At 61.1% G+C, this 44,110-nt stretch carries 37 protein-coding genes and 3 pseudogenes; 19 read left to right on the top strand and 21 right to left on the bottom strand.

Going from position 1 to position 44,110, the window contains the following annotated elements; genetic code table 11:
- The 3 genes from AC070A_RS33485 to AC070A_RS33495 form a co-directional block, all read left to right on the top strand.
- Positions 1 to 260: hypothetical protein (locus AC070A_RS33485; protein WP_494773638.1), on the top strand; the 260-nt coding region annotated here is incomplete at its 5' end.
- A 262-nt stretch (positions 261 to 522) separates the two neighbouring features.
- Positions 523 to 1,134 (top strand): RBBP9/YdeN family alpha/beta hydrolase, encoded by a 612-nt coding sequence (locus AC070A_RS33490; RefSeq protein WP_057252129.1) that lies wholly within the window; start codon positions 523 to 525, stop codon positions 1,132 to 1,134.
- A gap of 322 nt (positions 1,135 to 1,456) precedes the next feature.
- A complete protein-coding gene (locus tag AC070A_RS33495; RefSeq protein ID WP_057252130.1) occupies positions 1,457 to 2,863 on the top strand; it encodes an FAD/NAD(P)-binding protein in 1,407 nt (468 codons plus the stop codon).
- 25 nt (positions 2,864 to 2,888) lie between these two features.
- Here the strand turns inward: AC070A_RS33495 and AC070A_RS33500 are convergent, their stop codons facing one another.
- The 4 genes from AC070A_RS33500 to AC070A_RS33515 all read right to left on the bottom strand — a co-directional run bounded on the left by AC070A_RS33500 (position 2,889) and on the right by AC070A_RS33515 (position 6,346).
- Positions 2,889 to 3,740, bottom strand: a complete 852-nt coding sequence (locus AC070A_RS33500) for an ABC transporter permease subunit (RefSeq protein WP_082615923.1) — start codon at positions 3,738 to 3,740, stop codon at positions 2,889 to 2,891.
- On the bottom strand, positions 3,737 to 4,528 hold the full coding sequence (locus AC070A_RS33505) for a taurine ABC transporter ATP-binding protein (protein ID WP_112997242.1): 792 nt from the start codon (positions 4,526 to 4,528) through the stop codon (positions 3,737 to 3,739). Before AC070A_RS33505 ends, AC070A_RS33500 begins: the two co-directional genes overlap by 4 nt.
- A gap of 79 nt (positions 4,529 to 4,607) precedes the next feature.
- A complete protein-coding gene (gene tauA, locus AC070A_RS33510; RefSeq protein ID WP_057252132.1) occupies positions 4,608 to 5,615 on the bottom strand; it encodes a taurine ABC transporter substrate-binding protein in 1,008 nt (335 codons plus the stop codon).
- Positions 5,616 to 5,797: 182 nt separating this feature from the next.
- Positions 5,798 to 6,346 (bottom strand): flavin reductase family protein, encoded by a 549-nt coding sequence (locus AC070A_RS33515; protein ID WP_492383950.1) that lies wholly within the window; start codon positions 6,344 to 6,346, stop codon positions 5,798 to 5,800.
- A 185-nt stretch (positions 6,347 to 6,531) separates the two neighbouring features.
- On the opposite strand from AC070A_RS33515, the gene ssuD reads away from it, so the two are divergent.
- Together ssuD and AC070A_RS33525 are read left to right on the top strand one after the other, a co-directional pair.
- Positions 6,532 to 7,713, top strand: a complete 1,182-nt coding sequence (gene ssuD, locus AC070A_RS33520) for an FMNH2-dependent alkanesulfonate monooxygenase (RefSeq protein WP_057252133.1) — start codon at positions 6,532 to 6,534, stop codon at positions 7,711 to 7,713.
- Positions 7,710 to 9,194 carry an FAD/NAD(P)-binding protein gene (locus AC070A_RS33525; RefSeq protein WP_244495663.1) on the top strand — a complete coding sequence of 495 codons (1,485 nt, stop codon included), beginning with the start codon at positions 7,710 to 7,712 and terminating at the stop codon, positions 9,192 to 9,194. The genes ssuD and AC070A_RS33525 overlap by 4 nt, the downstream gene beginning before the upstream one ends.
- Here the strand turns inward: AC070A_RS33525 and AC070A_RS33530 are convergent.
- From AC070A_RS33530 to AC070A_RS33550, 5 genes are all read right to left on the bottom strand, one after another.
- The gene (locus tag AC070A_RS33530) at positions 9,184 to 9,897 is read right to left on the bottom strand and encodes an MOSC domain-containing protein (RefSeq protein ID WP_057252134.1); all 714 of its coding nucleotides are present in this window, start codon (positions 9,895 to 9,897) and stop codon (positions 9,184 to 9,186) included. The genes AC070A_RS33525 and AC070A_RS33530 overlap by 11 nt on opposite strands.
- Complete coding sequence (locus tag AC070A_RS33535; RefSeq protein WP_057252135.1) at positions 9,890 to 10,597, bottom strand: glutamine amidotransferase; 708 nt, start codon at positions 10,595 to 10,597, stop codon at positions 9,890 to 9,892. The genes AC070A_RS33530 and AC070A_RS33535 overlap by 8 nt, the downstream gene beginning before the upstream one ends.
- 12 nt (positions 10,598 to 10,609) lie before the next feature.
- Positions 10,610 to 11,173: a redoxin domain-containing protein gene (locus tag AC070A_RS33540; protein ID WP_112997240.1), complete on the bottom strand. Its 564-nt coding sequence runs from the start codon at positions 11,171 to 11,173 to the stop codon at positions 10,610 to 10,612.
- A 48-nt stretch (positions 11,174 to 11,221) separates the two neighbouring features.
- Positions 11,222 to 11,770: a carboxymuconolactone decarboxylase family protein gene (locus tag AC070A_RS33545; RefSeq protein ID WP_057252136.1), complete on the bottom strand. Its 549-nt coding sequence runs from the start codon at positions 11,768 to 11,770 to the stop codon at positions 11,222 to 11,224.
- A 211-nt stretch (positions 11,771 to 11,981) separates the two neighbouring features.
- A complete protein-coding gene (locus tag AC070A_RS33550) occupies positions 11,982 to 12,638 on the bottom strand; it encodes a MarR family winged helix-turn-helix transcriptional regulator (RefSeq protein WP_218374324.1) in 657 nt (218 codons plus the stop codon).
- A 152-nt stretch (positions 12,639 to 12,790) separates the two neighbouring features.
- Between AC070A_RS33550 and AC070A_RS33555 the strand changes: the two genes are divergently transcribed.
- From AC070A_RS33555 to AC070A_RS33570, 4 genes are all read left to right on the top strand, one after another.
- Positions 12,791 to 13,237, top strand: a complete 447-nt coding sequence (locus tag AC070A_RS33555) for a pseudoazurin (protein ID WP_082615927.1) — start codon at positions 12,791 to 12,793, stop codon at positions 13,235 to 13,237.
- 115 nt (positions 13,238 to 13,352) lie between these two features.
- Positions 13,353 to 13,883, top strand: a complete 531-nt coding sequence (locus AC070A_RS33560; RefSeq protein ID WP_192496014.1) for an MgtC/SapB family protein — start codon at positions 13,353 to 13,355, stop codon at positions 13,881 to 13,883.
- A 431-nt stretch (positions 13,884 to 14,314) separates the two neighbouring features.
- Positions 14,315 to 16,195 (top strand): patatin-like phospholipase family protein, encoded by a 1,881-nt coding sequence (locus AC070A_RS33565; RefSeq protein ID WP_162728201.1) that lies wholly within the window; start codon positions 14,315 to 14,317, stop codon positions 16,193 to 16,195.
- Between the two features lie 328 nt (positions 16,196 to 16,523).
- Complete coding sequence (locus AC070A_RS33570) at positions 16,524 to 16,994, top strand: hypothetical protein (RefSeq protein WP_057252140.1); 471 nt, start codon at positions 16,524 to 16,526, stop codon at positions 16,992 to 16,994.
- A 221-nt stretch (positions 16,995 to 17,215) separates the two neighbouring features.
- Here AC070A_RS33570 and ppk2 read toward each other — a convergent pair whose 3' ends face one another.
- The 10 genes and pseudogenes from ppk2 to AC070A_RS33620 form a co-directional block, all read right to left on the bottom strand.
- Complete coding sequence (gene ppk2, locus AC070A_RS33575) at positions 17,216 to 18,061, bottom strand: polyphosphate kinase 2 (RefSeq protein WP_057252141.1); 846 nt, start codon at positions 18,059 to 18,061, stop codon at positions 17,216 to 17,218.
- Entirely contained in the window at positions 18,030 to 19,826 is a 1,797-nt protein-coding gene (locus AC070A_RS33580) for a SulP family inorganic anion transporter (RefSeq protein WP_112997236.1), read from the bottom strand. Before AC070A_RS33580 ends, ppk2 begins: the two co-directional genes overlap by 32 nt.
- A gap of 716 nt (positions 19,827 to 20,542) precedes the next feature.
- The gene (locus AC070A_RS33585) at positions 20,543 to 20,743 is read right to left on the bottom strand and encodes a hypothetical protein (protein WP_143033022.1); all 201 of its coding nucleotides are present in this window, start codon (positions 20,741 to 20,743) and stop codon (positions 20,543 to 20,545) included.
- 65 nt (positions 20,744 to 20,808) lie between these two features.
- A complete protein-coding gene (locus AC070A_RS33590; protein ID WP_492383952.1) occupies positions 20,809 to 21,282 on the bottom strand; it encodes an amidohydrolase family protein in 474 nt (157 codons plus the stop codon).
- A pseudogene (locus AC070A_RS33595) lies at positions 21,257 to 21,502 on the bottom strand (transposase); the annotation flags it as partial. The pseudogene AC070A_RS33595 and the gene AC070A_RS33590, both read right to left, overlap by 26 nt.
- Before the next feature lie 1,036 nt (positions 21,503 to 22,538).
- Complete coding sequence (locus tag AC070A_RS33600) at positions 22,539 to 22,832, bottom strand: glycosyltransferase (RefSeq protein WP_309140582.1); 294 nt, start codon at positions 22,830 to 22,832, stop codon at positions 22,539 to 22,541.
- Positions 22,833 to 22,887: 55 nt separating this feature from the next.
- Positions 22,888 to 23,091 carry a glycosyltransferase gene (locus AC070A_RS33605; protein WP_492383953.1) on the bottom strand — a complete coding sequence of 68 codons (204 nt, stop codon included), beginning with the start codon at positions 23,089 to 23,091 and terminating at the stop codon, positions 22,888 to 22,890.
- A 308-nt stretch (positions 23,092 to 23,399) separates the two neighbouring features.
- Complete coding sequence (locus AC070A_RS33610) at positions 23,400 to 23,651, bottom strand: hypothetical protein (protein WP_113480109.1); 252 nt, start codon at positions 23,649 to 23,651, stop codon at positions 23,400 to 23,402.
- A gap of 80 nt (positions 23,652 to 23,731) precedes the next feature.
- Positions 23,732 to 24,730 (bottom strand): nucleotidyltransferase family protein, encoded by a 999-nt coding sequence (locus AC070A_RS33615; protein WP_113133826.1) that lies wholly within the window; start codon positions 24,728 to 24,730, stop codon positions 23,732 to 23,734.
- The gene (locus AC070A_RS33620; protein ID WP_057251193.1) at positions 24,730 to 25,890 is read right to left on the bottom strand and encodes a PqqD family peptide modification chaperone; all 1,161 of its coding nucleotides are present in this window, start codon (positions 25,888 to 25,890) and stop codon (positions 24,730 to 24,732) included. The genes AC070A_RS33615 and AC070A_RS33620 overlap by 1 nt, the downstream gene beginning before the upstream one ends.
- 494 nt (positions 25,891 to 26,384) lie before the next feature.
- Here AC070A_RS33620 and nusG point away from each other — a divergent pair, with 494 nt between their 5' ends.
- The 5 genes and pseudogenes from nusG to AC070A_RS33645 all read left to right on the top strand — a co-directional run.
- Positions 26,385 to 26,924, top strand: a complete 540-nt coding sequence (gene nusG / locus AC070A_RS33625; RefSeq protein WP_255571611.1) for a transcription termination/antitermination protein NusG — start codon at positions 26,385 to 26,387, stop codon at positions 26,922 to 26,924.
- Positions 26,925 to 27,167: 243 nt separating this feature from the next.
- Positions 27,168 to 28,778: a hypothetical protein gene (locus AC070A_RS33630; protein WP_057251176.1), complete on the top strand. Its 1,611-nt coding sequence runs from the start codon at positions 27,168 to 27,170 to the stop codon at positions 28,776 to 28,778.
- 1,065 nt (positions 28,779 to 29,843) lie between these two features.
- Positions 29,844 to 31,595 (top strand): type I secretion system permease/ATPase, encoded by a 1,752-nt coding sequence (locus AC070A_RS33635; RefSeq protein WP_309239092.1) that lies wholly within the window; start codon positions 29,844 to 29,846, stop codon positions 31,593 to 31,595.
- Positions 31,596 to 31,623: 28 nt separating this feature from the next.
- Positions 31,624 to 32,937: an HlyD family type I secretion periplasmic adaptor subunit gene (locus AC070A_RS33640; protein ID WP_057251175.1), complete on the top strand. Its 1,314-nt coding sequence runs from the start codon at positions 31,624 to 31,626 to the stop codon at positions 32,935 to 32,937.
- 97 nt (positions 32,938 to 33,034) lie between these two features.
- Positions 33,035 to 33,394, top strand: a pseudogene (locus tag AC070A_RS33645) (IS630 family transposase); the annotation flags it as partial.
- Between the two features lie 114 nt (positions 33,395 to 33,508).
- Here AC070A_RS33645 and glmS read toward each other — a convergent pair.
- A complete protein-coding gene (glmS, locus tag AC070A_RS33650; protein WP_057251173.1) occupies positions 33,509 to 35,332 on the bottom strand; it encodes a glutamine--fructose-6-phosphate transaminase (isomerizing) in 1,824 nt (607 codons plus the stop codon).
- 884 nt (positions 35,333 to 36,216) lie between these two features.
- Between glmS and AC070A_RS33655 the strand changes: the two genes are divergently transcribed.
- The 3 genes from AC070A_RS33655 (at position 36,217) to AC070A_RS33665 (ending at position 41,101) form a co-directional block, all read left to right on the top strand.
- Complete coding sequence (locus tag AC070A_RS33655; protein ID WP_162733749.1) at positions 36,217 to 37,653, top strand: calcium-binding protein; 1,437 nt, start codon at positions 36,217 to 36,219, stop codon at positions 37,651 to 37,653.
- Between the two features lie 248 nt (positions 37,654 to 37,901).
- The gene (locus tag AC070A_RS33660) at positions 37,902 to 39,662 is read left to right on the top strand and encodes a type I secretion system permease/ATPase (protein WP_492383955.1); all 1,761 of its coding nucleotides are present in this window, start codon (positions 37,902 to 37,904) and stop codon (positions 39,660 to 39,662) included.
- On the top strand, positions 39,659 to 41,101 hold the full coding sequence (locus AC070A_RS33665; protein ID WP_492383956.1) for an HlyD family type I secretion periplasmic adaptor subunit: 1,443 nt from the start codon (positions 39,659 to 39,661) through the stop codon (positions 41,099 to 41,101). Before AC070A_RS33660 ends, AC070A_RS33665 begins: the two co-directional genes overlap by 4 nt.
- Positions 41,102 to 41,347: 246 nt before the next feature.
- Here AC070A_RS33665 and AC070A_RS33670 read toward each other — a convergent pair.
- A pseudogene (locus AC070A_RS33670) lies at positions 41,348 to 41,692 on the bottom strand (integrase core domain-containing protein); the annotation flags it as partial.
- A gap of 149 nt (positions 41,693 to 41,841) precedes the next feature.
- Here AC070A_RS33670 and istA point away from each other — a divergent pair.
- Together istA and istB are read left to right on the top strand one after the other, a co-directional pair.
- Positions 41,842 to 43,104 (top strand): IS21 family transposase, encoded by a 1,263-nt coding sequence (gene istA / locus AC070A_RS33675; protein ID WP_492384402.1) that lies wholly within the window; start codon positions 41,842 to 41,844, stop codon positions 43,102 to 43,104.
- Complete coding sequence (gene istB / locus AC070A_RS33680) at positions 43,101 to 43,982, top strand: IS21-like element helper ATPase IstB (protein WP_492383957.1); 882 nt, start codon at positions 43,101 to 43,103, stop codon at positions 43,980 to 43,982. Before istA ends, istB begins: the two co-directional genes overlap by 4 nt.
- Positions 43,983 to 44,110: the final 128 nt, after the last annotated feature.

Raw genomic sequence — 44,110 nt, forward strand, 5'->3', positions numbered from 1 at the left:
TCAGCACCAGCCAACTCAGCGTGATCCCGAGCGACAGCCCAAAGCCAGGCAAAACACTCGGCTGGCGAAATCGCCAGCGGCTCCCATTGCGTCGGTCCGTCAAATTCCAGTCACCTTTTCAGCCCTGCAACCGCAAACGGTCGCGCCATCCCCTCATCCAAACCGATCATCAAGTCGCCGGTTGGCCGGCTTGTCAGAGCGCCGGTGTATTTCGGCGCCAAACTAACAATTTCACGGGCTCCAACAACGCAATTTTTTGACGCTGGGACGGGTCACAAGGAAACTGATTTCGCTTTTGAGCCGCGTCGATGGAAACACTCTACTGCGAATATAGTTCCATGCCGGATTGTCGATCGTGTGGACGTGAACTTCAGATAAGAAAATAAATACTATCGAATTTATAGATATTAGGCATTCCTTGCTTCTCCACCATCTGTCGCTTGCGCATAGTCGATCCAGAACCGGACCTGCTTGCAACGGGTCGTTGTAACTCCCGGATCGCCTTCGCAAGAGATTGATGTCATGGCAAAAACGCTCATCATTCCGGGATTGTTCGGGTCCGACGAGGGACACTGGCAACGCCATTGGTTGAGAGATCACCCGGATGCCGCACTGGTCGAACAGGTCGATTGGAACCGGCCGAGGCTCGATGATTGGCGCGATGCTCTCGAACGCGAAATCCTCCGGCACGGAATCGTCGACCTGGTGGCCCACAGCCTCGGCTCGGTTCTTGTTGCCAACCTGGCGCGGCGTCCCCTGGCAAGACATGTGCGCAGCGCACTGCTTGTTGCGCCCTGCGACCTTGACCCCACCGATCGCCTGCATCCCGGCGCCATCGATTTCGGCGCGATGCCCGACCTGCCGCTCCCTTTTTCCAGCCTCGTCGTCGGTAGCCTCAACGATCCCTATATGCCTTTCGATCGCCTGCGGCACGTTTCGACACGATGGGGGAGCCGTCTCGTCGACCTTGGCTATGCCGGCCATATCAATATCGCCAGTGGCTTCGGCCGCTGGTCGCATGGCTATGATCTGTTGCGCGTGCTGAACGGCATCGCGCGCCGGGAGCCGGCGCGTGCGCAACCGATCGAACTTGAGGTCATGGACCGCTCACCCGTGCCGAGCGGCCTGGCCTGAAGCCCTGTAAGGAGAGCTAGCCCGACGGGCTCTTCCACATGGCACTTGATGTTCAGATCGTTTCGCGCTCTAATAGCGCACTAACTTTATAGAGTATGCCGTCTAGGGATGACCATGCACCAAAGTGCCAGGCCAACCAGAACAACGGATACGGGCTCGGCCGCTGCCGCGGCGGGCGCTATGTTTTCCCGACCCCGCGACTATGTCGTATATCGAGACCTTGGTCGGCAATATTCACAATTCGGTCGGTGTCCGCGTTCCGAACCGAAACAGCCATGCATTTGAAACTTCGCCGGGGAGAACCGGCCATGGGAGAGTGCAGATGACTGTCCATGGATTGTTTGCGAAGGTCGCTCCCGAGGGAGCCGCTGCGAGAGCCAAACCGCATATCGCTATCATCGGCCGAGGCTTTTCCGGCGTGATGATGGCCATTGCGCTGATGAAGTCGGTGCGGACTGCGTTCCACGTCCACCTCTTCGATCCGCAGCCGACGATCAGCGGCGGGCAGGTGTTGGCCGCCGCCCAGAGTGGCGAGATCCTCAACAGCCGAGTGCGCGACCTTTCGGTCGCCGCCGGCCAGCCAGAGGATTTCAATGAGTGGCTGTTGGCGAATGCCGAATTCCGCGCGGCGGTTTCCGCCGCAATTCCCGGCTTTCAGCAGATCTTCGTGCCGAAGAGCATCTTCAGCGACTACGTCTATCAGCGCTTTTCCGAAGCGCTGACCCGCCGCCCCGATATTTCGATGCAGCTTTCCTGTCAGGCGGTACTGGGGCTGCGCAAGCAAGCCAATGGCCGCTTCCTGGTGGTGCAGGAGGAAGCAACGGTGGAGTGCGATGCCGTCGTGCTGGCAACCGGTTTCGGCCTGCGCCAGGGCGAGATGGAGATCGCCGAGGAGGAGAAGCCGCTGGTGCGCGCCCGCCGCCTCGTCGTGCCGCGTCATACGGTCCTGCTCGGTAGCGGCGTTCGGGTGGTCGACCGCCTGCTGCAATTGCGCGACAACGGCTTTGCCGGCGAGATCACCATTCTCTCCCGGCACGGCTTTCTGCCGCAGCCACACACGCGCCTCGCTGCGGCGCCGACCTTCCCTGTCGAGCCGATGCCGACCCGGCTCGGCGATATCGTTCGCTTCGTCCGGCAGGCTTGCGCGGAGGCGGAAGCTTCCGGCCTTGGCTGGCAGGCGGCCATGAACGGCCTGCGCAGGCGCGCTCGCTCTCTCTGGCAATCTTTGCCTGAGGAGGAAAAGCACCGGTTCAACCGGCACCTTCGGTCGATCTATGACAGCCACCGCAACCGCCTGCCGGCGCCCCTGCACCTGCGGCTCCAGCAGGAGCTTGCCGGCGGGCAAACCACCATTCGGAAGGGCTGGGCGGGCAAGCGCCGTCCTGATGGCTTGATGGTGCGCTGGGCGGGTGAGAGCGAGGAGACGTTGCTTTCCGCCGATCAGGTGATCGACTGTCGCTGCTCGGCGCCGGACCTTCGGGCACCGCTGATGCAGAGCCTTTTTGCCGGTGGCCTGGCGGAGCCGGACGAACTCAGTCTTGGGATTGCCGTCAGCCCGGCTGGCGAAGTTCTGGCCGCCGGGCAGCCGACGCGTAACCTCTATGCGATCGGACCGCTCGGCGTCGGCAGCCTGCCGGACATCGACCTGGTGCCCGAAATCGTGACTCAGACCTATGCGGCGGCGCGATTGATCGCCACCCGACATCGCGTGACGCTGAAAACCGGGTGACGGTACAACGCGATCTCCCGGGGCGTCAGCGTCGTGTCGCCCACGGTACCAGCCATCGCTCGAGCAGGCGCGCCGTTATCTCGAAGACGAAAGCGACGGCCGCGATAACGACAATGCCGGCGATCACCACATCGGTCACCAGAAACTGGGCAGCAGACTGGATCATGAAGCCGAGGCCGCGCGTTGCCGCGACAAGTTCGGCGGCCACCAGCGTCGACCAGCCTGCACCAAGCGCAATCCGGGTCCCGGTCAGGACCGAAGGCAGGGCGCTTGGCAGGATGACGTGGCGTAGCACCTGCAGCCGCGACGCGCCAAAGGCGCGGGCCGCGTTGATGTGATCGCTCGAGGTGGATTTGACGCCGGTCGCCGTGGACAGAATGATCGGCGGCAACATTGCGAGCGCAATGACCGCGATCTTGGAGGCCTCGCCGATTCCCAGCCAGATGATCACCAGCGGCAAATAGGCGAGCGGCGGCAGGGGGCGCAGGAATTCCACGATCGGATCGAGGATGCCTTTCCCGAGCCGGCTTGTGCCGATGGCAATACCGCCCGGCACGCCGAGGAGGATTGCGACTGCAAGAGCCCCGAAAATCCGCAGAAGGCTGGCGCCTACATGCTGGGCGAGGGTCGCGTCGACGAAGCCTGTGACGGCGAGGCTTTGCAGAGCCTTGTAGACGGCGAGCGGCGAGGGCAGGAAGAGCGCCGAGACGAGACCATAGCTTGAGGCAAGGCTCCAAAGGGCAAGCAACGCGACGATCGTCGCCAGGGATATCCAGGCGAGCGGTAGCGGCGATCTCGTCGTGCCCCGTTCCGGTTGCTCGACGATGCCCCGCGGTTGATGCGTCGTCGACGGGGCGCTTTCGATCGAGAGGCTCATGCGGCGATCCCTTCGTCTTCGGCATGGATGAGAGCGGTCAGTTCGTCATGCAAGCGCCGGAACGCAGGCGAACTGCGTATCTCGGCGAGCGATACACCGGTCAGAAGATCACGACCGAACGTGGTTGCGATCTCGCTGGCGATGCGCCCGGGATTAGGCGCGAGCACAATGATGCGGGTCGCGAGCAGAAGCGCTTCCTCGATACTATGGGTGATCAGGAGCGCGCCGACGCCGCTCTTCTGCCAGACATCGAGAAGAAACCCTTGCATCCGGCTGCGCGTGAGTGCGTCGAGTGCGCCGAGCGGTTCATCCATCAGCAGGAACTTCGGGTCTGAGGCAAGCGCCCTGGCGATACCGACCCGCTGGCGCATGCCGCCGGAGAGCTCCCAGACGTGTCGGTCCGCCGCATCGGGCAAACCGACCCGGTTGAGGAGGCTCCGCGCTCTCTCCAGCCGCTCCGGCCTCGCAACGCCGCGCAGGTGAAGCGGAAAGGCGACATTGTCGAGAGCGGTCAGCCACGGATAGAGCGCATCGTCCTGGAAAACCACGGCCCGATCTGCACCCGGACCCGCAACTGGCCGGCCATCGACGCAGACCTGACCGCTGCTTGCCGCCACGAAGCCAGCCGCCAGATTGAGAAGACTGGTCTTACCCGAGCCGGAGCGGCCGATGACGACAACGAATTCGTCGCGGGCGATCTTGAGGTCGATGGAAGCGAGAACAGGGGCGGCCCTGCTGTCGGAAGCTGCATAACGCAGCGTGACCTTTTCGAGGGAAAGAACGGACATCCTGCTGTTCCATATTGGGTGGCACGTCGGACACTCGCCCGGCTCTTTGAGACGGGCGAGCTATCGAACGGGGCGGGTCTCAGAACGAGAGCTTCGCTGCCTCCTGCGCCCATCGGGCGGAGACGTAGGGCGTGTAATCCGGAAGCACCGCGGGAATCTTGCCCTGCTCAAGCAGGAAGGCCGAGGTCTCGGCGATGGCCTTGGCCGTCGCTCCGCCCAAGAGATCGGAACCTGCCTGCTCTTCAAGCGAAGGGAAATAGTAGCCCTTGAGCAGGTTCGGCACCTCCTCAGGCTTTGCACCGGTGAGGCGGGCGATCTTCTCCACCTGCGGCGAACCGGCGTTCCAGCTTTCCGGCCTTGCGCGGTAATCCGCATAGGCGTCGCCGGTCACCTTGACGAAGCCGGTCACGACATCCGGATGCTCCTCGGCAAACTTCTTGCTGACGATCCAGGCATCGAAGGTAGGACCTCCCCATTTCGCCACGTCGCTCGAGGTCGCAAGCACGGTCGCGGTTTTCTTGATCTCGGAGAGCACCGGATCCCAGACATAGGCGCCGTCGATATCGCCGCGCTGCCAGGCAGCCGCGATTTCCGGGGGGCGAAGGTTGAGGATTTCGACCGACTTCGGATCGATGTTCCAGTGTTTCAGGGCCGTGAGCAGGCTGTAATGCGCCGTCGAAACGAAGGGGGTCGCGATCTTCTTGCCAGCAAGCTGCTCCGGCTTGTCGATGCCCTTGACGGCGAGGGCCTCGGCTTCGCTGATCAGTCCGACGACGAAGATGGTTTCGAGGGGGAGTTGCCGGCTGGCGGCAGCGGCGAGCGGCGACGAGCCGACATAGCCGATGTCGATCGACCCGGAGGCGAGCGCGGCGATCACGTCGGCGCCGCCATCAAACTTTTGCCAGGCGATCTTGGCTCCGGTGACCTTTTCGTAGGTGCCATCCGCCTGCGGCACCCGAGACGGCTCGACGATCGGTTGGTAACCGATTGTCAGCGTCGTTTCGGCGGCGTGAGCGGGGAAAGTGGCCTGGCTGGCCAGAAGCAGGGCCGCACTTGCGGCAAGAAGGGTGCGTCTGCGGATCGTCATTGTGTGCTCCTCAACGGTTGGGTCCTGGCCCCGCTGCGGAGCCTCATCACAATGCTGATTAAAAAGGTGGATTTTATATAGATAATTTATTTCCGCATTTCTCTGAACCGCAGTGGTCCCATTCCAAAATAGAGCCGTTTCGGCGCAGCTTCGTGCGCCTGCCGGGGCCTTGTGCCGAGAGGCTAGAGATCAAGGCCGCCGTAGCGGCCGTTGTGGTAGACGATCGGCTCGCCGGAGCCCGCGCTGATCGCCACGACCCGGCCGAGGATGATGGCGTGGCTGTGGCGCTCGATGATTTCCTCAACCTCGCAGTCGATCGCGGCCAATGCCCCGCTCAACGCTGACGCGCCGCTTGCCAGCCGAACCCAGTCGGCTCCCTCGTAGCGGGCAGGGCCCTTGGCTCCATCCAGGCCGGAGAAGCGCTCCGCCACCCTCTGGTGCTCTCGCGAGAGGACGTTGACGCAGAAATGCCGGTAGCGCTGGATGATCGGCCAGGTCGAAGACGTCCGGTTGATATTGACGATCATGGTCGGCGGGTCCACCGACAACGCCGTCGCCGAGGTGACGGTAGCTCCCGTCCGGTCGTCCCCGATGCCGGCAGTGATCACGGAGACGCCCCCTGAGAAATTGCGCATCGCCACCTTGAGGGCGGGCGCCGTGATCGGCTCGTAGCCGTTGCTGGTTGGAATACTTGGGTCGAATGCTGGAGATGCGGCGAGCGCGATCGTCATGGCCAGTCCCTCGAAAATTTCGCCTAATTCCCGATCGCAAACCGGCGATACGAGAAAAATTTTTCCTCGCATCAAAAATGATAGCCTGATTTTTGATTGTCAATAAATTTTATAGAGTTTATGTTTTTTGCAGTCGGCAAGGCGATCATGGCTGCCGAAACGAACTTACGAGGAGGCATTTGCCGATGAACACTGCGCCCGTAAAAATCCCCGAAAAGATCAATGTTCTCTGGTTTCTGCCGACCCATGGCGACAGCCGCTATCTCGGCACAGCGCGCGGCGGCCGCAATGTCGATATCAACTACCTGAAGCAGGTGGCTCAAGCGGCCGATTCGCTCGGCTACTACGGGGTTCTCATCCCGACGGGGCGCAGCTGCGAAGACAGCTGGGTGGTAGCCTCGGCACTAGCGCCGCTCACGGACAAACTGCGGTTTCTGATTGCGGTGCGGCCAGGCCTTCTATCACCGACGCTGGCGGCGCGCATGACGGCGACGCTCGACCGGCTCTCGAATGGGCGGCTTCTGATCAACGTCGTCACCGGTGGCGACCCGATCGAAAACAAGGGCGACGGTATCCACCTCTCGCACACCGAGCGCTACGAGCTGACCGAGGAGTTCCTCAACATCTACAAAGCCGTGCTTCGCGGCGAAGAAGTCGATTTCAAGGGAAACCACTTCGATATCGAGGGCGGGAAGCTCCTGTTCCAGCCGGTGCAGAAGCCGCATCCGCCGCTCTATTTCGGCGGCTCCTCAGGCAAGGGCCAGGAAGTGGCGGCGCGCACGATCGACAAGTACCTGACCTGGGGCGAGCCTGTCGAGGACGTTGCCAGGAAGATTGCCGAAGTTCGTGCGCTCGCCGATGCCGAGGGCAGGGACGTGACCTTCGGCATCCGCCTTCATGTGATCGTGCGCGAAACCGCCAAGGAGGCATGGCAGGCGGCTGACGAACTGATACAATATGTCGATGACGACACGATTGCCGCCGCACAGAAGGTGTTCGAGCGTATGGATTCGGTTGGTCAGAGCCGCATGAGCCGCCTGCATGGCGGCCGACGGGACAAACTTGAAGTCGCTCCGAATCTCTGGGCCGGGGTCGGCCTGGTGCGCGGCGGCGCGGGCACGGCCCTTGTCGGCGACCCCGACCAGGTGAAGGCTCGCATGGAGGAATACCGTCAGGCGGGCATCGATAGTTTCATCCTGTCCGGCTATCCGCATCTGGAGGAGGCCTATCGTTTCGGTGAACTGGTGCTGCCGAACCTGCCGCTTGCCCATGCGGTTCCGGCCCGCGAAGCGTCGATCAACACCGGGCCGTTTGGCGAGACGATTGCCGGCGATCATCGTCCGAAACTGAAGGTTTCCCAATCGTGACAGGACCGACGCGCCGAACCGTGATCGCAATCGTCGGCGGCGGCTTCACCGGTGCGGCGGTCGCTGCAAATCTCGCGCGGAACGCAGCAAGCGACGGCGCGAGCATCATCGTCTTCGAGCCGCGGGCGCGCCTCGGCGCGGGCCTCGCCTATGACACGGACAATCCTGCGCACCGTATCAATGTGCCGGCCGCGCGCATGAGCCTGATCCCCGATGATCCCGACGATTTCCTCAACTGGATGGCTGCAAAAGGTGAACCGCGCAGCGATCCCGAGGCTCTGGCGGTCGATGGCAATCTCTATCCGCGCCGAGCGGTCTTTGGTCGCTACGTCTGCGAGTTCGTCGCACCGTTCCTGAAAAGTGGAAGGGTCGAGCATCGGCGCGAACGTGTCGCGCATATCGAGCGCCACGGGGATCGTTGGCGTCTGAGTAGCTCAGCCGGCACCGAACTGCTGGCCGATATCGTCGTTATCGCCACCACCCATCCGGCGCCCTGTGCCCCCCGGCGCCTGGATCAGGCACTTGACGGCCACCCGCGCTATGTGACCGATTCCACGGTCGCAGGTGCCTTGGCTTGCATCCGCACCGATGATCACGTCCTTGTCGTCGGAAACGGGCTGACGGCAGCCGACGTGATTGCCTCGCTGGGGCTCGCCGACCATCGCGGGCCGGTCGTCGCCCTTTCACGCCGGGGCTTGCGGTCACGCGGCCATGCCGCAGTGCCCCAGGAGCCGTTCGGCGATTTCACCAGCGACCCGGTGCGAACCGCGCTCGAACTACTGAAGCGGGTCCGACGTGCCGTGCAGGACGCGGCAGACATCGGTACGAACTGGCATGGGGTTTTCGACGCGCTTCGCAGCCAGGGTGGCCAGATCTGGCGGGCCCTGCCGGTGGCGGAGCGCCGCCGCCTCGTGCGCCATCTGCGTCCCTTCTGGGACGTTCACCGTTTTCGCGTGGCGCCGCAGATCGATGGAAGGATCCTGCATGGGCTGGAGCAAGGGCGGCTCCGAATTCTCGGAGCTTCGATCGAGGAGGTGGAGAGACGCGGTCATGTCATCGCCGTCGATATCCGTCACCGACACACCGGTCACCGGGAGCGCCTGCTGTTCGATGCCTGTGTGGTGACGACCGGCCCGGCCCATACCGGCATCCTCTCGAGCCAGGGCTGGCTTGCAGACCTTGCTTCACAGGGATGGCTACGTTTGGATGACGTGGGTTTGGGGCTCGCCTGCGACGAGGCAAGCCGCGCGATCGGGGTGAACGGCACGGCTGAGCCATCGCTGATCGTTGCCGGACCGCTGGCGCGCGGTACCTTCGGTGAACTCATGGGCCTTCCACAGGTCAACGATCACGCGATTTTCGTCGCCGAAGAGATTGCAGGCATGCTGCTGAAGCCTGAGCGAAGCGGCCGACGTGTCGCTTCCGTGGCAAAAATCCAGCGAAGGCCGGTAACGACCGTCCGCGGCGCTGCTAGCCATTGACCGGCGTGGTTTCACCATCGAGACGCCGCGACCAGTCCTCGACCATGCGCGTCTGCAGGCGCTTGGCCGCATAGTCCCGCCAACTAGACGGGAGAATGGCAAGATTGGCGATCTCTTCAAGCGCGTGGCGATTGAGCGTATCGACGTAGAGAAAGTGCCAGAGCCGGGCGATCGTCCACTCGGGATGACGGCGCTCGACGAGGTGCATTCGCTCGCCGGCCGAAACCAGTCCGGCTTCGATGACGCGATAGTACCAGCCGGTGCGGCTGGATTGCTGAAGGCGCCGCGCCATGTCGGGCAAGCCGAAGCGACGGTTCAGTTTCCAGCAGGGCTGCCGGCCCTGGCTCACTTCCAGAAGGGCGCCGCCGAGGCGAAACCGATCTCCGACCGCGACATCGCCCTCCGTCAGGCCCAGGGTCGAGAGATTTTCGCCGAAGGCGCCCGGCTGTTTTAACAGCGGTATGAAGCCGATTTCGTCCGTCCAGGCCCGATAATGATCCCGCGGGTAGTGATGTACGGCCTTGTCGACACCGCCGTGCCTTTTGAGATCGCCCTGATGATCGCCGGAAAAGCCAGTGGCACAGAGCTCAACGGCGCCGTCCAGCGGATGTTTGTCGATACCGCTCAGGGTTCCCCGATCGTCGATCGGCGCGAGGCTGCCGACGAGCAAGGCGTCGAGCGTGATCGGCTGCCGATCAATCATCGATCTGCTCCAGCCAATCGCCAATCATCGCTGCGGCGGCGCGCTTCAGACCGGGGCCGAAGCGCTGGGCATCGGCACGAAGATCCGGCACGCTCAATCCTGCTGCCGCCAATTCGCAGGCATGGCCGACCAACCAGCGTTCGAAGGCAGCACCCGTTTCAGCCTCAGGATGAAACTGCAGGCCGAGTACCTTCCGTCCACGCATGAAAGCCTGCTGTGCGATCTGCGGCGTCGACGCCAGCAAGTCAGCGCCGGGCGGCAGGTCATAGGTGTCGCCATGCCAGTGCAACACGGAAATGTCGGCGAGATGACGGAGAGGTGAGGCGAGGCCTGAAGCAGAGAGGCTCAGCGGCGAAAAGCCGATCTCCTTGATGCCGGAGGAATAGACGCGAGCATCGAGCGCCCGAGCGATCAGTTGCGCACCCAGGCAAATGCCAACGGTCGGCCGATCGGCAGCAAGACGCGCTTGCAGCATCGCGACCTCGTCCGCAACGAAAGGATAGGTCGTATCCTCATAGACGCCGATCGGGCCACCGAGCACGATGAGAAGGTCCGGTTCGGGCGGATCGAACGAAAGATAGTCTGCATCGCCGACATCTCGATACTCGATATCAAACCCTGCCGCGTGCAGCGGAGCCGCAAAGGTGCCAAGGTCTTCGAAATGCACGTGCCGCACGGCAACGGCCTTCTTTGCAGTCATCATCCGTCTCCTCTAGCGGCGTCCATCATGCGTGTCGGGGACCGAGCAGCCGTCGCTCGTGCACCCGAGCGTTTCCGGACCTGCTGCGGCGAAATTCGGGATCGGCGCGGCGAGCAACGTGGCAAGGCGGGCGCCGATGACCATGTCGTCTTCGATCCCGAAGCGATGATGTTCAACGTGACCGTCACGGCCGATGATGATCGCTGTTGGCGTGCCGCGCATGCCGTAGCGCTCCATCGTCTTCGGTATTGGCCCTTCATCCGATGGTTGATCGACGGCGATCGGGAAGGTTAGGCGGTATTCGTGAATGAAGGCCTTGAGCGCGTCCGGCGTCATGACCGCGTGATGCTCGAACACGGAATGCAGGCCGATGACCTGCAGGTCGGTCTCGCGAAAGACGGTCTTGACGCGCTGAGTCTGCGGCAGGCCGTGCGATACACAGGCGGGGCAGAGCATCTGAAAGGCATGGAGGAAAACGACCCGGCCGCGCAGCCGTTCGAGGCTGAAGGGCGCAGGCGTATTGAACCAGGTCGAAACGGCGAGTTCCGGGGCGGCGATCCGATAGTTGCTGTTCATTGTCATCTCCGGAGATGGCCGGACGGGCGCTGCCGTCCGGCCGCCTTGTCAGGCCGCTTCGCGAACGAGCTTCACACCGGGGAAATCGACCGGTACGGCAAGCGCGACGTTGATGTAGTTCGTGAAGAGATTGAGCGCGACATGGGCGATGATCTCGACGACATCCTGATCGTCGTAACCGGCATCACGCAGCGCCCGCACTTCGGCATCAGTGATGTGGCCGCGTGCTTCGACGAGTTTTTGGGCGAAGGTCAACGCCGCCGCCGTCTTCGGGTCGGACGACTTGCCCCGTTGCGCATTCGCCATTTCTTCCGCGGTCGCCCCGGCCTTGCGGCCAAGCGCGGTATGGGCGGCCAGGCAATAGTGGCAATCGTTGCGGTCGGCGACGGCAACGGCGATCTGCTCGCCGAGCTTGGCGCCGAGACGGCCGTTTCCGAGCGCGCCGAAAGAACCCCACATGCTGGCAAGGGCAGCCGGCGAGTTGGCGACCGCCCGGAACATGTTGGGGGCGATGCCGAAGGCGGAGCGGATCTCGCCAAGCAACTCGCCACTGGCGCCGGTTGCCGAATTGGGGTCAACTAGATTAATTCTGCTCATGGTTTTCTCTTTCTATTTGCGTGGAGGGAGAAAATTGCCGGTCCGCCGATGGCAGTCGTCGGACCGGCGCCGACATCATCGGCACCCGCTCGCGGTACTGAGAACGGTGCTCGCGGGCTCCGATGTTGAAGCTGGTGGCGAGAGCATGGCCGCTCGCTCGGTCTTGCGCCGGGCTCGGCTGCCGGCGCGTGTGTTTCCTTTCATTCTCATTTCAGGCCGCGCCGCGGTTGAAAACCCGCCAGGCAGCGTCCCGGTCCGCATCGTCGGCGCTTTCAAATTCACCGCAGTCGACGCGTAACTCCGCCGGCCCGAATGCGGCATCGACGAAGGCGCAATGGTGCGGTGCCTTCGGATCGTCGTAGACATAGGGGCGGAAGTAGCGACAGTTGACGCACATGCGCTGTTCCGGAATGGCGCCAGCCGACTGCAGGCGGCGGATGATCCTGACGAGATGCATCAGCAGGTCCTCCTGCTCAAGCTTGGAGAGGCTCGCGATGGCGTCCTCCGTGGCCGATGCCAGTTGACCGGCCTGGCGAACCGCGGCCTCGCCCTGCAGCGTCACGGCCACTGAAAGGGCCCGCGCGTCGTTGGGGTCGGCCCGTTTCTCGACAAGCCCCTTGCGCAGGAGCGCATTGACCGAATCCGTCGTCGTCGGCTGGCTGACGCCGAGATAGGCGGCGATCTGTTTGACGCGCATACCGCTCCGGTCGCGGGCGACGAGAAAGGTAAGTATCTGCAATTGCGTCGGATTGAGGCCGATCGCCTCGGCGGCCGTCCAGGCCTCGCTGCGCATGGCCGTTGCCACGCGCGATAGCCCGTCACCAATCCGGCCGACCAAGGTGGGTGTATTGCCAGGTTCGTTGCTCATGGTGTCATTAATATAGGAGTCCTATGTATTGTCAACGAGCGTTAGAAAAGCGCTGCGAATTTGACGCGCATCAAAGTAGAGGGGGCAGCGCGGGCCTATTTCTCTGCTCGAACAACCCGAGCCACGGGCTGGTCGCTCAAATGGAGAAGACGATGTTGAATGCAATCAAGAGCGGATTGGGTATCGCCATCGCGGCAATGCTTGTCGCAGCACCTGCAGCCGCCGCAGACTTCGAAGTGCACATGCTGAACAAGGGCAAGGACGGTGCGATGGTGTTCGAGCCGGCGTCGCTGAAAGTTGCGCCCGGCGACACGGTCACCTTCATCCCGACCGACAAGGGGCACAATGTCGAATCCATCAAGGGCATGATCCCGGATGGCGCCGAAGCTTTCAAAAGCAAGATCAATGAAAACTACAAGGTGACCTTTACCGCTCCCGGGGTCTACGCCGTCAAATGCACGCCGCACTACGGCATGGGCATGATCGGCGTTGTCCAGGTCGGCGACGCTCCTGCCAACCTTGACGCCGTGAAGGCTGCCAAGAATCCGAAGAAGGCGCAGGAGCGCCTGGATGCCGCCTTGGCGGCGCTCGGAAACTAAGCGCCTGGCTACGCTTCGGAGCGGGGTGGGGACAGGCCGCTCCTGGCGACCGCGCACTGGGTGAGGCGCGACGCCATCATGCGGAACCAATGCGAAGGCTTCGCGTTGGTTCCGCATGGATCAGATCACTGCCGAGTTGTTCCCGCCTTCACAGATTCCCTATCCCGTCATATTTGCGCGCATCCTCGGTGCGCTGTTTTTAGGTGCCGTCATCGGCTTCGAGCGCGAGGCAAAGGCGCGGCCGGCGGGGCTCAAGACCCATATGCTCGTCTGCCTTGCCGCCTGCACCTTCGGCATCATCTCGCTCGAAAGCGTCCGTCTCGGGGGTTTCTTCGACGATCGCGTCCGCCTCGATCCGTTGCGGGTTGTGGAAGCGGTGACGGCGGGCGTCGCCTTTCTCGCCGCCGGCACCATCGTGCTTTCCAGGGGTGAAGTTCAGGGGATAACGACTGGCGCCAGCCTGTGGCTCGCGGGGGCCATCGGTCTTGCGGTGGGCTTCGGTCAGTGGGTTGTTGCCGGTTTTGCAGTTGCCTCCGCCTTCTCTGTCCTCTTCGTCATCGGCTCCATCGAGGCGCGGGCCATGCCCCACCAAAGGCCGGACGTCGAACCACGGGACGAGGCGAGCAATACCCAGGCCAGGCGTTAGGATTGACCTTCACGCGATTTGATCGAGCGCCCGGTCATCTCAAAAAGTTATCAATTTGCATGAGTTAACGACGATACTATTCTGATGTTTATAGATATTATCGATTGCTGTACGAGATCGTTTTCCCAGCTCATTCTCGTCAAATCCCAGGCCGACAGAGCGTTATGCAGGGAAAGATTCTGGCGCGCCGGAAGCGTGCTGCTTCTCGTCCGCATGGCAGCGATCGGCCTCACCGAAAAATAGAATATACCTATCTAAACAATATATTGCGCCATTTATCTCATCTAATTTGTGGCACGATGGCCGAAAGCGCCGCGCGTGGACGGTTTGAGCACAGCGCGCTCCTGGTCGATGGCGGATCGCACCAAATCTGTTCGGCAATTCCTGCCGAAACCGCTAAAGTCGACAGACGCTGTATCAAGGAAGGTTCGATGGACTCCACCGGTTCCCTTGCTGCCAAATTGCTATCGGCGACGCTGTTGTTCGACCAGACGTCTTTGTCCGCATTGGAGGCTTTGGCCGCCAACTCCGATCGCAGGATCTTGCGCCGCGGCGAAGTTCTCGTTCGTGAGGGAGACCGCTCGGACCGGTTCTTCGTCGTTCTGTCGGGCCGCTTCACGGTGCACCGAGAGGGAACTGCCCAGCCTGTCGCCGAGATCGGCCAGGGCGAGCTTGTCGGTGAGGTCGGCTTCTTTGCCGCGCTGCCCCGTATTGCCACCGTGATTGCAGCGCGTGATTCCATCGTACTCGAGATTCGCGACGACCAGTTCGAGAGGGCTGCCAAGGCGTTGCCCAGCCTGCGCCAGTCGGTGACGACGTTTCTCGCGCGCCGGTTCGCCATGCAGTCTCCAGCGCCGGCGCATACCAAGCATCCCTGCAGGCTTCGGACGCTGGCGATCGTTCCTGCGGGCCGCAGTCGTATTTCCCCTGATTTCATCGCACAGCTCCGTACCGCATTTGCTGCGGACAAGCGGGCCGTGTTCCTGACGCGAAGGGATCTCGAAGACCGCTTCGCCAGGCTTCCGATCGACGATCAGCCGGTGCTCGACTGGCTGAACCATCTCGAGATCAAGGCGGATATCATCGTTTATGTCGCCGATGACGAGCCAAGCGACTGGACGCGTGTGTGTATCCGCCAGGCTGACAACGTCCTGCTGTTTGCCGATGCATCCGACCCGCCGGGCCTCAGCCCCTGCGAGGCGTTGGCGCTCTCGGTCCATACGCCGTCCAACCTTCGGCTTGTGCTTGTTCACCGGACGCGCGCGGCAACGGTTACCGGAACTGCCGCCTGGCTCGACGCACGGCCCGGCGTTCGCCAGCATCACCACGTTTCGCTGGAAGATCGGTTGGATGTCGAACGTCTGGCCCGTTTCCTCTCAGGTAAGGCCAGGGGCTTTGTCGCTGCCGGCGGGGGCTCGCTCGGCTGCGCGCATATCGGTGTCTACAAGGCATTCGTCGAGGCGGGTGCGTCCTTCGACTATCTTGGCGGCACCAGTTCCGGAGCCGCTATCATGGCTGGCTTCGCCAGCGGATTGGACGCCGACGCCATCGATCGGGGAACACACCTCATCTTCGTCAAGAGCCGCGCGTTTCGTCGCCTCACCTTGCCGCAATATGCGCTGCTCGATCACAAGGTGCTCGACCGCACGCTGCACGCGGAATATGGCGACGTTCTGATCGAGGACCTCTGGCTTCCGTTCTTCGCTCTATCGACCAATCTCAGCAGCCGGCAGGCGCATGTCCATCGCCGGGGAAAACTTTGGCAGGCTGTCAGGGCGTCAGGCTCGATCCCCGGCGTCCTGCCGCCGTTCTTTACGGCCGAAGGCGATATGCTTGTCGATGGGGCCATCATGAACAATCTGCCGCTGGAGCAGATGAAAGAACTCAAAACCGGCCCCAATGTGGTCGCGAGCCTGGGATCCGACGGACCACGGAAGCATCATGTCGACTATGACAGTATTCCGGGAGCGTCCGAACTGGCGGTGCGGATGCTCACACCCTTCGGTCGTGCCAACCTGCCGAAGGTCCCGAGCGTGATCCAGGTGATCACGGCGAGCGTGCTGGCCCACAGGCCGGAAGAAGTCATGCTCGGTGAATGCGACCTGCTCGTCTCCCCGCCAATTTCGAGCGCAATCGGGTTCATGGACTGGAGCCGGCATTCCGAGCTCTACGTCGAAGCTTACGACTGGACGAAACGATGGATCGAGGGCCGCCTCAGCGAGAGCGACCCGAAGCTGCTGCAGATACTTGGCATTCCGTCTGGGCACGAGCTATCGCAGGCAATCGGTAGCAGGGGCGTATTCGGTGGTTGAAAATGTGGCGGTGAAACGTGATTGTCTTGGAGTTCCGCGTGAATATCATCGCTCATTCCGAATTGTCACCGTCCTCTTGCGGTTGTAGTATTTTAGGATAGCCTTGTGGGGGATTGGCCCGCATCGGCTATTCCGTTTGGTGGTGAGAAAGATCAATAAATAGAGAGCCCTCGGACAGGCAGCGGCTCGAATTCGAAATGCTTCGTCCCCGGATTGGTATGCCGATCGGGTTCCCTTGGATGTACCTGCGGGACGTCTTTGGCATACGGCGCACGGCAAGCGTGTGCCCCGCCACAGTGTTCCCATTTGCCTGAAGTGGATCGACACGATGCCTGAGAAAAAAGATCTAGACCCGACCGCAAAGCCCTTAAGCGCCCAAGATCTGAGAAAGCAGATGCTCCAGCGCGAAATGGAGGAGATGGACAAGGAGCGGCGGCTGAAAGCCCTCGAAGAACAGAAGCATGCCGACTTTGCCGCTGATTTTCTCAAAGAACATGTGACGGAAGAGGAAATTGGTATCGTCCGCCGCCTTGTCACAAACGCCGTCAAGGCCGGTAAATTCGAGGCGTTGGTCTATAGCTTCCCCTCCGAGCTTTGCACGGATAGCGGACGCGCCATCAACAGCGCTGACCGTGACTGGCCGCAGACCCTGCAGGGCAAGGCGAAGGAATTTTTCGATCGCTATCAGACATACGGCAAGCCGCAGGGCTATAAGCTGAAGGCGATGATCATCAACTTTCCGGGCGGTGTGCCCGGCGATGTCGGGTTCTTCCTGAACTGGGCTCCGGACAAGGCCTGAAGCTTGTCGCGCAAAAGTGCGCAGCGGTTTTGCGACAACGACATGCGAAATATCAAGAACTTAAAGCGCAAGGAGCGAATGTGAAAGATCGCGACGCGCTTTAGGCGCGACCATACCCGGTGTCGAATGACCCGCCGGCATCGGTGGTTCCGCATTCCTACTATCAGGGAACGCTCAACCGTTTCTGTAAGCCCGCGCCAGAAGGCGCGGGCTTATCAGCCTTAGAAAACGTCAGGTACGGTTCTGCGAATGTGATCGTCGTCTGCGAAGCCGCCCGGTCGCTTCTGGCGCTTGCCGAGGTCCGGTTCGGAAAACTTCACGCGCTCATAGGGGATCGAGGCGAGAATATGCGAGATGCAATTGATCCGCGCCCGCTTCTTGTCGTCTGACGGTACAATCCACCAGGGCGCATACTCCGTGTCCGTCATGCGGATCATCTCGTTATAGGCCCGGGTGTAGTCCCACCAGCGCTGATAGGATTCGACATCCATCGGGCTGAGTTTCCACTGGCGCAACGGGTCTGCGATGCGTTGACGGAACCGGCGCTCCTGTTCCTTCTCGCTGACATCGAGGAAGTATTTCAGCAGGACGATGCCGCTTTCGACCATTGCCGCTTCGAAGCGGGGTGCGAGTTCGAGGAAACGTCGGGCGCTGTCATCCGAGCAAAAGCCCATGACGCGTTCCACGCCCGGGCGGTTGTACCAGGACCGGTCGAAAATCACCACTTCGCCGGCCGCCGGCAGGTGTTGAATGTAGCGTTGCATGTAGATCTGCGATTTTTCCCGCTCCGTTGGCGCGGGCAGGGCCGTGACCCGGAAGACACGGGGGCTGACGCGCTCGGTAAACCGCCTGATCACGCCGCCCTTGCCAGCGGCATCGCGTCCTTCGAAGACAATGACGATGCGGGCGCCGGTCTTTTTAACCCAGGCCTGCAGGTGTGCGATCTCTTCCTGCAGCCGGGCGAGTTCCTTGGCGTAACCACTGGATGATCGTTCCTCTGATGCCGCTGCTTCGGCAGCGGCGCCGTTCTTTTCCTTATTCTTTTTCTTGCCTTCGTGTTTTCCCATCGTTCCCTCCCGTTTCGATACTGCGCGCTGTTTTCATGGCGTCGGAGTTCGCAGTGATTTCCCCGTCCGCCGTCTTACCTTCGCCGTATCGGGCCTCGTAGGCGTCGAGCGCGTCCTCCATGCCCTCGAAGACCATGCTCGGGCCAATTCTTTCGATGATGCCCGCCCGGTCGAGGAGGGCGCGGGCATCCGTGTGCAATTCCGCCAGGCCGAGCGCAATGTCGCGCGCCTTTAGTTCGTCGGCCAGTTCCCCGAGCATCTCGGCGGCGGTGCTGTCGATCTGGGGGATCGCACTGGCATCGATGACCAGCCAATGGGCCGGCGGCGGCAATTCGTCGGCAATGGCCGTCAAGCGCTCCCGCACATAGTCCGCATTGTAGAAAAGCAGGCTGTCCTGGATCATGCAGGCGCCGAAGCCCGGCACAGGACGTGCATCCGGTGCGCGATGCAGCTTATAGAAGCCGTCCCGACCAGGAATCCTGCCGAGTAGGGCGTCGTGCGGATACATGGCCTGCAGCAGCAGATAGATCAGCGTTGCGGCAATGGCGATGACCACGCCGTTCAAGACGCCGAGCCCGATCGGTCCCCACAAGGCGATCAGAGCGAATACGAATTCGATCCGGTTGACGCGCCATATGCGCCTCAGGCCTTCGAGGTCGATCAAACTGAGTGCGGTTGCCGCGAGAATCGCACCCAACGCGGCGATCGGCAGGATGCGCAGAACGCTGCCGAGAAACACAAGCACCGCCATGAGGGTCGCGGCCGCGACCAGGCTTGCGATTTGTGAACGACCGCCGACGGCAAAGTTGACGGCGGTGCGGGAATCCGAAGCCGTGACCGGAAACGTGCCGAACAGCCCGGCGGCGAAGTTTGCCGCACCGAAGCCCGTCAGTTCACGGTTCGGATCGACGCGGTAGCCGCCGAGCGTTGCGAAACTACGCGCGGCAATGACACCGGAGCCGAAGCTGACGAGGAAGATGGCGGCTCCGCCGGTCAGCAAGGCATCAATCGGCAGGTTCCCAATGCGCGGCAGGACGAGCGACGGCAGCCCTTGCGGTATGTCGCCGACGACCGCCATTCCGTGTCCCTCGAAGTCAAAGAGAAAGGAAAGCAGCACAGCCAAAAAAACGACTATTACCGGGCCAGGTATGGGCGAGCGATAGATGCGGGCCACTTGCAAGAGTGCAAAACAGGCCAAGGCGAACGCCAGGGTGGGCCAATGGATCGAACCGGCTTGCCGCAGGAGTTCGAGCACAGGTGATACCAAGCCCTCGGACTCGATATTGACGCCGGTAAAGCGCTTGATCTGCCCAACCAGGATCGACAGCGAGATGCCGGCGAAAAAGCCGGTCAGGATCGGGCGTGACAGAAAGGTCGCCAGCACCCCGAGCCGTACAAGGCGCGCAATCAGGCATAGGATGCCGACGATCAGCGCCAGCAGCGCGGCTGCTGTCACGCGGTCGACCGTCGCGCCGGATGTAGCGAATACCGTTGTCAGAACCGCTGCCAACACGGTCATCGTGGCAGCGTCCGGACCAACGATGAGCTGGCGCGACGGGCCGAAGACCGCATAGGCGATGAGCGGCGTGATGCTGGCATAGAGGCCGGTTTCGGCGGGCAGTCCGGCTATGGCCGGGTAGGCGATGGCGCTGGGAAGGCCAACGGCGGCAATTGCAAGTCCGGCGGAGATATCGTTGCGTAGCCATCCGACGCGGTAACCTTCCAGGTTCGCGAGCAAAGGCAGGCGAGGCAGAGTAAATGCCATGCTCGGGCCCCCGGACTATGCCTCCTCCAGCCGGCAACGATTCCGCGCCGAACAAGAGGGCCAAACGAATGAACCATAGCATCGCGAATATTAGAGATGCAAAACTTTTCGTTTTGCCTGGCCACGCACGATGCGCAAAAGTTGCAGCGTCCGCTCAGTGAAAGCCTCCACAACGTGTGCCTGATACTGATCTCACCGCGGAGCGGCTTGAGACCGCTCGTCTGCAGATGCGCCTACGCCGGACACCCGAAGCCCAGGTCGCCTTAATTGGACGCGCGCGCCCGCCCCGCAGGATGCCCGAAGGGCGGTGAGGGCGGGCTCTATCCCTTCACGTATCGCGGGCTCTCAACGATCCTTCCATCCCGAATGCGCATGTTAACTCCGCGAACCCGGTCCGTCTCGTTTTTGCTTCAACGCAGCTGCCGGCGGATGATCCCGCGGTCGTTGCTGGCCTGCTCGAAGTCGCATATCTGGAAGATCCGACGCGAATTCCTGCCTTGGTCGACGAAGCGCTGGAAAGGCTGCTCGTCCGGCGCAAAACTCAACATAGCGCGTGAGCGTGCCTGCGAGATTTCCCGCCGGCGAAGGACGTTCCGCAACGCGGGTGTCGCCGGATTGCAAGGCTTCCGTGACAGAGCGCTGCGCGCAACTGAGGCGCAAGATGGCGCACCACACCGAACGGCGCAGTCCATGGAAATGCCGTCCGGGCGTCGCTGTTAAACCTTGGGCATGACGCCTTTGTTGACCAGCCATGTCTCGAAGGTGCCCGGGCATCCTTCGTTGAGCCATCTTCCCCGGTAAGAGAAACCGGGGGTGGCGCGTCCGCCGCTGACGAAGCCTTCGTCGTAACGACCGATCGCACCAACTGTTTTATGCATCTTTCCGGGATGTTTCTTCTTGGCCTTTGAGAATTTCACTGGATACCCCCACGCATTACAACCGTGAAGTCATAGCGTCTCACAGTGCACGCAGCCGTCAAGGATTAGACAAATGCGTAAATGGGGTTAGAAAACTGGCCAAGTGCCGCTCCGCCGATAGCCACATGCGGAAGCCTGCCGCGCCGACAGGCTTCACATCGTTCTCGGCTCCGAAGAGTTCGGGCCACGGTTCGACCGTAGTCCGTATTCGTGGTTGCCGAATTCATCCTAATTGCCCCCGGATAATCCGCCGCCGCTGGCGGTGATGGTCTGGCTGCCTTGATGACGTCCGCGTCGTGCACGACCTTGCCGCCGAGCAGGGTCAGGACGGAGCGGACCGTGTCGATCTCGCCCACCGGCATGGTCATGTGCGGTTTGTCGAGCACGGCAAGGTCGGCGAGCTTGCCCGCGGAAAGCGTACCGCGATCCTCTTCCGCAAAGCCGATCCATGCGGCGCTTCGCGTATAGAGACGAAGCGCTTCTTCGCGCGTCAGCAACTGATCATCCGCCTTTTGCACCGTACCTCCGGTCGAACACACCCTGTTCGATCCAGCGGTAATAACGCCGTTTGACTGTCTAATAGGGGCCGAAGCGGTCTTCGGGCATGTCACGCCAGCGGGCACCCGATCGGGCAAGCCACAACACCGCGTCGAAGAACCGGCGCCCGTCGCTGCGCGGGCCGCGCCTGCCTTTGCGACCGCCGGGCGCAAACGGCTTCAGCCGCTCCCACTGATCATCCCTGAGAACCTCACCATCCATCGCCAACCTCCAAAAGTCAGCGTTGAATCTGATCTGCCCCCAAAACGGAATCCCAAATGGTTAATTCGTCACCACAGCCTAATCCATTCTGGAGGAAATTCTCAGGGGCAGGTCAGGCGGCGCTGAAATAGTTTCTGCATTCGGCTGGAACAGGGCACAAGAGTTTCACTCTCCGTGGGTCGGGGGCCAGTTGCCCGAGTAGACGGTGGCCAGGATGGTCTGCTCCCGGACTTTCTTTATCCGCTTGCGGAACGGATCATGGCTCGCGATTTCGAGCATCAGTGAAAGACGGGCCGAGCGCATCGCATCGCTGAGCCTACGTTTCGGCGGGTCGGCCAGGATTGGCGGTAGATGTCGAGTTGCAGATCCGCTGCTCATTGCAGGCTAAAGCGTTTGGTGACCATTTCTCGCCCGAAGTGAGCAAGCGCTGCCCGACGATCGGGTATCATTGATTAAGCTCTCCATTTGTGCGGCAAGGCGGCTGGCTCCAGCTGCGCCCTCAGCCAAGCCGTAAAAACCTTGCCGCAAGGACAGCTCGCATGTCGAGGGCTCGAACGCTTCAGAGAACGCCTCTTCTACCCTAGACGATCAGCGGGGGACCAATGGAAAGCGCGCGCAACGCCGAACCCCACGAGATCGGCAGCGGCGTAGACACTTGTGGGTAAGATCGGCGCCGGGAAGCACTATCACCTCTCGGCCGTGGTTCACCGCACCTGCTCCTGTTGCCACCGCGGCGCCAAGCTCTCAAGCTCTCGCGTTCCCATGATCGACGGAACCGAGGCTGGAACGTGAGACATCACCTCGTTGGCAACGTGCTGTGCAAGATCTGAACATCGCTGCCACCGTTAGCGGCGCCTACCTAAGAATTACTACCTATGAATTAGTTGTCTTGGATAAGGGCCGGCTCCAAGACGGTTATGCCGTTCTCGACGCCACGGATGTTGCAGTGCAGGTTTGTTCGAAATCCGTAGATCCCGTTGCTCGTCGAGCCGCCGCCATTTCGCTGTCCTAAGCTCGCACCGCCGGACATCGGCAATCATGCTGTTGCCGACCGGCGGACGCTTAACTCGCCAAGGCGCCGCGCCTTCGTCGTGGAGTCATGATAAGCGACGGCCTGCGTGCGGGCTGCGCTTCCCAATTGCTTACGCAGCGCCGGGTCCGACGCCAATCTCTGCATCGCCACCGACATGCCGGCAACGTCGCCCTCGGAGACAAGGTATCCTGTCCGCCCAGGGACGACCTGGCTGGCAATTCCGCCGATCGCAGTGGCGATGACTGGTAAAGTGCAGGCCATCGCCTCGACGATCGACACCGGCGACCCTTCCTTGATGCGCGAATGCCTGGATGAAAATGTCGTGCCGTGGCAGCTCCTTGGCCAGGCTCAATTAAGGCGGAGTTTCTTGACCAAGTCTCTCTAGACTTTCGCGCTCTGGCCCGTCGCCGAAAACAACAAGCCTCGCCTTCGGATTGAAAATGGCGACGCGCGAAAAGGCGCTTATCGAGATATTATAGCCTTTTTCCTTCGACAATCGGGAGACCATCACAAACCGCAGCCTCGCGCATTCCGACAACCTGAACCGCCTCGGCATTCTGCCCCGGCGCCTCGGCTTCCCGGCCAATGGGCCGAGGCGGGTGTCCGGGAACGCAACTGGTTTGCCAATGTCAGGACGATCAGCACGAGCCCGCCACCGCTGGCGACCTATCCGAGAGCGTTGGGTGAAAAAGGAAGATCACGCTCAGAAAGAGCGGCGTCCAAGGAAAATCAACGCCAAGCGCGAAATTCCCCGCGCCGTCTTCTCTTGAGTAAGCTGACGCATAAGGTGTCCACCAAAATAAGTGGACACCAAGTCGTGGAAGAAGATGATCAAAAACTGAGTGTGAGGCGAAGGACCACCGATCAGCCGCCCAACCGCTTCCAGAGACCCGGAGGTCCGTTGTGGGTATGGTTCTTGTCCCCAAAACCCCAGCCGGGACGTGTGCCATTGGACTTGGCAATGGCGCGCGAACTCAGGCTCGTACCAAGGAGGAGGGTAATCGCCGGAGGTGTTACAACGGCAAAACGCCCGGCCTTCTTGAGAAAATCTCTTCGAGCCTGCGCTTCAGTTTCCAGTCCCTCAGGGATCATTTCTGAGTCGTTTCTCTTCTCCATTGCCCTGGCTCCTTTGGAAACACTCATGAACAGTATACATCCTGTCCGTGTAGGAACCATCCAGACCTTAGATTTGATCCCTAAATCTTTGAGCGTAGCCCCTTATTCGAAAGGATGAGGCCTGCGCGACGCACCAGTTCGATCGGGTTGCGACGCGCCAGCTCAAGGGAACGTGTGAGCCGGCTGAGGCCCCATGCCAGGTTGCCGGCGAGGCGTAGCGGAGCGCCGGAGACAGGATGCCTGACCGTATAGATGCGCCTCCAGTGCTGGAGGCGGGGCATCGGGCGCCCTGCGGCGTCTGCCGGAATCTTCGTCCCAAAGAAATGGTGCAAGGTCAGCAGTTGGGTGTCGAGCGCATTCCGGGTGGTTTTGTTTGGCATTGCCGTGCGCAGCGCCGCCCAATCCAACTGTTCGCTTTCGGCGAGTTGTGCCAGATCGTGCAGGTGCCGCAGATCGATTCTTCCGCGCCAGTAATCTCCTTCCTTGAGGAGGTCATGCATGATCCAGTGCATTGCGCGGGCCTCAAGGGAAGGAATCTTCACCCGAAGGCCATCCCGTTGGACGGGCTGGGGGCATCCGAATCCGTCCGGCCGATACCGCCGGAGTTCCAGGATGCCCGCATCCTGCGGACGCGCCATGCCACGAACGTCCGGCACCTCACGATAGCCAAGCTCTTCGAGGCAGGCCTTGGCGGCAGCCTCCTCGCCCGCTTCCACGGCGATATCGAGATCGCTCGTCATCCTGCTGGGCAACCGGCCGGGCGGGGAAACAAAGAGCGGAACGGCTCCCTTGAGCAGAATCGGAACGATCCCTCGGCTGTTGAACGCGGCGACGGTCTCGATCAACTGTGCCCTCAAGCTCAGGTTCCGGTTCCGATTGCAGTCATCGATAAAGGCAAGATAATCGCGCACGTCGCCTGGCAGCCGCTCGATCTGGCCCGATTGGGCGAGCGAGGAGAATAGGGCGGGCGTGAGCAGCGTGTGGTTCGCCAGTGCGATCAAGGCTTGCCAGTCGACATCGGCGACGAGGTGCCCCTGAAGGCCGGAGACCAGGGCGTCAAGAGCGGTGTCGGCACGCATCACCGGCAAGCTCCCCGGATCAATTCCAACGCATCTTCCAGCGAGGAATAGGTGAGGGAGCAGGTCCTGGCCGATCCAATAACCTGTGTCAGCATTTCGAAGGCGGTGCTGCCGAGATCTCGGCCGGGCGCAAACGCACCGTTGAGCAAGCCGCGCAACGCACCGACCGCATCGACCGGATCCAGACTGGGACGGGAGCCGCGGTCGCGGTTAAGCAGGATCACCCAGCCTATGGCTCGGGGGGCCTGCGACACCGGCGAAAAGTGTTTCGGCACGATGTAGCGCACTCGCTTGCCATCGGGGCGCCTGAAGATCGGTGCTGCAGCGAGCTCGGGATAGTATCCGGCAAGAAGAGGCCATGCGCCGGGCTTGACGCCGGCGGCGAAGGGAAGTCCGATGCCAAGCCCGCCGCAGTTCAAAAGGGTCACATCGTCCGAGACGAAGCCGAAGCCCGATTGGGCCAGGGCCAATGTCAGCGTCGTCTTGCCTGCACCGGGATCGCCGCAGAGCAGGATCAGGCGTTCGCCTGAGGAGAGGGCGGCTGCGTGGAGTGCAAGTTCATAGATGCCATGCTCGAGCGCTTCGGACAGCAATTCCCCCTTCAGCACGGTGGGGATCTCCTCGGGGGAGCAGGTCCGAAGCCAGTCACTATTCCGGAACACGTGGATCCGATCCCCGTGCTCGACCAGTTCCAGGAGAGTGTCGGTGGCCTCCGGCTGGACTTCGAGGTGCCTGAAGACGGTGATTGCCGGAAAGGCATGGGTCGCTGGATAGACAATCCGGATGCGACGGTCCGCCACGGCCAGCGTTTGGACCACATGCTTGTGAAGCGAAGCGGAGGCCGATGGTGCGTGTGGCCGGATCAGGCCCAGGCGCTCCCAATCCCTTAGCGCGGTTTGAACGTATTCTTTCGCATCGAGGGCATCAACGTGACCGCGCATGATCCTGCGCGGGATAGCATCCGGTGAAGCGCCTTCCTGCAACGAGCGCCAGATGTCGGCGGCCGTGTCGTTAAGGGCGAAGATGGCGCGCTGGGTTGGGCTGAACAGGATGTTCTGCCCACGGATGCGCACGAGCCGGGCCTGGGTCACGAGGCCCGCCGCCACGCCATCAGGGGAAACTTGCACGACAGCTCCTTCATTCGCTTCTAGTAAGGTCATCGTCGTGGCCTCCTCCGTGCCTTCCCGCGTCATAATTGCCGACCGCACCCCGTGTCTTCACTCTGCCGGCAGCCGCGCCAGAGGGGCAAAAATCATGGTGCACCCCAACTCGGCCTCACAAAGCCGGTAATCCGCTTGAGAAATAGCACATTTGAAAGTCTGTAATCAGCGGGCCGATCCGTCTAATCCGTCGTAAGCTCGCTCCACTACGGTGGTATGCGCCTGCGCCTTTTTGCAGGGTTGATCGGCAAAAAGTATCTATCTGCTAATCACTTGCTCCCAGCCTGTTACGCTCTAGTGCTGATGGCACGCAGGTCCGCGAACCTGATACATTCTCGGGTGGCTGGCGCCTCGGTGTGCAATGTTCATGGATGTTCGCGACAACGGGTGGCGGAACATGGATGGTTCACGGGCATGAGCGCGGCCATGCAAAATTGTTGATTTAATTTGCTTGTGGCGGCCCATCTGCATTCAGAGGGTTGAGTATGCTAAAAATGGAAAGTTCGGTAGCGGAACCGCTGGACAGCCAGGATGCGCGTAGTGCACGTTGGTATGTGGTTCAGACGCACCAGCACTGCGAAGTCCTGGCCGAACGACACCTGTCGTCTCAAAACTTCCGAACCTATTTGCCGAAAAGACGGCGAACTGTCCGGCATGCGCGCAAAATCAGACCGGTTTGTTCCGCATATTTTGAAGGTTACCTGTTCGTATCATTCGATATTCGCGAGCAAAGGTGGTCGCCAATCAATTCCACCGTGGGCGTTCGCAAGCTCGTCATGACAGATTGCGCGCCGATTCCGGTTCCATTCGGCGTCATTGAGACCCTCCTGTCAGCAACCGATGACGAGGGGTTCCTGCACCCGAAGAGTCTTTTGGAGCCAGGGCAGAAGATACGGGTCACGAATGGGCCATTTGCGGACCAGCTTGGTACTTTGGATTATGTTGGACGGTCTGGAGCAGTAAGAATACTTATTGATGTTATGAATAGATCCGTTCCTATGTATATTGATAGAGATCAATTGCTTATAACATGAATGTTAATGTAGAGTATTGTTCTTGTTTGGTATAGTTTCTATTGGTGTGGGGGCGCAGTCACACGACTCACCCTAAGTGCGGCAGCTTGCGAAGAAATCCGCAGTAGACGTCCCCTTGGCAAAATGGCCACACATGCGCTTCATGCAGAGATCGCGAAGCGAAGCCCGCCCGGACAAGCACATTACCGTCACTCCTTCGAACACGGCGCGCGCCATGGTCGGCAAGCGGCCCGGGAGCACGATATGAACCCACATCAGGTAATCGCTGGGCGCCGGAATCTGACCGTGGATGCGGCGGACAAGCAGAATGACGTACCAGGCATGGACCTAGCTGGCTCGGACGCAATCGCGCCGTTGCACGCAGCCGATACGGCTGCCGCGTTTCCAGTGGCGGCAACCTTGTTTCGCGCCCTGGATGAGGCAGGGGTGAGATACGGGATTATCCAGGATCTCGCGAGCCTGCCTGAGGCGGTCGCCGGCTGCGACGATCTGGATGTGCTCCTCGATAAGCAGGACTACCCGATGTTCTGTTCGATAATGGCTGAGTTGCATGGTCGCCGCGGGGTAAGCCTCTCTTGCTACGACAATGTTTGCGCCGGCAGAGAGGATTGGTTCGTTGCCGATTTTTCATGCGGTGCCTATCTCCATCTCGACCTCCACGTCGGAATTCGTGTCGGCTGGGAGTTTCGCAAGCGCTACCTGGCTTTCGATCATGCGGCGGTCGGGCGGTGGGAGCATGTATTCGTTGGGGGGATTTCCATCCCCGTCGTCTCCCCTGAGGACGAGGTTCGGATATCGATCGCCCGCTTCGCGTTCCGTCTGTGGACGCTTCCGTGGAAACGTTGGGTGGCGATACGTGGCAGTCGCAAGGAGCAACTTGCGCGCCTGTCCCCCGCCCCCGGCGAACCGAATTCCTACATCATTGAATACAAATTTGGCCGTGGCAGAAGCGTCAGCTGCAGGATTCGGCCGAGCGAGGACGGTATTCTGGTGCACAGCGGCGACCTTGCAAGACTGAGGCTTTCGCTCCGGCAGAGATGCGGCTTCTCGAGAGCCAGCGGTATCGCGGATGCTGCGGTTCATTTCGTGCGCAAGGCCTCCTATCTCGCCCTGAGGCTCGCAGGTCGCGTCATGCCCGGCGCCGTACCGCCAAAACGGTGGCCCTGGGCCGGTGGGGTCGTGGTGGCGCTCGTCGCTCCGGACGGACTGGGAAAGAGCACGCAGGTCAGCCTGCTGACACGGATATTTCGATGGAAGTTCGGCTGCGCCCAGGTTTATGTCGGCACCGGCGAGGGAAGAGGATGGCGGTTGCGCAAGGGGCTGCAGCGCCTGGCTTTTTACCGCCGGCGCGAGCTCAAGGCGATGATCCGGACCGAGGGCCGGGAAAGCCGCGCAATGGGAAGGATACTATCGGTCGGTTTGGCGCTCTGGGGAGTTCTGATCGCAATCGAACGGTACGCCGTTGTGAACCGTGCGCATCGATGGGCAATGCGCGGCATGATCGTTATCAGCGACCGCTGGCCACAGAAGCTTCGGCACGGATATCTGGACGGGCCGATGATACCGCCAAATCTCTCATCCGCGCCTGGCGTGGGCATGCTGGCGCGGCTTGAAAAGAAGCTATACGAGCGGATGGATTCTTGCAGGCCGCATCTGACGCTGCATCTCGTCTCCGATTATTCGGTTTCCGAGGCGCGAAAGCCCGGAGAAATTACCAGGGAGGGGTTCGACGCGCGGCTGGCACTCATGGCCGAACTGCGGGCCTTGGACAACGACATCAGGACCATCGACGCCAGCGCCAGCGCTGAGAGTGTCAAGCGGGAGCTTTTCAAGGAGATCTGGTTGTCCTTGTAGAAGGCTTCGCCGCTTCGCAAAGACGCCTCATGAGATGCAGCGCGCGCGCTCATCGATCTAGCCTTTTCAGGGACGAAAATGATCCCCTGCAAAGCCGGACTGCAGCGCATTCTTGAAATCCGGACCTTCCTTTTTCGACCCGCGGGCTCCCGGTCGAGGCGTCGTCTCAGGCACACAGGTTAGTGGAGGTATTCGCAAATGAAGATCGTGCATGTGTTGACCCGACTGCTTCGCGGCGGTTCCGAGGAGAATACTTTGGCGTGTTGCAGCGCGCAGGTAAGGCGCGGCCATGCAGCAGGTCTGAGGTCTATTCGAACGTCCTCTTCGCGCTCTTTGTCGAAATACTTGCTGCTTTGATGGGCGATCATTTCGATGCCACCGATCCGGTCCAAATTTTCATGCGCGATGCCCGCAAAAGACAAGGGAGATAAACAGGTGCGGCGAATCGCCCGGCTCGGCACGGGCGTGGGCTTTGTCTTGCTGCTGTTTGGATTTGCCTGGTTCGTCCAATCGCGGTTTCTTGATCTTCTCGTTGCAGTCAAGGCGCTGTCGGAGCCCTTGGGGATCTATCTTCCCGACGGTGTCGAACCCGGGGGCGCGGAGCTCGGCATCTTGGATCTCATCCCTCCGGCTTTGACGATGTTTGTCGGAACCGCACTGGTGGTTCTGGCGGGCCATCTGCGCGCGGAGCCTCGCCTCGCAGAGCCCGGTGGATCGGCGCTGTTGCGAGCCGGATGGCGCCGGAAAAGGCCGCGCTATAGCCGTCGTCGACGCAGCCTCACAAAGTGGCAGACTGCCGGTATGGTTCTGATCTTCATCGCTCTCGCGCAGGTCGGACCTTTGGCTCTGCTGTTGCCTCATCAAATCGGCGATCCCGGCGGTAGCGCGCTTGCGGCCCTGACGGGGTACCTGCCCGATCCTTTGTTGTTTCAAGACCTGCAGAGCGCAGCGGACGGGCTCCCGTTCTGGCTGATGATCGGAAGTCTCGGCCTGTTGCTGTTATTCGGGCCGGCACGGCGGAAGCGGACGGGACCCTCGCCACAGCCATCGGCTGCTGCGCGGCCCATTTCCCTTGCCGGTAATCCGGCAGCGGGCTCGGAACTGGCCAGCGCGCTTGGCTCCTGCAAGGGAGCGCTCGCCGGTGTTGCGGCGTTCAGTGGCGTGAGCAACATCCTCATGCTGAACGGTGCGCTTTTTATGCTGCAGGTTTATGACCGCGTGTTGCCGAGCCGCAGCGTTCCGACGCTGGTCGGCCTGGCAATACTGGCCGGCATTCTCTTCGTCGGGCAGGCCATCATCGACCTCGTGCGTGGTCGCATCATGGCCCGCATCGGCACCGAACTGGACGAGGCGGTCTCCGGACGTGTTTTCACCGCGATAACCAGGCTGCCCCTCTTGGTCGGCTATCAGGGCGACGGGCTGCAGCCGCAGCGCGATATCGACAGCATCCGCTCCTTTCTCTCGGGGCCGGGACCCAATGCGTTCTTCGAACTGCCGTGGCTCCCCTTCTATCTGGCAATCATCTGGAGTTTCCATCCGGTTCTCGGGATAACCGCCATTTGCGGCGCAATCATACTGGTTCTCCTCACAGCGACCACCGAGATACTCACGCGCAGGCCAGCGAGCGCGGCGGTCTTGACGGGCGCCCGCCGCAATATCCTCGCCGAGGCGAGTCGCCGCAATGCGGAGGTCCTCGCGGCGATGGGGATGGGGAGGCGCCTCCATGACCAATGGCGGGACGCAAGTCGCCAGTGCCTCGCCCAGCAGCAGCGTGTCAGCGATGTCACGGGCGGCCTGGGTAGCGCTTCGCGCGCATTGCGGCTGATGCTGCAGTCCGCAATGCTAGGCGTAGGTGCCTGGCTCGTGATCCATGGCGAGGCGACCGCCGGGATCATCATTGCAGGTTCGATCCTGGTCGGCAGGGCGCTTGCCCCTATCGACCTTGCCATCTCCCATTGGCGCAATTTCGTGGGTGCACGCCAGAGCTGGCGCAGGCTCGGGCAACTGCTCGCCCGCCTGCCCCAGGACGTGCAGCCAATGGCGCTTCCGGCACCGAGATCGAGCTTGACCGTGGACCGGCTCGTGATCGGCGCGCCAGGGACGCAGCGGGTTGTTGTCCAGGGCATCGAGTTCAATCTGGATGCCGGCTCGGGGATCGGCGTCATAGGACCAAGCGGCTCCGGCAAGTCGAGCCTCGTTCGCGCGCTGGTCGGCGCATGGCGGCCCCTGGCGGGGCGGGTAAAGCTGGATGGCGCGGCGCTCGATCAGTGGCCATCGGAACAACTCGGCAGACACGTGGGCTATCTGCCCCAGGATGTCGAGCTTTTTGCGGGGACGGTGGCGGACAATATTGCCCGCTTCGACCCGTACCCGGACCCTGGCGTCGTCGTTGCCGCCGCCCGAGCGGCGGGCGTCCATGATCTGATCGTCAGCCTGCCCAACGGTTACGAGACCCAGATCGGGGAAGGCGGCGCCGCTTTGTCGGCGGGACAGCGTCAGCGTGTGGCGCTCGCGCGCGCGCTCCACGGGAACCCGTTCCTCGTTGTCCTCGACGAGCCGAATTCCAATCTCGACGTTGAAGGCGAAATGGCGCTTGCCGAGGCGATCCGGGGGGTCAAGGCCCGCGCCGGGATTGTCGTGATCGTGACGCATCGACCGAACATCCTCTCTGAGTTGGACTTCGTTCTGGCGATGAAGGAAGGACAGATGCACATGATCGGGCCGCGAGAACGGGTCCTGGCAAAACTCTTGCCATTGCAGCCGGCCAACAACGCCAACCCGAAGCCCGTTTCGATCTCGCCGAAACGGCCGAATTGACAGCGCTCGAGAAGAGGCAGGCGCAAAGATGGCAGATACTCGGTCGACGCACTGCAACCGGCGGTCCATTCGACGCAATCTCATGGGAGGGGTGACGTTCATCACCCTGCTCGCCGGCATCGTCGGCGGCTGGGCCGCAACCGTGGACATTTCGGGCGCGGTCATCGCGCATGGCGCGGTGGTCGTCGAGGATAATGAGAAGAAGGTGCAACACTCCACCGGAGGTATCGTCGGCGAGATCTTCGTGCGTGACGGCAACCACGTAAATGCCGGCGATGTTGTGGTCCGGCTTAGCGACGTTGTTCCCCGTGCCAATCTCGCGTTCGTGACCAAGAGCCTGGACGAGCTTTACGCCCGCAAATCCCGTCTCGAGGCCGAGCGCGATGGCGGCGAAGAGATGACGCTCGCTCCATTGCTTGCGAGCCGGATGGGCGTTCCCGAGGTGGCGGCGCTGGTTGCCGGCGAAAAGCGACTGTTCGAACTTCGCCGGATCGCGCGATCCGGCAACAAGGCACGACTTCACGAAAGGATGGAACAGTACCGCAAGCAGATCGAAGGCCATTCGGCCCAGGAAGTGGCCAAGGCTAGGGAGATCGAGCTGGTCAACAATGAGCTCGACGGGGTTCGCAGCCTCTTTGAACAGAAGCTGGTGCCGATATCCAAGCTGACGGCTTATGAACGCGAAGCTACGCGGATCGAAGGCGAACGAGCCCAGCTTGTTTCGAGCATTGCGCAGACAAAGGGAGCGATCGCGGAAGTGGAGCTCCAGGTCCTGCAACTGGATAAGGAATTCTCGAGCGAGACGGGACGCGAATTGCGCGAGGTCGACGCCAAGATAGCCGAGTTCGAGGAGCGAAACGTCACGGCCGAAGATCAGCTGGCGCGCATCAATATTCGTGCTCCTGCGAGCGGTACCGTTCATCAGTCGATTGTGCACACCGTCGGCGGTGTCATTGGTGCCGGGGAACCGATCATGCTGATTGTCCCTGATGCTGACGCCCTCACGGTCGAGGCAAAGGTGGCTCCGCAAGACATCGACCAGCTTCTGGTTGGCCAAGCAGCCCTGCTTCGGTTCACCGCCTTTAATCTGCGCAGCACGCCTGAGCTTATCGGAGTGGTCTCCAGGGTCGCCGCCGACATCACGCGGGATCAGCGCACCAACGAGAGTTATTACGTGGTGCGCATCACCCCGGTTCCGGAGGGATTGCAGAGACTCGGCCAGCTAGCGCTCGTTCCCGGCATGCCGGTCGAGGTTTTCATCCAGACCGGTGAGCGCAAGGTGCTCTCGTATCTGATGAAGCCGTTGACGGATCAGATGATGCGGGCTTTCCGGGACCAGTAGATTGAGCGGTTTGTCGCGCCGGATCCTGTTTCAGAAGTCATTTGAAGGAGGATTTTGCCAATGATGCCAACAAAGCTATCCCCTGGGCTCCGAAGCCTGTCGGCTGGTCTTTCTCGATGAAATCATCAAGACGAATATGGCGCCACTGCGGGGCTGGGCGCCGCGCGGCCGGCGGCTCGCTGCACCGGTCCCGCACGGCCACTGGAAAACCATGACCTTCATCGCTGCTTTGCGCAGCGACCGTATCGATGCGCCTTGGGTCGTCGACGGGCGGATCAACGGCGAGTTCTTCACCCTCTATGTCCAGAAAGTCCTCGTGCCCACGCTCGCCAAGGGCGACATCGTAATCCTCGACAATCTCGGCAGCCACAAGGGATAAGCCGTGCGCCGCGCCGTCAAGGAGGCACGCCTCTTCTTCCTGCCGCCCTACAGCCCGGACCTCAATCCCATCGGGCAGGTCAATCTTGGAGCGGCTGGATACGCATTGCACTGCGTGCCTGGTGGCATCGTATTCCATATGAGCGCGTCCGATAAGCAGCCCCGCCCACCGGCTCTCGGTCCTGCGCGAGAGCTATTCCACTGTGACGGATTTTGCCAGATTGCGCGGCTGATCAACGTCGGTGCCCATGTGCACGGCGGTATGATAGGCCAGCATTTGGATCGGCAGGGCGTAGATGATCGGCGCTATGATCTCCGGCATGTCGGGCAGGATGATCGTTTCCATCGTCTTCAGGCTTGCCTGCGTGGCCCCCTTCCGGTCGGTGATCAGAATGATCCTGCCGCCGCGGGCTGCGACCTCCTGCATGTTGGAGACAGTCTTCTCGAAAATCCGGTCATGCGGCGCGATGACGATGACAGGCATGGTTTCATCGACCAACGCGATGGGGCCGTGTTTCAGTTCGCCCGCGGCATAGCCTTCGCCATGGATATATGAAATCTCCTTGAGCTTGAGCGCGCCTTCCATGGCGAGCGGATAATTGGTGTCGCGCCCCAGATACAGCACATGCCGCACCTGCGTGAGTTCGCGCGCGACCTTCTCGATCTGCTCTCCGAGCTTGAGCACCTGGCTGGCGAAACGCGGCGCTTCCGACAACTGGCGGATGAGCCGCTTTTCGTTTTCCCCGCCGATGGTCCCCCGCACTGCGGCCGCACGTACCGCGAGCGCTGCAAGCACTGAAAGCTGGCAGGTAAAGGCCTTGGTCGAGGCGACGCCGATCTCCGGCCCGGCAAGCGTCGGGAAAATGCAGTCAGATTCGCGCGCGATCGTCGATTCACGGACATTGACGATTGCGCTGATCGGAATGCCGGCGCTGCGGCAATAGCGTAGCGATGCCAACGTGTCGGCAGTCTCGCCGGACTGCGAGATGAACAGGGCTGCACTCGACTTCGACAGCGGCATTTCCCGATAGCGGAACTCGGATGCGATATCGATATCGATCGGCAACCGCCCCAGGCGTTCGAACCAGTATTTCCCGATCAGGCCGGCAAGATAAGCGGTGCCGCAGGCCGAAACCGCCATACGGTCGAGCTTCGCGAAATCGAATGGCAGATCGACCGGCTTGGCCTTTCCCTGGGCGAAGTCGAGATAATGCGCAAGGGTATGCGAGATCACCTCCGGCTGTTCATGGATTTCCTTCTCCATGAAATGCCGGTAATTGCCCTTGTCGACCAGGAAGGAGGAGCCGATCGACCGCTGCCGCTTACGTTCGACCGGCGTGCCGCTGATGTCGAATATCTGCAAGCCGCCACGCTGCACGACAGCCCAGTCTCCATCCTCCAGATAGGTGATAGAATCGGTGAAGGGCGCGAGCGCGATGGCGTCGGAGCCCAGATACATCTCGCCTTCGCCGTGGCCCACCGCAAGCGGGGGCCCGTTGCGCGCCCCGATGATCAGATCCTCGTCTCCACGGAACATGATTGCCAGCGCGAAGGCGCCCTCGAGCCGCTTCAATGCATTGTGTGCGGCCCCGACCGGTTTCGTGCCGCGCGCCAGTTCGCGCGAGATCAGATGGGCGACAACTTCGGTATCGGTTTCCGAAGCGAATTCGAAACCATCTGCGATCAGTTCCGCGCGCAGTTCCGCGAAATTCTCGATGATGCCATTGTGTACAATCGCCACATCCCTAGAAAAATGCGGATGGGCATTGGTCTCGTTCGGGACGCCGTGCGTGGCCCAGCGCGTGTGCCCGATGCCGATCGTGCCGCCCAGTGGTTCGGCCTGCAACCGGCGCTCGAGGTTGACCAGTTTGCCTTCCGCACGTCGGCGGGCGAGCTGCCCGCCCTCAACAGTGGCGACACCGGCAGAATCGTAGCCGCGATATTCCAGCCGCTTGAGAGCGTCCACGATAAGTGGCGCAACGGGCGAGTGCCCGACAATCCCGACGATCCCGCACATTTTACTTGCCTTAAGCCTTCCATTGCTAGTTTTCGACGAACTCGGAAGCTGCGACCGACATACGAGGGGCAGCGATCATCCGCGGACCGCTGTGCGGTAGCAGGATCAAAACTGCACCAGCGGGGTCCACCAGAGCTGTCATTCCGACCCCGATGGCCAGTGCGAGCAACATCAACTCAGTCCTATGGCATTGTGTTCTCCTGGCCTGCACGCTTCAATTTGCCTTTAGGGCTATTGCCGCAGCCACATGGGTTACTTGACTTTCTGACCGCGGTCCGAGGCAAGTGGCACGGCCTTGGCGGGCCTGTTGTGCAAAACTGGAAGTGGCGCTGACGAACCTGGCTTCGCTGAAGCAGATCATCGAGGATGTCGACGCCGTGGAGACCAACGCATTTACCTTGAACGGATCGAGGCGCTCTCTTTCCGGATTGCCGGCTTGGAAAGGCGCTCAAGTCGGAGTGGGAAACACTCCGAGAACGCAGCCCAATTATTGATGTCCATGCCTGGAATGTGACCGATCACGGCGATGGTGATCGAGGCTTTCCCTATGGCGACATTCCGCAAAGGTGGAGAATTGTGGCCTGATTGGGGCTCGTGCCCAAACAGCGACGACGAGCGCTTCGCCGAATTGCCGACCGCTGCGCCGGTCGTGGATGCACCGCTGGCCAACGAACCGAAGGCGAACGTCGTGCACTATCATGCCTTTGCGCCGGACCCGGGACGTGCGACGTGCGTCATGATCCCGCGAGTGCCACCAAGGTGATCGGAAACGCCGCAGGTTCGCCATACTCCGCTAATATACGAACTGCGCGGCTGCAAATCACAGCCGTGTATTGCCTCCCCAATCACTCCTGGGGAAAGAGGGAAACTGGAGAACTTTCATCGTGACTACAATTACGCTGACCGGAGACTACGGCTCCACACCTTACAAGGCTTCGGGCCTTGCTGCGGGAACTCTGATCGATGCCGAGAATGCATCCTGGACACAAGACAACGATGGGAGCGACGGCAGCCCGTACCCCTTTATGGTCTACGACTCGCCGGGTGCGATACTTGATGGCGGCACGATCAACGGCAAAGTCGACATGACCGGTGATTGGCGTGACGTCTACAACGACGGCAACTCGGCTGGCGTCAGGACAGAGGGCACGCCAGATGTCGTGATCCGCGACTGGCATATCACGAATACGTGGGACGCTGTCCGCGTATCCTGGGACAGCCCTAACTTCCTCATCGAGGACGTCTGGGTCACCAACGCCCGCGACGACGCGGTCGAGAACGACCGACTCCAGACGGGCACTATCCGTGACAGCCTTTTTGACGGGGTGTTCGGTGGCATCAGCGTAGACCCATCGTCGTCAAGCCCTGTCGACGGTCATAACAACACTGTCACGCTGGATGGCGTGCTGATGCGGATGCAATCTTTCCTTTACGAGGGTGAGATGACGCACTCCTCGATGATCAAGACCGACTCTGCCACGGACGGCGAGCTCACACCGAACCTGCGCTTCATCAACACGGTCTTTGCCATCGAGGACGTTGAGCACCACAGCTACCGCAGCATGCAAGACGCTTGGAACAACACCGTCGAGTCCAAAGGCAACGTCTTCCTGAATCTGTCGGACAAACCGCTCCCGGACGACTACCCGATGCCTCCCGAAGGGTGGACGGTCCTGCAGGGCCAGGCGGCGCGCGACTATTGGCAGGAGGCCAAAACCGAGTGGATCGAGCGACACAGCGGTGAAGAAGGCACTACCCCCGATTCACCTGCCACCGAGCAGCCGGTAGCCGACCATCCGCCGGTAGCCGAACAGCCCCCGCTCGCTGCCGAGCCTGCTTCGTTCAGCGGCGTGAGCTTTAAGGGGGCCAGCGACGGTGAGACCATCATCGGCAACGAGCTGGACAACATCATCGACGCCGGCAATGGGAACGATGTCGTGAAAGGGTCCGCCGGAAACGATGTCATCAGGGGGAATGATGGCGTCGACAAGCTATGGGGCGGCAGCGGGAACGACACCTTCCTCATGGAGCGCCTCGGCGACTCGCGCGAGAACGGCGGCATCGACACGATCATGGATTTCGCCGCCGGCGACAAGATCAAACTGTCAGCAATCGACGCAAACAGGGAGCTGACGGGCGACCAGGCCTTCCATCTGATCCAGGGCGACTTCAGCGACGCTCCCGGCCAGCTTAAGGTGTCCTACGATGCCGGTTCCGACACAACCGTTGTGAGCGGGAACGTAGACACCGACGTTCAGGCTGAGTTCACGCTCTGGCTTCACGGCGAGGTCAACCTGACCTCGGGTGACCTCGTGCTCTAGACTCCCAGCCAATGGGGACGGTGGAACTTCTCCTCCAGATTCATTTGGTTTCTGGAGGAGAATACGCCGTTGCTGTGAGTGACTCCACGGCTAAACGCTCGAGTATCTGCGGCTAGCCTTCGCACGGGTGGCGAAGGTCAGGCAGGGGATTATGCGTGCCGCTGGCCGATTAGAAAACTAACCAAGCGCCAGTAGTGTTGAAGGCCCGCATCGCGGGCTCACACATGCAGTTGTTTGAGGGGACGGAAATGTCACAATCCGGTTTAGGAATGCTCCGCACGTCAGGGGCGAAGTCCGAGTTAGCTGCCTGTCTGCGGCGATTTCGACGGGCTTTTCTCGTGGTGGCGGCCTTCAGCGGTCTTCTCAACGTGCTGACGCTATCCGGCTCGGTCTTTATGCTGCAGGTCTATGACAGAGTTCTGCCCAGCCGCAGCGTGCCGACACTTGTCGCACTGATCTTCCTGATTTTAATAATTTACGGTTTTCAGGGCGCGCTCGACGCCATACGCGGCCGCGTGCTGGCACGTATTGGCAGCGGACTAGATGAGCGCCTGAACGAAGCGACCTATCGTGTGATGTCGAGGTTGCCCCTGATAAGGGGCAACTCGGGCGAAGGCCTACAGCCAGTGCGGGACCTCGACCAAATTTCCGGATTCCTGTCGAGCGGCGGTCCCGCCGCTCTCTTCGACCTGCCGTGGATGCCGCTCTATCTCGCGCTTTGCTTCGCTTTCCATCCTTGGCTGGGCGCGGCAGCGTTGATCGGTGCGATCCTGCTTTTGGCAGTGACCGTAGTCACGGAAAAAACGGTCCGCCGTCCAGCGACTGAAATGTCGAGCTATGCTCAGGCACGCAACAACGTTGCACTGGCAAGCATGCGTAACGCCGAAGTCATTGAAGCGATGGGGATGCGATCCAATCTTGCCGCGCTGTGGAACGATGCAAGCACGAACTACAGGCAGGCGCAAATACGGGCCAGCGATATCACCGGCTCCTTCGGGGCGCTTTCACGTGGCCTCAGGATGATGCTGCAGTCGCTCGTGCTAGCGACCGGCGCGTTCTTGGTGATCCGCCAGGAGGCCAGTGGCGGTATCATCATCGCGAGTTCTATTCTTACGGCGCGGGCCCTGGCGCCCGTTGAACAAGCTATCGCGCATTCGAAAAGATTTCTTGCCGCCAGACAAAGCTGGCGCCGGCTGGACGAGCTTTTTGCGCTGTTTCCTCCCGCCGGGGATGCATTGCAGCTACCGCCGCCGCAATCCGAACTCTCGGTGGAAGGTGTCGGCGTCATTCCTCCGGGCGAGCGCCGATTTGTCGCCCAGGATATTGCATTTTCGCTCACCGCGGGCTCCGCGCTCGGCATCGTCGGTCCGAGTGCTTCGGGTAAGTCGTCCTTGGCGCGGGCGATCGTCGGCGTCTGGCAGACAGCGTATGGCAAGATTCGCCTCGACGGGGCCGCGATCGGGCAGTGGCCGGTTGACGCGCTGGGGCGGCATGTCGGGTATCTACCACAAGATGTCGAGCTATTTGGAGGCACGATCGCTCAAAACATCGCTCGCTTTGATCCCACGCCGGATCCAGCGGCCATCATCGCGGCGGCCAAGGCCGCGGGCATGCACGAGACGATCCTGCTCTTGCCTGGCGGATATCAGACTGACATCGGCGAAGGCGGAGCATCGCTCTCAGCAGGCCAGCGGCAGCGCATCGGACTGGCTCGCGCGCTGTATGGTGATCCCTTCCTCGTGGTTCTGGACGAACCGAACTCGAACCTCGATGCCAATGGGGAGCATGCACTGACCCAGGCGATCCTTGCCGTGAAACGCCGCAAAGGCGTGGTCATCATAATTGCCCATCGACCGAGCGCGCTGGCGGCTGTCGATTTCTTGCTCGTTCTTCAGTCCGGCCGCCAGAAAGCTTTCGGACCCCGGGATATGATTTTGCGGGAGCAGTCGCGGCTGGCGCCCGAGAGATCAATTCGAGCGGTTCCCGCGGGGGAAAGGGCGTCCGGATGATAAGTATTCGCGACTGGGCTCAGCGTGCGCATGGCGTCGCTAATCTGTTGACTACGGACAAAAGCCATTTGACAGCAGGTGCTAAGGGCAGAATTGGTCGGCCGACATTGCCTGCGGCCCACGCTCCTGCGAAGGGTGTATCCGCGCCCACACAGAACGATATTTCCCTGCGCAGGCACATCGTCTTCGGCGCGGCGATGGTGGCAATGCTGTTTGGCGGGCTTGGCGCATGGGCCGCGACGACGGGGTTGTCAGGTGCCGTGATCGCCCCGGGACATATCGCGGTTGAATCCAACGTGAAGGCGGTGCAACATCTAAGCGGCGGCGTTGTGGGCGCAATCAACGTGCGTGATGGCGACGAGGTTAAGGCAGGTGATATCTTGGTTCGCCTCGATGACACGGTCACTCGCGCTAACCTTGCCGTCATTACTAAGAGCCTGGACGAACTCTCGGCCCGACAAGCGCGCCTGACTGCAGAGCGCGAGGGTGCTGAAGCGATCCTCTTTCCCCAGGATATTGTGAGGCGCTCCTCCGCCGCCCACGTGGCGCAGGTCCTCCAAGGGGAACGGAAATTGTTCGCACTGCGCCGCGCGGCCTATCAAGCAGAGATCGAGCAACGCCGGGAGCGGATTGGCCAGCTCACAAAGGAGATAGCGGGACTCGAGTCTCAACGCGAGGCTAAGGAGCAGGAGCTTGGTCTGGTCCGCGACGAACTCAGCAGCGTGAAGGGCCTGTGGGAGAAAAAGCTTGTCCAGCACTCACGAGTGCTGGAGTTGGAGCGCCAGGAAGCGCAGCTCCTGGGAGGCCGCGGCCAGCTGATCGCTGCGATCGCCGAGGCCAAGGGCAAGATTAGCGAAACCGAAATAGCCGTCATTCAGGTTCAGGAGAATTGGCGCGGCGACGTCGCAAAAGAACTTCGCGATACGGAGGCCCAAATCGCGGAGTTGGAAGAACGGAAGATCGCCGCAGATCAGCTTCTGAGGCAAACCGACATTCGTGCGCCTCAGGCCGGACGCGTACATCAACTTGCGATCCACACGGTAGGAGGCGTTGTTGCCGCGGGCGAGTCGATCATGAAAATCGTCCCCATTGCCGACGAGTTGGCGGTGGAAGCGCGCATCGCGCCTCAAGACATCGACCAAGTCGAGCCCGGCCAGCCAGTCCATCTGCGTCTGTCGGCCTTCAACCAGCGGATCACGCCCGAAATCGGGGGGCATGTACTAACCGTTTCACCGGACCTGGTCGAAGACGAGCGAAATGGGTTGTCCTTCTACAGCGTGAGAATCAAGCTCGATAAAGGTCAGCGTGGCTCCTTCAAACCGGAAAGCCTCAAGCCCGGCATGCCAGTAGAAGCGTTCTTGCTTACTGGTGATCGCACGGTCATCTCCTACTTAGTGAAACCACTCACAGATCAGATTGAGCGCGCTTTCCGGGAATAGGAAATCATCCGCTCCGCTCCCCGGGACCAGAAATCAACGGACCGCATCGATGGTGAAGTTTATCGGTGATAGAAGGCGTGCTCTCGCACCTCAACCTGCGTTATTACGCCGAGCACGCGCTGTGGTACATCTTTAAGGCGCGGGCTTCAGTTGCCTCAAGCAAGGATGGACTGTCGATCACTATGCAAGCGTAGCTTCTTTCAGATTTTCCAACATCTGGAGTTGCCCCCAAAAGACCGGACATGCTCAGATTTGAGATTGCGAGCTGATGAACTCGCGCGGGGACTGATATCCTAACGCCTTGTGCGGGTGAAGATTATTGTAATGCTCGAACCAGAACGGCAGTTGCGCCATGACGGTTTCGGCATCCGGGGTCGGGTTTACCGAGACGTAATCGCGCTTGAAGGTTTTGACGAAGGCCTCGGCCATACCGTTCGATTGCGGACTTCGCACCGGCGTCGTGCACGGTTCCAGGCCGATGTCGCGGAGCAAGGATGCGGTGTCCCTGGCGATGAAGCAGGAGCCGTTGTCGGTGAGCCATTCGATGGGCTCGGACAGCATGTTGATGCGGCCAAAGCGGCTCTCCACGGCGGTGTGTCGATACCGGATCAATACTCCCCAGAAGTGCCGTTTGAATCTTCCCCAGTTTAGCGTTGCCGCCGGTCTTCCGGGGCGCGCCCCGGAAGACCGGCGGCGCGTCATCACCGATACTGCTCTCGATGGTCGAGAGGGGAATGTTGGTGATCAAACTCGGGGAGATAGTCATGATTTTAGATTTGCACCGGCAGGGGTTGTCGGTGTCGGCGATCGCCAGACAGACCAACGTCGATCGAAAGACAATTCGTAAATATATTGAGCGGGGTCTCGAAGCGCCTGCCTATGGACCACGCAAGCCGAGGACGACGGTGATCGATCCGTTCACTGCTTATCTGCGTGAACGGGTTGCTGCCTATCCCGGCCTGAGCGGCCGGCGGCTCCTGCGAGAGCTGAAGGATCGGGGATATGCGGGTGGCTACACGGCCGTCACGGATTTTCTCAGAGACGTTCGCCCGACCTCAGAGCAAGGCTTTGAAGTTCGGTTCGAAACAGCTCCCGGCGAACAGGCCCAGGTGGATTTCGCCCAGTTTCAGGTCATCTTCACCGATGAGCCTTCAACGCCGAGGATCGTCTGGCTCTTTTCCATGGTGTTGGGCCACAGCCGCCTCATATGGGGCCGCTTCGCCATGCATCAGGATCTTCCGACGGTGCTGCGATGCCATGTCGCCGCGTTCGATGCAATTGGCGGTGTTCCACGCGAGATTCTCTACGACCGAATGAAGACTGCCGTCATTGGTGAAGGGGAAACCGGGGGCATTGTCTATAACCGCGCTCTGCTCGATCTTGCTCGCCATTACGGCTTTCATCCTAAGGCCTGCAAAGCCTATCGCGCCAAGACCAAGGGAAAGGTCGAGCGACCATTCCGCTATATCAGGGAAGACTTCTTCCTGGCACGTTCGTTTCGCAACCTCGATGACCTTAACAGCCAACTGCGGTATTGGCTTGATACGGTTGCCAATCCGCGTGTGCACGCGACAACGCAGCGTGTCGTCATGGAGGCCTTCGCCGAGGAGCGCCATCATTTGCGGCCTTTGCCTCTGGCTCCGTTCCGATCCGTATTGAGACTGGAGCGCAGGATCTCTCGAGACGGAATGGTCAGCGTCGGCGGAAACGCCTACAGCGTGCCCGACGCCACCAGGAGACGTCTCGTCGAGGTTCATACCCTCGCCAATGAAGTTCAGATCTTCGAGGACGGCACTCTCATTGCTGTGCATCCAGTGTTGGAGGGGCGTCATCAGCGCCGCGTCGAACCAGGACACAGAACCCTTCGCTCACAGCCACGATCGCGACCACACGTCAACAATGACGAGATCATTCTTCATGGATCCGGAGACAGGGTCACACAGCGGCCGCTCGCCTTCTACGACGCTGTCGCCAGAGCCATGGCGCAGGAGAACCGCACATGAGCGCCGCTCTCGATTCCGTGCCGTCAATGATCGACCGCATTCGCCATGACCTTGTCGGCTTGAAGATGCCACGTGCCCTTGAAGCACTCGACCATATTGTCCGGCGCCTGGAGCACGGCGAGCTGTCGGCACTCGAAGCGATCGATATCCTACTTTCCGAAGAGCTGACCCTGCGGGAGAACAGCCGCATAAAGACGGCCCTTCGGATGGGTCGCCTGGCAACCATCAAAACGCTCGCTGGCTTTGATTTTTCTTTCCAGCCCTCACTCGATCGAGATCGGATCTTCACGCTTGCGCAACTGGGGTTTGTCGACCGCCATGAGGTCGTCCATTTCCTCGGGCCACCGGGAACCGGCAAAAGCCATCTGGCCGTGGCGCTCGGCGTCGAAGCTGTCAAGGCCGGCAAGAGCGTCTACTTCTGCACACTGGCCGATCTCATTGCGGCTCTGTCCAGAGCCGAGCGCGAAGGGCGACTTCAAGAACGCATCCGCTTCTTCTGCAGGCCCAGCCTCCTGATCGTTGACGAGATCGGTTATCTCCCGGTCATCGCCGGCGGCGGCAATCTGTTCTTCCAGCTCGTCAACGCACGCTACGAGAAAGGCGCGATGATCCTCACATCCAATCGCGGCTTTGCCGAATGGGGCGATGTTTTTGGAGACGCCGTGGTCGCCACAGCCTTGCTCGACAGACTTTTGCATCATGCCGTCGTCGTTCAAATCGAGGGATCAAGTTACAGGCTGCGCCAACATGCCGAATTGATGCCTGAACACGTGCGATCCAAGGCTTTGATCACCCCGCCGTCCTTCGCCCCGCCGCAACGCCAACGCGGCAGACCGCCGAAAAATACCCAATTCTCCACGTCGTCCGGGGCGGCATAATTGGGGAATTTTACTTCGGCACTTTTGGGGAAATTTCACCCGGCATTGACAGCGGTGATCACGAGGTCCTGCACGTCCTGGCTCTTGATGCCCTCGGTGGTGGCCACATGGGCGATTGCCTCACGGTC

The organism is Ensifer sp. GW101-20A05 (genome assembly GCF_059424735.1).

Bases quoted from the DNA above. Each gene is read 5' to 3' on its own strand.
- AC070A_RS33605 (WP_492383953.1), bottom strand. From the start codon at position 23,091: ATGCCGAGGCGGTTCAGGTTGTCGGAATGCGCGAGGCTGCGGTTTGTG.
- ppk2 (WP_057252141.1), bottom strand. From the start codon at position 18,061: ATGGGAAAACACGAAGGCAAGAAAAAGAATAAGGAAAAGAACGGCGCC.
- glmS (WP_057251173.1), bottom strand. From the start codon at position 35,332: ATGTGCGGGATCGTCGGGATTGTCGGGCACTCGCCCGTTGCGCCACTT.
- AC070A_RS33505 (WP_112997242.1), bottom strand. From the start codon at position 4,528: ATGTCCGTTCTTTCCCTCGAAAAGGTCACGCTGCGTTATGCAGCTTCC.
- AC070A_RS33500 (WP_082615923.1), bottom strand. From the start codon at position 3,740: ATGAGCCTCTCGATCGAAAGCGCCCCGTCGACGACGCATCAACCGCGG.
- ssuD (WP_057252133.1), top strand. From the start codon at position 6,532: ATGAACACTGCGCCCGTAAAAATCCCCGAAAAGATCAATGTTCTCTGG.
- AC070A_RS33640 (WP_057251175.1), top strand. From the start codon at position 31,624: ATGGCAGATACTCGGTCGACGCACTGCAACCGGCGGTCCATTCGACGC.
- AC070A_RS33580 (WP_112997236.1), bottom strand. From the start codon at position 19,826: ATGGCATTTACTCTGCCTCGCCTGCCTTTGCTCGCGAACCTGGAAGGT.
- AC070A_RS33490 (WP_057252129.1), top strand. From the start codon at position 523: ATGGCAAAAACGCTCATCATTCCGGGATTGTTCGGGTCCGACGAGGGA.
- AC070A_RS33550 (WP_218374324.1), bottom strand. From the start codon at position 12,638: ATGAGCAACGAACCTGGCAATACACCCACCTTGGTCGGCCGGATTGGT.
- AC070A_RS33560 (WP_192496014.1), top strand. From the start codon at position 13,353: ATGGATCAGATCACTGCCGAGTTGTTCCCGCCTTCACAGATTCCCTAT.
- AC070A_RS33615 (WP_113133826.1), bottom strand. From the start codon at position 24,730: ATGCGTGCCGACACCGCTCTTGACGCCCTGGTCTCCGGCCTTCAGGGG.
- AC070A_RS33570 (WP_057252140.1), top strand. From the start codon at position 16,524: ATGCCTGAGAAAAAAGATCTAGACCCGACCGCAAAGCCCTTAAGCGCC.
- AC070A_RS33530 (WP_057252134.1), bottom strand. From the start codon at position 9,897: ATGATTGATCGGCAGCCGATCACGCTCGACGCCTTGCTCGTCGGCAGC.
- AC070A_RS33610 (WP_113480109.1), bottom strand. From the start codon at position 23,651: ATGGAGAAGAGAAACGACTCAGAAATGATCCCTGAGGGACTGGAAACT.
- AC070A_RS33565 (WP_162728201.1), top strand. From the start codon at position 14,315: ATGGACTCCACCGGTTCCCTTGCTGCCAAATTGCTATCGGCGACGCTG.
- AC070A_RS33665 (WP_492383956.1), top strand. From the start codon at position 39,659: ATGATAAGTATTCGCGACTGGGCTCAGCGTGCGCATGGCGTCGCTAAT.
- AC070A_RS33660 (WP_492383955.1), top strand. From the start codon at position 37,902: ATGTCACAATCCGGTTTAGGAATGCTCCGCACGTCAGGGGCGAAGTCC.
- AC070A_RS33515 (WP_492383950.1), bottom strand. From the start codon at position 6,346: ATGACGATCGCGCTCGCCGCATCTCCAGCATTCGACCCAAGTATTCCA.
- AC070A_RS33555 (WP_082615927.1), top strand. From the start codon at position 12,791: ATGTTGAATGCAATCAAGAGCGGATTGGGTATCGCCATCGCGGCAATG.
- tauA (WP_057252132.1), bottom strand. From the start codon at position 5,615: ATGACGATCCGCAGACGCACCCTTCTTGCCGCAAGTGCGGCCCTGCTT.
- AC070A_RS33545 (WP_057252136.1), bottom strand. From the start codon at position 11,770: ATGAGCAGAATTAATCTAGTTGACCCCAATTCGGCAACCGGCGCCAGT.
- istB (WP_492383957.1), top strand. From the start codon at position 43,101: ATGAGCGCCGCTCTCGATTCCGTGCCGTCAATGATCGACCGCATTCGC.
- nusG (WP_255571611.1), top strand. From the start codon at position 26,385: ATGGAAAGTTCGGTAGCGGAACCGCTGGACAGCCAGGATGCGCGTAGT.
- AC070A_RS33495 (WP_057252130.1), top strand. From the start codon at position 1,457: ATGACTGTCCATGGATTGTTTGCGAAGGTCGCTCCCGAGGGAGCCGCT.
- AC070A_RS33620 (WP_057251193.1), bottom strand. From the start codon at position 25,890: ATGACCTTACTAGAAGCGAATGAAGGAGCTGTCGTGCAAGTTTCCCCT.
- AC070A_RS33630 (WP_057251176.1), top strand. From the start codon at position 27,168: ATGAACCCACATCAGGTAATCGCTGGGCGCCGGAATCTGACCGTGGAT.
- AC070A_RS33540 (WP_112997240.1), bottom strand. From the start codon at position 11,173: ATGAACAGCAACTATCGGATCGCCGCCCCGGAACTCGCCGTTTCGACC.
- AC070A_RS33535 (WP_057252135.1), bottom strand. From the start codon at position 10,597: ATGACTGCAAAGAAGGCCGTTGCCGTGCGGCACGTGCATTTCGAAGAC.